Origin of the sequence: Geodermatophilus sp. CPCC 205761, from assembly GCF_051383655.1 — a bacterium.
GTDB lineage: Bacteria > Actinomycetota > Actinomycetes > Mycobacteriales > Geodermatophilaceae > Geodermatophilus.
Window position 1 is genome coordinate 1 of record NZ_JALPKQ010000045.1, and the last position, 40,371, is coordinate 40,371.

Annotated in this window: 34 protein-coding genes and 3 pseudogenes; 25 read left to right on the forward strand and 12 right to left on the reverse strand. The window is 69.4% G+C overall.

Going from position 1 to position 40,371, the window contains the following annotated elements; genetic code table 11:
- Positions 1-171: 171 nt before the first annotated feature.
- Positions 172-780 (reverse strand): hypothetical protein, encoded by a 609-nt coding sequence (locus MY526_RS21665; protein ID WP_436705046.1) that lies wholly within the window; start codon positions 778-780, stop codon positions 172-174.
- A gap of 588 nt (positions 781-1,368) precedes the next feature.
- Between MY526_RS21665 and MY526_RS21670 the strand changes: the two genes are divergently transcribed.
- The 3 genes from MY526_RS21670 to MY526_RS21680 all read left to right on the forward strand — a co-directional run bounded on the left by MY526_RS21670 (position 1,369) and on the right by MY526_RS21680 (position 4,783).
- Complete coding sequence (locus MY526_RS21670; protein ID WP_436705071.1) at positions 1,369-1,866, forward strand: class F sortase; 498 nt, start codon at positions 1,369-1,371, stop codon at positions 1,864-1,866.
- Between the two features lie 690 nt (positions 1,867-2,556).
- Positions 2,557-2,691: a hypothetical protein gene (locus MY526_RS21675; protein ID WP_436705047.1), complete on the forward strand. Its 135-nt coding sequence runs from the start codon at positions 2,557-2,559 to the stop codon at positions 2,689-2,691.
- 457 nt (positions 2,692-3,148) lie between these two features.
- Positions 3,149-4,783 carry a GNAT family N-acetyltransferase gene (locus MY526_RS21680; protein WP_436705048.1) on the forward strand — a complete coding sequence of 545 codons (1,635 nt, stop codon included), beginning with the start codon at positions 3,149-3,151 and terminating at the stop codon, positions 4,781-4,783.
- A gap of 161 nt (positions 4,784-4,944) precedes the next feature.
- Here MY526_RS21680 and MY526_RS21685 read toward each other — a convergent pair whose 3' ends face one another.
- The 6 genes from MY526_RS21685 to MY526_RS21710 all read right to left on the reverse strand — a co-directional run bounded on the left by MY526_RS21685 (position 4,945) and on the right by MY526_RS21710 (position 10,457).
- Positions 4,945-5,109: a hypothetical protein gene (locus MY526_RS21685; RefSeq protein WP_436705049.1), complete on the reverse strand. Its 165-nt coding sequence runs from the start codon at positions 5,107-5,109 to the stop codon at positions 4,945-4,947.
- 360 nt (positions 5,110-5,469) lie between these two features.
- Positions 5,470-6,768: an alpha/beta fold hydrolase gene (locus MY526_RS21690; protein ID WP_436693607.1), complete on the reverse strand. Its 1,299-nt coding sequence runs from the start codon at positions 6,766-6,768 to the stop codon at positions 5,470-5,472.
- A gap of 82 nt (positions 6,769-6,850) precedes the next feature.
- Complete coding sequence (locus tag MY526_RS21695; protein WP_436705050.1) at positions 6,851-7,585, reverse strand: hypothetical protein; 735 nt, start codon at positions 7,583-7,585, stop codon at positions 6,851-6,853.
- Positions 7,582-8,481, reverse strand: a complete 900-nt coding sequence (locus MY526_RS21700; RefSeq protein WP_436693603.1) for an ABC transporter ATP-binding protein — start codon at positions 8,479-8,481, stop codon at positions 7,582-7,584. The genes MY526_RS21695 and MY526_RS21700 overlap by 4 nt, the downstream gene beginning before the upstream one ends.
- Before the next feature lie 84 nt (positions 8,482-8,565).
- Positions 8,566-9,252, reverse strand: coding sequence for a response regulator (locus tag MY526_RS21705; protein WP_436705051.1), 687 nt, complete (start codon positions 9,250-9,252; stop codon positions 8,566-8,568).
- Complete coding sequence (locus MY526_RS21710) at positions 9,249-10,457, reverse strand: sensor histidine kinase (protein WP_436705052.1); 1,209 nt, start codon at positions 10,455-10,457, stop codon at positions 9,249-9,251. The genes MY526_RS21705 and MY526_RS21710 overlap by 4 nt, the downstream gene beginning before the upstream one ends.
- A gap of 911 nt (positions 10,458-11,368) precedes the next feature.
- Between MY526_RS21710 and MY526_RS21715 the strand changes: the two genes are divergently transcribed.
- The 15 genes and pseudogenes from MY526_RS21715 (at position 11,369) to MY526_RS21785 (ending at position 28,420) form a co-directional block, all read left to right on the forward strand.
- Positions 11,369-13,204: a PAS domain-containing hybrid sensor histidine kinase/response regulator gene (locus tag MY526_RS21715; RefSeq protein WP_436705053.1), complete on the forward strand. Its 1,836-nt coding sequence runs from the start codon at positions 11,369-11,371 to the stop codon at positions 13,202-13,204.
- Positions 13,205-13,215: 11 nt separating this feature from the next.
- Complete coding sequence (locus MY526_RS21720) at positions 13,216-13,893, forward strand: response regulator (RefSeq protein ID WP_436693595.1); 678 nt, start codon at positions 13,216-13,218, stop codon at positions 13,891-13,893.
- Positions 13,894-14,188: 295 nt separating this feature from the next.
- The gene (locus MY526_RS21725) at positions 14,189-15,793 is read left to right on the forward strand and encodes a purine-cytosine permease family protein (RefSeq protein ID WP_436705054.1); all 1,605 of its coding nucleotides are present in this window, start codon (positions 14,189-14,191) and stop codon (positions 15,791-15,793) included.
- 82 nt (positions 15,794-15,875) lie between these two features.
- Positions 15,876-16,229 (forward strand): non-heme iron oxygenase ferredoxin subunit, encoded by a 354-nt coding sequence (locus tag MY526_RS21730; protein ID WP_436693591.1) that lies wholly within the window; start codon positions 15,876-15,878, stop codon positions 16,227-16,229.
- 40 nt (positions 16,230-16,269) lie between these two features.
- Positions 16,270-17,487, forward strand: a complete 1,218-nt coding sequence (locus MY526_RS21735) for an aromatic ring-hydroxylating oxygenase subunit alpha (RefSeq protein WP_436705055.1) — start codon at positions 16,270-16,272, stop codon at positions 17,485-17,487.
- A 5-nt stretch (positions 17,488-17,492) separates the two neighbouring features.
- Positions 17,493-17,840, forward strand: a complete 348-nt coding sequence (locus MY526_RS21740; RefSeq protein ID WP_436693587.1) for a hypothetical protein — start codon at positions 17,493-17,495, stop codon at positions 17,838-17,840.
- The gene (locus tag MY526_RS21745) at positions 17,827-18,600 is read left to right on the forward strand and encodes an SDR family NAD(P)-dependent oxidoreductase (protein WP_436705056.1); all 774 of its coding nucleotides are present in this window, start codon (positions 17,827-17,829) and stop codon (positions 18,598-18,600) included. Before MY526_RS21740 ends, MY526_RS21745 begins: the two co-directional genes overlap by 14 nt.
- Before the next feature lie 41 nt (positions 18,601-18,641).
- On the forward strand, positions 18,642-19,610 hold the full coding sequence (locus MY526_RS21750) for a PDR/VanB family oxidoreductase (RefSeq protein ID WP_436693583.1): 969 nt from the start codon (positions 18,642-18,644) through the stop codon (positions 19,608-19,610).
- A gap of 55 nt (positions 19,611-19,665) precedes the next feature.
- Positions 19,666-19,965 (forward strand): Dabb family protein, encoded by a 300-nt coding sequence (locus MY526_RS21755; protein WP_436693581.1) that lies wholly within the window; start codon positions 19,666-19,668, stop codon positions 19,963-19,965.
- A complete protein-coding gene (locus MY526_RS21760; protein WP_436693579.1) occupies positions 19,962-20,885 on the forward strand; it encodes a cyclase family protein in 924 nt (307 codons plus the stop codon). The genes MY526_RS21755 and MY526_RS21760 overlap by 4 nt, the downstream gene beginning before the upstream one ends.
- A complete protein-coding gene (locus tag MY526_RS21765) occupies positions 20,885-21,736 on the forward strand; it encodes a carbon-nitrogen family hydrolase (RefSeq protein ID WP_436705057.1) in 852 nt (283 codons plus the stop codon). The genes MY526_RS21760 and MY526_RS21765 overlap by 1 nt, the downstream gene beginning before the upstream one ends.
- 55 nt (positions 21,737-21,791) lie before the next feature.
- Positions 21,792-22,745 (forward strand): glutathione S-transferase family protein, encoded by a 954-nt coding sequence (locus MY526_RS21770; protein ID WP_436705058.1) that lies wholly within the window; start codon positions 21,792-21,794, stop codon positions 22,743-22,745.
- A gap of 96 nt (positions 22,746-22,841) precedes the next feature.
- Positions 22,842-23,258 carry a tetratricopeptide repeat protein gene (locus tag MY526_RS21775; RefSeq protein WP_436705059.1) on the forward strand — a complete coding sequence of 139 codons (417 nt, stop codon included), beginning with the start codon at positions 22,842-22,844 and terminating at the stop codon, positions 23,256-23,258.
- A 113-nt stretch (positions 23,259-23,371) separates the two neighbouring features.
- Positions 23,372-23,700: pseudogene (locus tag MY526_RS21780) on the forward strand (transposase); the annotation flags it as partial.
- Between the two features lie 499 nt (positions 23,701-24,199).
- On the forward strand, positions 24,200-28,420 hold the full coding sequence (locus tag MY526_RS21785) for a CHAT domain-containing protein (RefSeq protein ID WP_436705060.1): 4,221 nt from the start codon (positions 24,200-24,202) through the stop codon (positions 28,418-28,420).
- On the opposite strand, the gene MY526_RS21790 is transcribed toward MY526_RS21785, so the two are convergent.
- From MY526_RS21790 to MY526_RS21810, 5 genes are all read right to left on the reverse strand, one after another.
- Positions 28,405-29,451: a hypothetical protein gene (locus tag MY526_RS21790; protein WP_436705061.1), complete on the reverse strand. Its 1,047-nt coding sequence runs from the start codon at positions 29,449-29,451 to the stop codon at positions 28,405-28,407. The two genes, MY526_RS21785 and MY526_RS21790, sit on opposite strands and share 16 nt — an antisense overlap.
- Positions 29,451-29,948 carry a hypothetical protein gene (locus MY526_RS21795; RefSeq protein ID WP_436705062.1) on the reverse strand — a complete coding sequence of 166 codons (498 nt, stop codon included), beginning with the start codon at positions 29,946-29,948 and terminating at the stop codon, positions 29,451-29,453. The genes MY526_RS21790 and MY526_RS21795 overlap by 1 nt, the downstream gene beginning before the upstream one ends.
- A 1,197-nt stretch (positions 29,949-31,145) precedes the next feature.
- The gene (locus tag MY526_RS21800) at positions 31,146-31,661 is read right to left on the reverse strand and encodes a hypothetical protein (RefSeq protein ID WP_436705063.1); all 516 of its coding nucleotides are present in this window, start codon (positions 31,659-31,661) and stop codon (positions 31,146-31,148) included.
- Positions 31,662-32,460: 799 nt separating this feature from the next.
- Positions 32,461-33,195 carry a response regulator gene (locus MY526_RS21805; RefSeq protein ID WP_436705064.1) on the reverse strand — a complete coding sequence of 245 codons (735 nt, stop codon included), beginning with the start codon at positions 33,193-33,195 and terminating at the stop codon, positions 32,461-32,463.
- A 120-nt stretch (positions 33,196-33,315) separates the two neighbouring features.
- Positions 33,316-35,628: a histidine kinase gene (locus MY526_RS21810; protein WP_436705065.1), complete on the reverse strand. Its 2,313-nt coding sequence runs from the start codon at positions 35,626-35,628 to the stop codon at positions 33,316-33,318.
- A 769-nt stretch (positions 35,629-36,397) separates the two neighbouring features.
- Between MY526_RS21810 and MY526_RS21815 the strand changes: the two genes are divergently transcribed.
- From MY526_RS21815 to MY526_RS21845, 7 genes and pseudogenes are all read left to right on the forward strand, one after another.
- Positions 36,398-36,763, forward strand: a complete 366-nt coding sequence (locus MY526_RS21815) for an Lsr2 dimerization domain-containing protein (protein WP_436705066.1) — start codon at positions 36,398-36,400, stop codon at positions 36,761-36,763.
- A 395-nt stretch (positions 36,764-37,158) separates the two neighbouring features.
- A complete protein-coding gene (locus MY526_RS21820; protein WP_436705067.1) occupies positions 37,159-37,320 on the forward strand; it encodes a hypothetical protein in 162 nt (53 codons plus the stop codon).
- 353 nt (positions 37,321-37,673) lie between these two features.
- Positions 37,674-38,150, forward strand: a complete 477-nt coding sequence (locus MY526_RS21825; protein WP_436705068.1) for an EVE domain-containing protein — start codon at positions 37,674-37,676, stop codon at positions 38,148-38,150.
- A 645-nt stretch (positions 38,151-38,795) separates the two neighbouring features.
- A complete protein-coding gene (locus MY526_RS21830) occupies positions 38,796-39,221 on the forward strand; it encodes a hypothetical protein (protein WP_436705069.1) in 426 nt (141 codons plus the stop codon).
- A 190-nt stretch (positions 39,222-39,411) separates the two neighbouring features.
- On the forward strand, positions 39,412-39,702 hold the full coding sequence (locus MY526_RS21835; RefSeq protein WP_436705070.1) for a transposase: 291 nt from the start codon (positions 39,412-39,414) through the stop codon (positions 39,700-39,702).
- A gap of 68 nt (positions 39,703-39,770) precedes the next feature.
- Positions 39,771-40,004, forward strand: a pseudogene (locus tag MY526_RS21840) (IS3 family transposase); the annotation flags it as partial.
- A gap of 94 nt (positions 40,005-40,098) precedes the next feature.
- Positions 40,099-40,371, forward strand: a pseudogene (locus tag MY526_RS21845) (transposase); the annotation flags it as partial.

Sequence of the window (40,371 nt, forward strand, 5' to 3'; positions counted from 1 at the left end):
CCGGCTCGACCTGGCCTGACCCATCACCGAGTCAGGCACTTACACAGGCCAGCTGACACACCCTGTCCCTCACCGCTCTGGGTGGCGATCAATGCGAAGCATCAACGCATGTGCAGGTGCCCTCGTCACCGCCGCCGTCATCGCCATCCCCGTGGCGGCCACCGCCGACGACTACCCGACGAGCACGTCCGAGCCGACCACCTCGACATCGGTGGACATCGCGGCTACCCCCGTCACGGACCTCGATTGCTCCGACTTCGTGACCCAGTCGGCCGCCCAAGCCGAGCTGGTCCGGAATCCGAGCGATCCCCACAACCTGGACGCGGACGACGACGGCACGGCCTGCGAGACGCTCCCCGACGGTCTGGCCGAGGACAACACGCCCCTCCCGGGCAGCACCACGACCCCCACCACCACGGCCACCACCACGACTCCCACGACCACGACCACGACTTCCACGACCACCACCACGACTCCCACGACGACGGCCACCACCACGACCTCGCGGCCGACGACGACGGCCACCACCACGACCTCGCGGCCGACGACGACGGCCACCACCACGACTTCGCGGCCGACGACGACGGCCACCACCACGACTTCGCGGCCGACGACGACCGCCACCGCCACCACGTCGAGGCCGACGACGACTTCCACGACCACCACCACCACGTCGAGGCCGACGACGACGGCCACCACCACCACCACCACCACGTCGAGGCCGACGACGACGGCCACCACCACGACCTCGAGGCCGACGACGACCTCGTCGAGCGCCACGGGTTCCGCCACCGCCACCGCCACTCAGACGACCACGGCAGCCGCGGCCAGCCAGGTCGTGGTCCGCCCCGCCGGCGGCGTGGGCGCCGGTGACGGCAGCACGGCCGAGGGCGGGAGCATGGCGATCCCCTACGCGATCGGCGCCCTCTTCCTGGTCGGGGCCGGCGGTGCCGCCGTCGCCTCCCGGCGCAGTTCCCGTCCACGCGCCTGAGGGCCCTCGTGGAGCCAGGCAACGGTCCCTCGGCCACCGAGGCCCCCGAGGGGACACTGCCGGTGGTCCGCCAGGTGCGCCGGCCGCCCGGTAGGCATCGTCCTGCCCGGCCCCGTGCGGGACGTGCCTGGGCCGCGGTGTCCGTCCTGCTGGCGCTCGTCGGCGTCGCGATCATCGCCTTCGCCCCGCGGGAGCAACCCAGCAGCGAGCCCGTCCGTCTCGACGTCCCCCTCGCTCTCGTGCCCCCACCACCCCCGACGGTGCTGCAGCCGGCGCCGGCGGAGGCGCCGCCTGACGGCAGTCCGGCGGAGGCACCGTCCTCCGGCGGTCCCGAGGAGGCGCCGCCTCCCGGTAGCCCGGCCGAGTCGCCGGCTCCCGTGCGCCCGGCCGCCGCCGGCGACCGGCCCGACGCGCCGCCGCTGCCCGCGAGCAGACCGGTCCGGGTGAGGATCCCCGTCCTCGGCGTGACCTCGTCCATCATGGACCTCGACCTGCAGGCGGACGGCTCCATGGAGCTGCCTCCGGGCGCGTATCCGGTGGGTTGGTACAACCGCAGTTCCACGCCCGGGGAGGTCGGCCCTGCCGTGATCGTCGGGCACGTCGACTGGCATGGCGACCGAGGAGCCTTCTACGGTCTGCGGGCCATGCGGCCGGGAGACCGGGTCGTGGTCGATCGCGCCGACGGCACGACCGCCACCTTCCGGGTCGACCGGGTCGCGCGCTATGCCAAGGACGACTTCCCGACCGGCGAGGTCTACGGCGACGTCGGCTGGTCGGCCCTGCGGCTCATCACCTGCGGCGGTCGCTTCGACAGGAAGACGGGCGACTACGAGGACAACGTCATCGTCTTCGCCCGCCTCGTCAGCGCCGCCTGAGCAGCGACAGCCGGCCCGAGTTCCATGACCAGGGCCGGCCGGGGCCGAACGAGCCGGTGTTCCATGGCCGCCTTCCGGTTCCCTCCGGCGGTTGCCGATACGCCGGAGCCGGACCAGCCAGACGCCGCCGCTCGGGTGGCTCCTGACGGCAGCATGGGCAGTGCAGCGTGTCCGGTGAGTCGACGGCTGGGTGAAGATCCGTTTGTGCCTCGGCCCGGCTCGGTATCGCCGCGCTCGAGTGACAACTCGCGACGCGCTCGCCCTGCGGCCAGGGCAGCTTCTTGCGAGGCGGCCCGGTGCGCCCGCCGGCGCGGGACGACCCAGCCGGCACGCTGGAGCACCGACAGGCGGTGATCTACCTGCTGACTCCGGCGGAAACAACAGAATCAGACGCGTCAGGGTCGTCGTGCAATCCGCGAACCCGAATGCCCGCTGAGCCGAGGGTTACAGGGCGGAGGTCCCCGGCCGAGTGAGTTCCGTCGGCTGCCCCGGCAACCATGATGGGCCGCCCTGACCGTGTATCAGATCGCTCCCTCCCACCCTCCTCAGAACCGACGTCTTCCGTCTCGCGTCGAAGGAGGGTCGACCATGGGCAAGCTACTTCTGTGGACCGGGTTGGCTGTGCTCGTAGTGGGCCTCGGGATGCTCTTCCTACTTCCTGCCAGTCCCTACTGTCCTTACGCCGCAGGCATGGACTTCGTGGCCAGTGCCTGTGACGAGGCGCAGGAGGCCAGGGAGACGAAGGACACCGCTCAGTGGGTCGCCGCGGTCGGCGGCGTGATGTCGGGTCTCGGGGCGCTCCTCCAGGCAGTCAAGAGGCGCTGACGGACCGGCAGTGCCGGCGCCACGTGCCGACGGTGACCGGCGCTGCCCCAGCGATCCGCGGGTGTGGAGGCTCGCCCACATGGCGTTGCTGCGCGTTGCAACGAGCGGCGCCGGCTTCGCCGACGGGCTGAGGCCTCCGACCAGCTGCACCACTTCCTGGGAAGTCACTCGGGCGTCGAGCCGCCCGGGAGGGTGACGGTCGGGGTCAGCTCAGCAATTGCACGATCGATCTCGACGGCGGCGATCACGACACCAGCGGCTGTCAAGAGATCCTCTCAGCAGTTGACCCCGCTGATCGCGGTATCGGCAGTCGAGGCGGGGGCGTGACCGCTCCGCCAGGAGGGCGACGCGGGCATCGTGACCCGACCTCTTGAGCCTCTGAGCCGTCGGGCTGCCACCCAGATCTCCTACGTCCAGGGCGATGCTTGGCCGGCTGTCCAGTGTCAGGGTGGATGGCATGACTGCGGGACGGACGGTCAAGCTGCAGTTCCAGGAGTCGGCGCGGAGGGCGGGCACCCACAGCAACCTCTCGGCCGTCCGCAGCGACGGCGTCGTCCTCTGGGTCGCCGGCGACGAGACCGCGACCATCGAGCGGTTGGTCGCCGACGCCCCGGACAAGCCGCACCGTTTCGCGGGCCAGGCCAGCTTCCGGCTCGCCGACTTCGTGCAGCTGCCCGTCGCCGACGAGTCGGACGGAGAGGACGAGGCCGACATCGAGGGACTGGCCCGGCACGGCAGTTTCCTGTGGGCGGTCGGGTCACACAGCCTGCGCCGCAAGCAGATCAAGTCCCGGCACAGCGGCGAGGAGGCTCTGCGCCGGCTGGCCGAGGTCTCCGGCCAGCCCAACCGCCAGATCCTCGTCCGACTGCCGGTCGGCGTCGTGGACGGCCTGCCGACCGTCGTGCCCGAGCTGGAGGAGGACGGCGTACGGCATCGCGCCGCCTCGTTCGGTCTGCATGGCACCGACTTGCGGCACGTCCTGGCCGACGACGAGCACGTGGGTCCGTTCCTGCCGCTGCCGGGCAAGGACAACGGGCTGGACGTCGAGGGCATCGCCGTCACCGGATCGCGGGTGTACCTGGGCCTGCGTGGGCCGGTGTTGCGCGGCTGGGCCGTGGTGCTGGAACTGCGACCCGAGGTCGACCCCGAGGCGCCGGAGCGGCTCCGCCTGACCCAGTTCGACGACGGCCGCCCGTATCGCAAGCACGTCCTGCTCCTGCGCGGCCTCGGGATCCGAGACCTCTGCCCGCACGGCGAGGACCTGCTGGTGCTGGCCGGGCCGACGATGGCACTCGACGGGCCGGTCCACGTCTTCCGCTGGCACGGGGCACTGCGGGCGGACGCGCCGAAGGTGGTCCGCGGCGACCTGCTCACGCGAGAGCTCACCCTGCCTTACGGCGACGGCTGCGATCACGCCGAGGGCATCGGAGTGATCGGCGCCGCTGACCGGCCGCGCCTGCTGGTCGTCTATGACAGCCCGTCACCGACTCGGCTCATCGCCGACGGGAGTGTCCTCGCCGACGTGGTCCGGCTGCCGTGTGCGGCGGGCCGCCCTGCGCGCGCCCGGGGTGGTGCGCTGTCGGAGCAGGAGCCGGCTGCGGGGGACACGACGCGGTGGAGCGAGAGGTCTCCAGGCATCCATCTACGGGAGATCACCGACGACAACCGCGAGGCAGTGCGCGCGCTGCGCGTTCGAGGTCGCCAACGGCGGTTCGTCGCCTCGGTGTCCCGCTCGCTCCGCGACGCCGCCACCGCGCCGAAGGCCAATCCCTGGTCCCGGGCCGTGTACTGCGGCGACGAACCGGTCGGCTTCGTGATGCTCTCCTGGAAGCCGCGGAAGGGCCCGTACCGAGGACGCCACTTCCTGTGGCGGCTGCTCGTCGACAAGAGGCACCAGGGGCGCGGGATCGGCCGGGTGGTGCTGACGCAGCTCGTCGACCTGGTGCGAGCCGATGGCGGCACCGAACTGCTGACGAGCTACGAGCCCGGCAAGGGAGAACCGTGGCCCTTCTACCAGCGGTTCGGCTTCCGGCCCACCGGGGAGATCGACGACGGCGAGATAGTCCTGCGGCTCCCGCTACCCGCCCGGTGAGCTCAGGCCGAACCGCGGGACGGGCTCCGCGGGCGTCACTTCACTCCAGCTCGCAGAGCGGTCCAGGCGCAGTCGATCACGACAGCCCGAACAGGTGAGCTGGTCCGGAATGACTCGCGGCCCGCGTCCCCGGTGGGACGCGGGCCGCTTCACAAGCTGGACTACTGGATGGCCCAGACTGCGGAGACGTCGTCGAATGAGAAGCTCTCCGACACCTCCACCCGATCACTCTCGATGGCGGTCGGCGGCACGTCCATGCACACCTGGTAGGACGCCGTGCCGCCGGCGAGGAGGGTGGGCACGTCGGACGCCTCGTTGGGGATCACCGCGGTGCGGCTGCCGGTGTCGTACTTCCGCGCGTCGGTGCCGATCTCGGTGTAGCGGTCGAGCCACGGATCGCCTCGTCCGCCCCGCTGTAGGTCACCGTGAGCGGCACGAGGACGTACTGCCCGGCGGTGGGGAGTTGAACTGGTTCTCCTCGGCCACGATGTCGTTGCCGTTGAGCGTGACCGAGTCAACGGTGACCACGTACTCGTTCAGCTGCCCGGGCTGGAGCGGGTGACCGGGATCGAACCGGCATGGCCAGCTCGGAAGGCCAGGCTTCCCAGCGTCCCTCTCGGCTGGTCAGAGCGTTGTCTGCCCTACACCGTGTCTCCGGCGTGCCTCTGTCTGAACAGGTCAGGTGGTCACGTTGGGTCCGTCGTCGTGCGGCCGGCGCGGACGGCGGTCACCACGGCGGTGACCTCGTCCACGACCAGTTGCGGCTGGCTGCCGGCGATGTCGTGGTCGCTGGTGGGGGAGACGACGTGGTGGGTGCCGGGCACCAGCGCGGCCAGCTCTGCCTGTTGCTCGCTCCAGAGCTGTTCGCGCGCTTCGTCGAGGCTTCCCGGTGGGAACTCGGTCGGGCGCCGGCTGAGCACCGAGAGCGGCATCGGCTGCAGCGGCCGCTCCGCGAGGGCCGTCGCAGTCTGGTTCTCGGCGGTGCAGATGTCGATCTGCTCGGGATCGGCCGCTCGTGGCTCCATCTGGCAGAGCGCGGCCCGCAGTCCTGGCCACTCCTCGGGCGGGACGAATGGCTTGACGATCTCTGTCGTGCGCTCGTGGGTAGCGGGGTGGACGCCGTCGATGAGTACCAGGCCGGCGACGTCGTCCGGGTGGCGGCTGGCGTAGAGCAGGTCGAACAGCCCGCCGTTGGACGCGCCGGCGAGCACGTACGGCCCGGGCACGTCGGCGGCCGCGAGCAGCGCCCGCAGGTCGTTCATGCGGTCTTCCGCCGTGCGCGGCGTCGGCGCCGGATCGCTGCGGCCTTCCGCCCCGGCCTGGCCGGCCGGGTCGTAGCTGCAGACCCGGGTGAGGTCGGACAGCTGCTGCTGGAGCGGGTGCCAGAAGTGGGTCAGCCCGTTGTCGAACACGACGGTGGGGCTGCCGCCGCCGGTGCAGTGAAGGAAGAGTTGCCGGCCGTCGACCTCGTGCCAGCCGTCGTAGTCGCCCTCCGGTACGAGGGTGGGTGGTGCCGGGCTGGCCGAGATCTGGTCGATCAGACCGTCCGAGACGCCGAGCGCCACGGCTATCCGCTGCCCCGACTCCGCGTCGCCGAGCGCCATGGCCTGGTCGGCTCGGGGTGGGTACGCGAAGCCGGCGAAAGTGGCCGGGCCGACGTCGGACAGCGCGGTCCGGAACGCCTCGAGGAGCTGTTCCGGTGGCTGCACGGCCTGCAGCTCGGGCGTGAGATGGTCCCGGACCTGTTCGACGGTGAGATCGGCGGCGCCGCCGCCGAGCTGCTCGAAGACCCAGGTCAGCTGGTCGCCCAGCGGGCCGTCCGGCAGCCGGTGTTGCGGGCGGCAGCCGTGCAGCTCGTAGGCGTCGAAGGCGGAGCAGTAGCGAGCCGCTTCCTGTTCCGGGCCGGATGCCTCCGAGTCGGCGCAGGCTCCGGTGAGCGCGGTGACCACCACCGCGCAGGCTGCGACTGCGGCGTCGATCCGCATGTCGGGACCTCCTTGATCGGGTGGGTCTCTGGGTCGGTCCGGTCCGTGGGTCGGTCGGCACCGCCGGCGGCACGTCGGAGATTCAGGCGGGGTCGCGACGGATGAACGTCAGTGCCCCGGCCAGCACGATGGCCGCGGTGTATCCGGCGAAGAGCAGGCCACCGGCGGCCGGGGACAAGACCGACGCCTCGTCGCCCTTGAGCACCGCGTTGGCAGCCCCGCTCGGCAGCCAGGGCTGCACCTCCTGGGTGCGTGTGACGATCGGGATGAGCTCCTCGACGACGAACTTCCAGAGCAGCACGGCCACCAGGGCGACCGTGCTGCTACGCACCAGGGCGCCCAGCCCGACGGCCAGTACGGCCCACAGGCCCGCCAGTACCACGCATCCGGCGATGCCTTGGACCAGCCCGGACCCGGCGGTGACCTGGCCTCCCGAGACCAGGACCGCCACGGCTCCCGTGAGCATCGCGACCGCGGCGCCCAGTGCGGCCAGGACGGCTCCGTAGCCGGCGGCGACGGTGGCCTTGGCGACCAGGACGCGTCCGCGCCGCGGCACCTGCAGCAACGTGACGACGACGGTGCCGTGCTGGAACTCCCCGGCCGTGGCCAGCACGGCGACGATCACGGCGAGGAACCACAGCGGCTGGCTGGGTGCGACGGCGAGCTCGGCCAGCGTCGGGGTCTCGCCGTTGCCGGCGGCGATCTGGACGCCCGCGTAGCCGATGGTGGCGGAGCCGACCGCGCCGATTACCAAGACGGCGAGTGGCAGCACGAGCGTGCGGAGCTTGAGGGTCTCGGTCGCGAGGAGCCCGGTCATGATCGGCGCACCTCCTGTTCGGTGAGCTGGAGGAAGACGTGCTCGAGGTCGGGCCGTTCGGCCTGCATCTCGTAGACGACGAGGCCGGCGGCGGCGACGGCCTGGCCGACCTGCTCGGTGCTCGCGCCGGTGGCGATGACCTCGTCCGGTTCACGCAGCTGCGCGGCGATGCCCCGGGCTGCCAGTACCTCGTACAGCGCCGACGCCTGCGGGGTGCGCACGCGGACGACCGCCGCTTGCGAGCCGGTGATGTCGGCGAGGCTGCCCTGGGTGATCAGCCGGCCGTTCCGAATGATCACGACGTGGTCGGCCGATAGCGCGAGCTCGGCCAACTGGTGGCTGGAGAGCAGCACCGTGCCGCCCTGCTCGACCCGCGCCCGGAGCAGCCCCCGGAGCCAGTGAACGCCGGCCGGGTCCAGCCCATTGGCCGGCTCGTCCAGTACGAGGAGCGGAGGGTTCCCGAGCAGCGCCCCAGCCAGCGCCAGGCGCCGGCGCATGCCGAGGGAGAAGCCCCCCACCCGCCGCCGCGCGGCTCCGGTGAGGTCCACCTGGTCGAGGACCTCGTCCACGCGTTCCGGGGGTATCCGATAGGGCCGTGCGACGACGCGCAGGTGGTCGCGGGCGGTCCTCCGCGGGTGGAACCCGTCGGCTTCCAGCGCCGCGCCCACCACGTACGGTGGCCGGTCCAGCTCGGCGTAGGGCCGACCGCCGACCAGGGCGGTGCCCGACGTCGGTCGCGTCAGGCCGAGGATGGCCCGCAACGTCGTCGTCTTCCCGGCGCCGTTGGGTCCCACGAAGCCGGTGATGGTGCCCTCGCGGACGACGAAGCTCAGGTCGTCGACCGCCCGGACCGACCGAAAGCGCTTGGTGAGTCCGGATACGGCGATTGCGTCCATGGCGTCCTCCCGCGCAACCTCGAGCGCTGCCGACGCTAGGGCGGCGGGGCCTGCACGCTCGTCGGCCCGCGGTCCAGAACCGGCTCAGCCGGCGGGATGAGACGCCGTATCCCCGGGGCGGACCACCCCGGTCTCGTAGGCCGTGACGACCAGCTGCGGGCGGTCGCGCACCTGGAGCTTGGCGAGCAGCCGCGAGACGTGCGTCTTCGCCGTGGCCTCGCTGACGAGCAGCCGCGAGGCGATCTCGGTGTTGGACAGGCCCTGGCCGACCAAGCCGAGGACCTCCCGCTCCCGCTCGGTGAGACCGTCCAGCCGCCTCGCCTCGGCGGCCGGTACCGCTCCGCGCCGGCGGATGGTGGTCTCCACGAGGCGGCGGGTGGCGGCCGGGTCGATGAGCGCGTCGCCGGCGGCCACGATCCGCACCGCGTCGAACACCCGCTCCGGCGGCGCGTCCTTGAGCAGGAAGCCGCGCGCCCCCGCCTGGATCGCCGCATACAGGTACTCGTCGAGGTCGAAGGTGGTGAGCACCAGCACGGCGACGTCACGTGTGCCCGGGTCGGCGGCCAGTCGGCGGATCGCCTCGATGCCGTCCATCCGCGGCATCCGGATGTCCATCAGGACGACGTCGGGCCGGGTGGCTTGCGCCTGCTCGAGCGCGGCCAGCCCGTCGCCGGCCTCACCGACGACATGGATGTCGGGAGCGTGCTCGAAGAGCGCCCGTAGCCCGGCTCGGACCAGCGGCTGGTCGTCGACGATGAGGGCAGCGATCACCGGGTCACCTCCACGTAGGGAATCCGGGCTTCCACCCGCCAGCCATGCACGGGAGCTGGGCCGCTGGTGACCGTCCCGCCGTAGAGCGCCACGCGTTCCCGCATGCCCACCGTGCCGTGACCGGTCGGACCTCCGGAGCCGTCCCGCTCCGCCGGGCGCGGCCCGCCGCCGGGACCCTCGTCCTCGACGCAGACGGTGAGCAGGCCCGCCCTGGCGCGCACCGCCAGCCGAGCCGTCGTGGGCGCGGCGTGCCGGAGCACATTGGTCAACGCCTCCTGCACCACCCGGTAGGCGGTGAGCGACACCCCTGGAGGGATGTCGTCGAGCGGGCCCTCCGTCCGCACGTCGACGGTCAGCCCGGCGTCGACCACCCGCGACACGAGCTCGTGCAGCCGCCCGAGGCTCGGCGCGGGATCGAGGACGGCCGCCTCCTCATCCTGGTCTCGCAGGATGGCGACCAGACGTCGCATCTCTGCGAGCGCCGCCCGGGTCAGCCCCTCGATCTGGGCGAGCATCGCGCGTTCCCGGTCCGGATTGGTGCCCACCGCCAGCCGAGCGCCGCCGGCCTGCATCGCGATGACGCTCATGCTGTGCGCGAGCACGTCGTGCAGCTCGCGAGCCATGCGCAGCCGCTCGGCGGCGACGGCGGAGCGGGCCAGTTCCAGGCGTGCCTGCTCGAGTTCGGCAGCCCGTCGCCCGTTCTCGCGCGCCAGCACCTGCAGTGTCCGGACGACGGCGCCCAGGCACCAGGCAGCGGTGATGGTCAGGAGGTAGAGGACGGTCGACGGCCAGCCGGGAAACAGCGGCTCCGACCGAAGCAGAACGACGGTCCCCGTGACCACCACGGCCAGGTGCAGCAGCGCCCAGCGGCGGCTCAGCGTCGCCGCGCTGCCGTAGACGACGAAGAGCACGGCCGGCCCGAGCAGGTGCCCGGGCAGGCCCAGCACGCCGACGAAGACCGCCGCGGTGAGAAGCAGCTGGATCAGCGCCGCCCACGGGTTGACCCGCCGCCAAGCCACTGAACCGCCGTGAAGCACCGCGACGAGCCTTGCCGACAGCAGCATGTCGGTGTTCCCGACCAGCCTGACCGCCTCGGTCGCCAGCACGAAGCCCGCGTAGGCACAGACGGCCGCGAACGCGACGTCCAGCGCCAGCGACCGGGACGACGGCCTCTGGACCGACCACCACGCGACGTGGCCCGTCACCGGTCCCACCGTAGGGGCATCCCGCAGACCGTGGGCCGCTCGCTTGCGTCGGGCTGGACCCCAACAAGGATCACGGGCGCGGGCCCGGAGACGTCGATGGCCCGACTCGCGGGATATCTGAGCGGTGTCTCGCGCCGCCGCCCACGAGGACCCGAGGCGCCTCGAAGTCGCGCAGGAGAGGTCGGCCGCGCCGACGTAGGGCTATGGCGCCAGAGTGCCTGCCCCGTGAGAGGAGGATGTCCGGCAACACCGACTCGGGAGAGGAGTCCCGGGACGGTGCGGCATCACCTTTCACCTGTCCGCGCCGGCGGGCGCCTCGACCTGCCGATGAGCAGGCGACGTGACCCATCCGTGGTCACGGCGGACCCTGCCACGGAGCCGATCAGCGGTTGCCACCTTCCCGGATCCAGGCTCGCGCCGTGACGTTTTCATGACCTGTCCATCGGAGAACAGGGGTCATGAAAGGGTTCACAGGGGCGGTCCGGAGGCTTCTCCAGATCTTCTCCAGTAGGGCTGACAGCCCAGTTGACCTGCGGTTGTGCGTGGAGCGGGTGACCGGGATCGAACCGGCATGGCCAGCTCGCAAGGCGGGGCGCCGCAAGACGTCCGCGCTGGTCAACCGGCCGTTTCGTCCGCGGAACGCGTCGGCGTGACCCACATGTGACCCACCGGCGTCCCTTGCGGCTGAGACGTCAGCTGCTCCGGATCGCCGGTTGGTGACTCGGCCGCTGTACCCATGGAGGCGTCGCCCCTTGGGGTTACTTCTGACCCGGCCGCATCGCGGCGCTCGACGCGGGCGATAGTCTGGGAGATCAACATCGGTGGACCCTCGGGCTGCGGTACGAGGGAGACGGAGCGACCACATGGGGACTTTGGGTGCTGCGCTCGCGAAGCTCCCCACCCCGACGGCGGTGTTGGACAGTACTGACCCGTCCCTGGTGATCGTCTCGGCCAACGACGCTCTCTGCGCGCTGCTCGGCCGGCCTTCCGATCAGTTGGTCGGCACCTCGCTGTCCGCCATCACGGTCGGCGCCGACGATCTGCGGAACCTGCTCGTCACCAATAGCGTCGCTCACCGGCTCGAGACCTGGTGCGTGGACGGCCGTGGCCGACACATCCCGATCCTGCTCGACGGGGCGGCCCTCGACGACCCGTCGGGGACCGCGATCGTCCAGTTCCACGAGCCGGGGCACGGCGACGTCGAGCGGGCGCTGCGGGAGAGCGAGAAGCGCCTGCAGGAGATCGCCGACAACGCCACGGCGCTCATCTACCTCAAGCGCACCGACGGTCGGTATCTGTTCATCAACCGCCGGTACGAGACGATGCTCGGGGTCACCCGCGACGACGCCGTGGGCAGGACCGACTTCGACCTCTGGCCGCCCGAGATCGCCGCCGCCTACACCAGTGCCGACCGCGCCGTCGTGTCCGCCCGGCAGCCGCTGGAGCTCGAGGAGCCCATCCCCACCAAAGACGACCGATTCGGCATGTGGCTGTCGCTCAAGTTCCCCCTCTTCGACGAGGGCGGCGAGCTGTACGGCGTTGGTGGGATCTCGACCGACATCAGTGAGAGGAACCGCGCGGAAGCCGCCATCCGCGAGGCCAGGGACGAGGCCGAGAGGGCCAACCGGGCGAAGAGCGAGTTCCTCTCGAGGATGAGCCATGAGCTCCGCACTCCGCTCAACTCCATCCTCGGGTTCGGCCAGCTGCTGCAGTTCGAGGAGCTTCCGCCGAGTGCCGCAGAAGGCGTCGATCGCATCCTCAGCGCCGGCCGGCACCTGCTCGCCCTGATCAACGAGGTGCTGGACATCTCCAGGATCGAGGCGGGTGCGCAGGCGATCTCGGTCGAGCCGGTCCACGTCTGCGACCCGATCAGCGAGGCGTGCGAGCTCGTGCGCCCGCTGGCCGCCGAGCACGGCGTGGAGCTGGCCCGCGACCTGCACAACTGCCTCTACCGCTACGTCGCGGCCGACTACCAGCGGCTCAAGCAGGTGCTGCTGAACATGCTGATGAACGCCGTGAAGTACAACCGCCCCGACGGCATGGTCACCGTCTCCGGCGAGGTGCACGGCGACAAGCTGCGCGTACTGGTCACCGACACCGGTATCGGGATCGAACCGGAAGACGTCCCCAAGGTGTTCCAGCCCTTCGAGCGCCTGCACACCGACCGCCTCCAGGCCGAGGGCACCGGCCTCGGCCTCGCACTGTCGAAGAGCCTGATGGAGGCGATGGGCGGGACGATCGGCCTCCAGCGCAGCGTCGTCGACCGGGGGAGCATCTTCTACGTCGAGCTGCCGCTGACCGATCCGCCATCGGCGGTCGAGCCCGTGGCTCCCGTGTCGCTGGCCGTCGGCCGGAGCGGTCCCACCAGCCTGGCCGGTCGGACCGTGCTCTGCGTCGAGGACAACCTGGCCAACCTCGAGGTGATCCGGGGCGTGTTCTCCCACGCCGGAGAGCCGGCCCTGCTGCCCGCCATCCAGGGACAGCTCGGCGTCGAGCTGGCGAAGCTCCACGTCCCGGACGTGATCCTCCTGGACCTCCACCTGCCGGACATGAACGGCGAGGAGGTCCTGCGGCGTCTCAAGGGCGACCCGCGCACCCGCGCGATCCCGGTGGTGGTCCTGTCGGCGGATGCGACGCCGTCCCAGCGGGAGCGGTTGCTCGAGCAGGGTGCCGCCGACTACGTCACCAAGCCCATCGAGATCGACGTGTTCCTGCCCGCCGTCCAGCGAGCCATGGGGAAGAGGTGACCATGGCGTCCGTGGATGAGGGCAGTCAGGCGGCCTCCGGAGTGCCGTCGGACGACGTCGTCCGCGTGCTCGTCGCCGACGATCACCCGCTCTACCGCGAGGGGATCGCCCGCGCGCTCTCGGACCGCCCCGGGATGCAGCTCGTCGCCGAGGTCGGCGACGGTGCGGAGGCAGTGGCCGAGATCCGGCGGCTGATCCCGACGGTGGCGCTGGTGGACCTGCAGCTGCCCTCCATGGACGGCATCGCCGTCATCGAGGCCGTTGGTCAGGAGGGGCTGCCCACGCGGGTCGTCATCGTGTCCGCCTACGAGGACAGCGCCACGGTCTACCGTGCTCTGGCCGCGGGCGCCAAGGCGTACCTCACGAAGCTGGCGTCGGTGTCAACCCTGTGCGACACGGTGGTGGCGGTGGCCCGGGGTGAGACGGTCATCCCGCCGGCCCTGCACTCGGGGCTGGCCGAGGAGATCCGCTCCCGGCGCGACCGCACCGGCGACCAGGCACTGAGCGCGCGCGAGCTGGAGGTGCTTCAGCTCATCGCCGAGGGGCTCTCGGCCCCCGAGATCGCCGAGCGCCTCTTCCTCGGGGTGACCACGGTGAAGACGCACCTGCAGCACATCTACGAGAAGTTCGGGGTCTCCGACCGCGCGGCCGCCGTCGCCCAGGCACACCGGCGCGGCATCCTCCGGTAGCGCGCTCCCCGCTCCGCGGCCACTCCGCCGGACGGTCACCCGCAACGCGTGACGCGGCAGCGCACGCTCGCACCCACCGCGGCCAGGCGACGCCGCGGTTGCAGCGACACCCCTCCTCCGGCGGCCGGGCACCGCATCCTCCGATCGGATCATCCGACTGAAGGATGGTTACGGCATCCACGCCCTGTGACTCTTGTCGCACTGCGCCCGCCGGCCGACGACCGAGATCGGCCCGACTTGGGAGCGCATTTCCAGATGACGGTGGACCGACGCCGTCCTCATGAGGGAGAAGCGCATGGCCGAACTCGTCTACGACCCGCCTCAGGACCGGCCGGCGGTACCCGGTAGGCAACTCGTTCCCCTGCAGGTCTCGTTCCAGGACGACCCGAAGGTGGTCAAGGACGCGGCCACCGAGGACTACTCCGTCCACATCATGCCGCGCAGCTGGCGGAGCGGTCGCATGTCGCTGCTCATGGCATGGAGCGGCATGTTCAGCGCGATGTTCTGGCTGTACGTCGCGGCGACGGTGGCCGCCGCGGTGGGCACGGTGAACGCGGTGATCGGGATCGTTCTGACCTGCCTCACCAAGGGCGCGATGAACTACGTCTTCGCCCGCTACGCCAGTCGCACCGGCCTCACCGTCGCTCTCCTTTCCCGGAGGATCTTCGGCTACTTCGGGTCGATGCTCGCACCGCTGATCTTTGCGGCCACCGCGCTCTACTACGCCGTCTTCGAGGGCTCGATCATCGCGGTCGCCCTCCAGGAGTTCGTCGGCGGCGGGAACATCCGCCTCTGGTATCTCGTCGTCGTCCTCTGGAGCGTTCCGCTCGTCCTCGGCGGCGTTCGCACGTGGCTCGACAAGCTGAACGGCTTCCTGCTCCCCTTCTACGTCGTCGGCCTCGTGGCGCTCGTCGTCGCGGCGAGCCTGAACCACTCGCCGTCGATCAGCCTGCCGGACCCGCACATCCCGTTCACGGCGCCTGGCTGGCTCTGGGCCTTCACCGTCTACATGGGCGTCTACATCCTCATGATGTACACCGTCGACTTCGCCCGCTTCGGCAAGCAGAAGGACGAGACGTTCCACGGTGTCGTCACCTTCGGGCCGGTCTTCTACCTCGCCACCTACCTCGGCACCGGGCTCGTCGGGATCTTCCTGGCCGCCACGGTCCCCGGCGTCATCGGCGAGGCCGGCATCACCGAGACCGGGATCGTGGTCGCGATCATCGAGACCCTCGGGTTCGCCGGCCTGGTGCTCATCGTCGTCAGCCAGACCCGGATCAACAGCGCGAACCTGTACCTCGCGTCCACCAACCTCGAGGCCTTCGTCTCGCGTGCGCTGAAGATCAAGCTCCCTCGAATGGCGTGGGCCGTCGTGGCGGGCGGCCTCGTCTACGCCCTCATGCTCACCGACGTCCTGTCCTACCTCCTGCGCGCGCTCGCCTGGCAGGGCGTGTTCGTGGTCGCGTGGGTCGCCATCGCGCTGGTTCACATCGCCATCCATCGCAAGGAGTCCGGTGTCCCGGAGTTCCGACCGGGGCGGCTGAAGGCCCTCACGCCGGCGGTGGCGGTGTGGGTCGTGGCCTCGGGAATCGGCATCTACCTGGTCGAGGGGGCCGGGACCTTCGGCACCACCTGGTCGGCACCGATCACCTTCGTGCTCAGCGCGGTCGGCTACCTCGCGGTCGCCCGGTACGACGCGCTGCTCGCCCGGGGTGACGACCCCCGTGACGAGGTCGAGGACGCGTGGGAGGCCCGCGTGCAGTGCCACGCCTGCCACAAGTCCTACATCGCGGTCGAGATGGACCGCGACCCCGCCGCCGACGGGGCCGCGATCTGCTCCGGCTGCGCCTCGGCCAGCCCGACCTTCTACGGCGCCGCCCGCGCGGACAGCCGGACCTGACCCGGTGCCGGGCCGGCCGTGGACAACCGCGGCCGGCCCGGGAACCGACGGCCGTTGCCTCACCACCGGAAGGAGAGAAACCGTGCAGGAACCACTCTGCCGCAGCGACGAGGTTGCCCCCGGCACCGTCATCTCGGTCGACCGTGGCAACAGCACCCCGATCGCCGTCTGCAACGTCGATGGGACGTTCTACGCCGTTGACGACCTGTGCAGCCATGGGGCCTCGAGCCTGTCCGAGGGCCAGTTGATCGGCTGCGAGATCGAGTGCGTCCTGCACAAGGGCCGCTTCGACGTCACCACTGGCAAGGCCACGCGCCGGCCGGCCAAGAAGCCGGTCGCCACGTACGGATGCACCGTCCAGGACGGCTTCGTGTACCTGGCAGACCCCGTGCCGGACGAGCAGGACGACTCGTTGCTGCAGGCCTGCGCCAGCTGACCCCCTTCCACCAGTACCAGGAACGATCGGAGGAACTCTGATGACCGAACTGCAGGAGCGCCCGCTCCTCGAAGAAGACCTGGACTACGACACCACCACCCGCCGCTGGGCGACGGCTCACCCCGAGTTGGGGACCGGCGCCATCTCCACCGAGCGGTTCATCTCCCCGGAGCACTTCGAGCGCGAGCGCAACGAGCTGTTCCGCAAGACCTGGGTGAACATCGGCTCGCGGCACGACTTCTCCGGATTGAACTCCTTCTTCGTCCGAGACATCCCGCTCCTGGGCGTCTCCCTGCTGGTGGTGCAGGACGCCGAGGGGAAGGTGCAGGCCTACCACAACGTCTGCTCGCACCGGGGCAACAAGCTGATCTGGGAGAAGAACGGCGCCTGCCCGAAGCTGTTCGCCTGCCGGTTCCACGGCTGGGGCTACCGCTCCACCGACGGAGCGCTCACCAACGTCCCCGACGAGGACCAGTTCTACTTCCAGAAGGACGCCGGCGAGCTGGGCCTCGTGCCCGTCCGCACCGAGACCTGGAACGGGTTCATCTTCATCAACCCGGACGGCGAGAGCCCGGTCAGCCTGCAGGAGCACCTGGGGCCGCTGGGCGAACGGCTCGCGGACTTCCCGTTCGAGAAGCTGAAGCTCCAGTACCGGTACGACGTGCCGGAGAAGGCCAACTGGAAGGTGGCCCTGGACGCCCAGAACGAGATCTACCACGTGCCGATGCTGGCCCCGGTGCACCGGTTCCTCGCCGGCGGCGCCTTCCACACCAACGATGACGGCTACACCCGGATCCACGACTTCCAGCGGCTGGGCCTGCACTCGGTCTACACGTCCGAGTCCGACGACGACTTCGAGGACACCGCCAGCGGCAAGACCAACACCTCGGCGCACCCGAACTACGGCGCACTGCAGCTGCCGCTGGAGACGCCGTTCTCCTTCCACGTCGTCTTCCCGAACATGGTGCTGGCCTTCTTCAACAACTCGATGTTCACCTACAACATCTGGCCCATCGCGGTGGACCAGACCGTGTGGGAGATCCGGCTGCACTACCTCGAGCCGACCAACCTGGCCGAGAAGGTGATCAACGAGCAGGCCAAGTGTCGGTTCCGCGACCTCCTGTGCGAGGACCAGGCCGGACACGAGGCTCTGCAGGCCGGCCTCACCTCCCGTGCGCGCGACCTCTTCGTGCTCGGTGAGCAGGAGGTCCAGATCCGCGCCTTCCACAAGACCCTCGACGACTACCTGGCCCGGTGAGGAACATGACCCCGACAACGACCCGGCAGCTCCCCGAGGCCTTCGCGAGCCTCAGCGAGTTCAGCCGGTGGATCCTGCCCAACGAGAAGGCCCGGATCGAGGCGCGGCTGGCCACGCCGTACGAGGAGTCCGTCGCCTTCTACCAGGCGATCCTGCCCGAGCTCCCCGACATCATGGGCTACCTGAAGCAGGTGCCGGTGGACTCGGCCTCTGAGGAGGACCTGGCGCTGGCGGACCTCGCGTACGCCTTCGTCGAGATCGCCAACGCGGTGGAGCTCTACGGCGAGCCCGAGGTCCCCGACGGCGCCAACCTCCGCCTGTTCGTCTCGGTGCTGGACGGTGGACGTGCCTGAGGCCCGGGTCGGCTTCGTCACCGGCGGCGGGTCCGGCATCGGCCGGGCCAGTGCGCTCGCACTGGCCCGGGCCGGCCTGGCCGTCGTGGTGGCCGACGCTGACCTCGACAGGGCGAAGGAAACGGTCGCGGCCGTGGAGGAGCTCGGCGCCGCCGGCGTCGCCACCCTCGTCGACGTCGCCGACGAGGCGCAGGTCGGCGAGGCGGTCGACTTCGCGGTGCGCACCTTCGGCCGCCTCGACGCGGCCGTGAACAGCGCGGGCGTGCAGGGGCAGCTCGCCCCGGTCGACGAGTGCAGCCTCGACAACTGGCAGCGGACCCTGGCCGTCAACCTCACCGGCACCTTCCTGTCGATGCGGGCCGAGGTCCGGGCGATGCTCGAGGCCGGCAACGGCGGGTCCGTGGTGAACCTGGCGTCCAACTTCGGGCTCGTCGGCAAGGAGCGGATCCCCGCCTACTGCGCCAGCAAGCACGGTGTCATCGGACTCACCAAGTCCGCCGCGCTCGACTACGCCAAGAGCGGCATCCGGATCAACGCCGTCTGCCCGGGCCCCATCGACACCCCGCTGCTGAGCGGCATCGAGACGGCGATGGGGGCGGCCGGTGCGGCCATGCGCCAGGAGGTCGAGGACAGCGTCCCCATGGGCCGCGTCGGCCAGGCGGACGAGGTCGGCGAGGTCATCGCGTGGCTGTGCGGCGACGCGGCGTCCTTCGTCACCGGCGCCGCGGTTCCGGTCGATGGCGGCTTCGTCGTCGGGTGACCGGCTCTGCCGCCGGAACGGATCTGGAGAGGAGGTGCGACGTGGTGCAACCAGTCCCCGCGCTGCTCGACCGTCCTGACGGTCAACTGACGCTGGTGGTACGCGAGCTCCGCCGGGAGGCGGAGGGAGTGGTGTCGATCGTGCTGGAGCTGCCGGACGGCGGCGAGCTGCCCACCTGGCAGCCCGGCTCACACGTGGACCTGGTCCTGCCGGGCATGGTCCGCCAGTACTCGCTGTGCGGGAGTCCCGACGACCGGCAGCGTTACCGGCTGGGTGTGCTGCGCGAGCCGAACAGTCGCGGCGGCTCGGCGCACGTGCACGAGCAGCTGGCGGTCGGCGACGCGGTCGAGGTGCGGGGTCCGCGCAACCGGTTCCCGCTGGTCAAGGCGCCCCGGTACGTGTTCGTCGCCGGCGGCATCGGGATCACCCCGCTCCTGCCCATGATCGCCGAGGTGGCCGGGCGGGGAGCCGACTGGACCCTCGTCTACGGCGGGCGCTGCCGGTCCTCGATGGCGTTCCTGCCGGAGCTGGCAACCTACGGCGACCGGGTGCAGCTCCGTCCGCAGGACGAGTTCGGCCTGCTGGACCTCGACGCCGTCTGCGCTGAGGCCGGGGATGCGGTGGTCTACTGCTGCGGCCCCGAGCCGCTCATCGCGGCCCTGGAGGCCGTCTGCGGTCGGCGGGGCACCGAGTTGCACCTCGAGCGGTTCACCGCCCGGCAAGTCGGACCCGACCTGGGGCTGGATCGCTTCCAGGTGCAGTGCGCCGACTCCGACCTCACGGTCACGGTCGCGGAGCAGGAGTCGATCCTCGACGCGCTGATCGCCGCAGGTGTGGACGTGAACTACGACTGCCGCGAGGGCACGTGCGGCAGCTGCGAGCTCGACGTCCTCGACGGCGAGGTCGCGCACCGGGACTCGGTCTACACCGCTGCCGAGCACGCCTCGATGTCCGTTGTTCTCCCCTGCGTCTCGAGAGCGCTCTGCGACCGCATCGTCCTCGACGTCTGACATCCCCCACCGACCTCCGCGACCTACGTCGCGGCAACAGCAAAGGAGTAACACCGTGATCCGACACGTCTTCGTCTGGCGCGTGGCCGAGGGCTACGACAACGACAAGGTGCTGGCGCTGCTCGACCGTCTGTCCTCCTCGTCCGAGTTCAACATCGCGGCGTGGAGCGTGGGCAAGCACGTCGGCGAGCCCAACGAGAACGGCGACCCGTGGGACGGCGCCCTCATCACCGACTTCCGCAGCTGGGAGGACCTGGAGCAGTACTCGACCGCGCCCTTCCACATGGAGGTCGTCGAGGAGTTGCTGCCGATGGTGTCCGCCCGGGCGGTCGTCGACTTCGAGGTGACGGCATGACCCTCGCCGGCATCCGCGTCGGGACCAGCCCCTACGGCCCGGAGGACGAGCGGGGTGCACTGAACCTGATGAGCCCGCTCTCGCAGGCAGCGGTTCTCGCCCGCGCCGACGCCTCCGTCGTCTACGACCTGAGCATCGACTACTTCGTCGGCATGCCGAGCTTCCAGGCGGCCGGTGACCCGAGCTACCAGATCTTCATGAGCCACACGCCCGGCGGCACCGTCGTCGACAACCTCAACGGCGTCGGCTCGCAGGGGAACCGGCACGTCTGCTACTCGGGCGACGTCGTGTTCATGTACACGCACACCGGCACCCACATCGACGCGCTGAACCACTTCGGCGTCGACGGGAAGATCTACAACGGGTTCACCCCCGAGGAGCACCTCGGCAGCCGGCACTGGACGAAGGGCGGGGCCGAGACCATCCCGCCGATCGTCGCCCGCGGCGTCCTGCTCGACATCGCCGGGCTCAAGGGCGTGGAGTGCCTGCCGCCCTCCTACGCCATCACCATCGAGGACTGCCGTGACGCCCTCGAGCGCGCCGGCCTGGAGATCCAGACCGGGGACGTCGTGGTCGTGCGCACCGGACGGATGCGGTACTGGCCGGACGGTTCCAAGGTGCTGGGCGACCCGCCCGGGCTGGGCCTGGAGGCCGGCCGTTGGCTGACCGACCAGGGCATCATCGCGATCGGCGCGGACCAGGAGTGCGTCGAGGTGGGGCCCTCGGACCACGACGACAACTGGCTGCCGGGGCACTGCCACTTCCTCGCGGAGGCAGGCGTGCCGATGATCGAGCTGCTCGACCTCGAGGCGCTCGCCCGCGACGGGGTGCACGAGTTCTGCCTCATCGCCGCGCCGATCCGGCTGCGCGGGGCGTCGGGTGCACCGCTGCGCCCGCTGGCCATCCCGCTGCGTCCCTGATGCACGAGACGTGGCTCGAGGCCCTGGCCGGAGGCGGCGCAGCGCGCCGCCTCCGGCTGCGGGTCGTGCAGGTCGCGTACGGCGACGAGGAGACCCCCGAGCAGCGCGTGCAGCGCGTGGCCGGCCTGGTGGCGCAGCAGCGGGACGCCGACCTGGTCGTCCTGCCGGAGCTGTGGGCCCACGGCGGATTCGCGTCCGACCGGTGGACGCAGCGCGCCGAGCCCTTGGACGGTCCCTTCGTCGGGATCATGCGAGAGGCGGCCCGGGCGGCCGGCGCGACCGTGCACGCCGGGTCGTTCATCGAGCGGGGAGCCGGCGGGATGTGGAACACGTCGGTGGTGGTCGGCCCCGCCGGTGCGGTCCTGGGCACCTACCGGAAGATCCACCGGTTCGGCGAGGGGGAGCGGTCCCTGCTGGAGGCCGGCACGCAGATCGTCACCGTCCCGCTGCGGTTGGCCGGTCGGCAGGTGGCGACCGCGGGACTGGCCACCTGCTACGACCTGAGGTTCCCGGAGCTGTTCCGGCGGCTCGTCGACCGGTCGTGCGAGGTCCTCCTCATCCCGGCCGCGTGGCCGGCGGCCCGAGTGCAGCACTGGCAGGTCCTCGGCCAGGCGCGGGCCATCGAGAACCAGTGCGTCGTCGTGCAGGTCAACACCGCTGGTACCCACAGCGGCGTGGCCATGGGCGGCCGCAGCCAGGTGGTCGGACCCACGGGTGACGTCCTCGCGCGGGCGATGGACGACGGGGACGAGGTCCTGTCCGTGGAGCTGGACCTCGACGCCGTCAGCCGACAGCGGGCCGACTTCCGGGTGCTGGACGACCGACGGTTGGGACGCGGGCAGTACGCATGATGCGGGTCAGCGACGGAGGAGAGGGGGAGCGGTGGCGGCGCCTGTTCTCGGCACGGTGACGAGGCCGAAGGGGTACGAGCGGGACCGGAACTACGTGACCGACCGGATCACTGCCGACGGATCCGGCGGCTGGCCGGTCGAGCCCGGCCGGTACCGGCTGGTGGTGGCCCCGGCCTGCCCCTGGGCCAACCGGGCGGTCATCGTCCGCCGGCTGCTCGGCCTGGAGCAGGCCATCTCCCTGGCGTCGTGCGGCCCGGTGCACGACGAGCGCAGCTGGACCTTCGACCTCGACCCCGGCGGGCGGGACCCGGTGCTGGGCTACGAGCGGCTGCAAGAGGCCTACTTCGCCCGCGACCCGGCGTACTCGCGGGGGATCACGGTGCCGGCCATCGTCGACGTCCCGACCCGGGCGCTGGTCACCAACGACTTCGCGCAGATCACGCTCGACTTCTCCACCGAGTGGACCGCCCACCACCGCGACGGCGCGCCCGACCTGTACCCGGAGAAGCTCCGGGACGAGATGGACGAGGTCATGCAGCGCGTCTACACCGACGTCAACAACGGGGTGTACCGCTGCGGCTTCGCACCGACCCAGAGCGCCTACGACGAGGCGTACCGGCGGCTGTTCACTGCGCTCGACTGGCTCTCCGAGCGGTTGAGCGACCGGCGGTACCTGATGGGGGGGACGATCACCGAGGCCGACGTCCGGCTGTTCACCACGCTGGTCCGCTTCGACGCCGTCTACCACGGCCACTTCAAGTGCAACCGGCAGAAGCTGACCGAGCTGCCGGTGCTGTGGGCCTACGCCCGCGACCTGTTCCAGACCCCCGGCTTCGGCGACACGATCGACTTCACCCAGATCAAGACGCACTTCTACGTCGTCCACCGCAAACTCAACCCGTCAGGCACAGTCCCGGCCGGTCCGGACACCTCGAACTGGCGCTCGGCGCACGACCGTGAGCAATTGGGCGGCCGCCCGTTCGGGGACGGGCTCCCCCTGGGCGGATAGGACCGCCGCGATCGCTACGGCCGCCCGGGCATCGGGGCGAGGATGTGCGTCGTCGGGGCGTGGGAGTGCCTGGCCGTCTCGGGTGGAAGGGCTCGCGTGGGCTTCGAGCGACCGGATGACCGGCATCCGAACGGCCCGACGGCCATGATCCCACTGCAGAAACCGGTCACCTTTCCGGCGGAGGCCATTCGGCTGTCCGAGCTCACGATCGCCGAGGCCGAGAGGCGTCTCGGGGCTGGTCACCTCGAAGCCATCGATGTGAAGCACAACTTGGCGCTCGTGCACGCAGCGCGAGGCGAGCCGGTACAGGCTGTCGCGCTACTGGAGGAGGCTGCCGCCTCGGCGGTCGGTGGGCTGCGGAACGAACATCCCGAGACGTTGGCCGTGCTGGCGGATCTGGCTGTCGCGCAGGTGCGTGCTGGTCGTACCGCGCTGGGGCTCCGAAAGGCCGAGGACTTGCTGCCCGCGCTCATACGACTGATCCATCGCGATCTTGATCGCCTCACCTGCTGATGAGAACCTGTCTGGTGTCCGGCGACGCCGTCGTTACTTAGTGCGGGTGAGCCCGCAGAGGTGTGTGGCGCGGGGTCCTCGGGGGGGGCCGCTTGATTGCTGCCGTAGAGCGCGCGGATGTGTATCCCAAGGTCGAGCAGATGCTCCGGGATGCCACCGACGACCTGCTGGCCTTCACCGACTTTCCAATCGGCCACTGGAAGAGGATCTGGTCGACCAACCCGCTCGAGCGGCTGAACAAGGAGATCAAGCGCCGCACCGACGTCGTGGGCGTCTTCCCCAACCCCGAGGCCTTCTCCGCCTGGCCGGCGCCGTGCTGGTCGAGGCCCACGACGAATGGCAGGTCAGCGACCGCCGCTACCTCTCCGAAGGCTCCATGGCTCTCCTCAACCGGCCCGAGCCAGGCAAGGAGGTGGCGCAGCCAGCACTGATCGCGTCATAGTCACCACACCGCTGATCGACACGGTGAGGACGACATCCACCACTCAGCGGGACGTCACCTGTGTCCCTGGTAGAGGGCCCTCCGGACGACGCCCTGCAGGTCGTCGACCGGAGGAGGGATCGACGGTGAGAGTTCTCTACGAACGGGTCGCCGGGGCTGGATATCGGCAAGGCGACGCTGACGGTCCGCGTGCGCACGCCCGGGCCGGGCGGCCGGCGACACCGCCGTCTCGACGTCGCGCCTGACGCGCACGTTCGACTCCTGCGAGTGCGGAGCAGAAATGACCGCAGGTTTCCGGACTGCGGGCGCCGCATGTCGGCGGCAACGGAGCCACGGGGGCGGCTACGACCCTGCGGCGCGAACATCAGCGCACAACCGCCGATTTCCTGCTGCGGTTGTGCCTTGACGACGATGGGCGCGCCGAGAAGCATGGTCATGACTCAGCCCAGCGGTTCAATCGGCGAGGCGAGCAGTGGACGGCCCCTCTGACTCCGAACTTATGGAACAACTCAAGCAGCTGACCCTTTCGCAGGGATGGGACGACGTGCTGCGCATTCTTCAGGCCAATCCCACCCTGCTCAGCAAGCGCAGCATCGAGCTGCTCGACTACGTCATCGGCCAGCTCGCGGAGCAGGGGCAGTTCAAGACAGCCGATCGGTTTCAGGGATTCCACCGGCTGCTCGTTCGCGCCCGGCATGTCGGTATCGAGAAGGCTGTGGCACATGAGCAAGGAGCTTTGGCCGAGATTCCCCAAGAGCTGACGGCCATCCTGCGAAGCCTGTCGTCCCCGAAGGATTCTGGAGCGGTTTCCGGGCCGGAACGCATGCAGCTGCTGCAGCGCGCCATGGACCTGACCCAGCCCGAGAAGAATCCACTGATCTGGGCAGGGCTCCACGGCATGCTCGGAGACGCCCTGCTCACCGAACCGACCGGCGATCGCGCCGACAACGTCGAACGTGCGATTTCGGCCTACGAGGTGGCGGCGGAGTTCCTGCCCCTGGAAGAGCAGCCCACCACGTGGACGATGAACGAGCTCAACCTGTCGAATGCCTACCTGGAAAGGATCCACGGGGACGCCGAGACGAACCTGAGGCAGGCACGACAAGCGTTCACCGAAGCGCTTCACGTCCTCACAGGAGGTCAAGGTCCGAGCGTCCTGGCACCGGACTCCGGAGAAGAACTCATTCGATACGCCGAAGGCTCGACGGCCAATCTCCGACAGGCCCTCGATCTCTCGCGGCAGGCCGTCCTCTACCTGGACGGCGTCGTCGGTGAGGCCGAGGGGGCGGTGAACATGGCCCGACTCGCCAGGCTGCTCGGCAATCAAGCCACCCGCCTCGAGGTCAATCAGGAGGGCGCTCCTGAAGGGGAGGCGGACGTCGGCGGACCCGGCGCCTCCGGAGGATCGGCCGACGAGCCGCTGACGAGGAACCGGGCCTGGGAACTGACGCGCGACGGCGCTATGAAGCTGACCGAGTACTGGGCTACCGAGCGCATAGAGACCCTGTTCGAGGCGCTCGAGACTCTCGAACAGGCCGCGCGCTCGACGCCCTCTACCTCCCGTCGGAGGGCCGGCGTGATGGACCTCCTCGGCAAGGCCCTGCGCGCCTACCACGAGGCATCCGGCGCACCCGAAGTGCTGGAACGAGCGATCCTCGCGCACACGGAGGCAGTCCGGTCCAGTCCCGCCGACGAACCGGATCGTGCCCACTTCATGATCGATCTGGCGGAAGACCTGGATGCGCGCTACAGGTACACCCAAGACGACCAGGATCTCGACGAGGCCTTGGGACTCGCCGAGGATGCGGTCGCACTCACGCCTCCGACGTCCGAGGAACGCCCTCAGTTCCTGAGACTTCTCGGCGCGTATCGCCGGGCCAGGTATTCGCGATACGGCGACGTAGCCGATCTCGAAGCGGCGATCGAAGCACTGCACGACGCCCTTCAGCTCGCTTCGCCCGGATCCGATGAGCGGATCGGGGTGCTCACCGGGCTCGCGTCCGCCCTGTTCGTCAGATATGGACGGTCCGGCGACGTCCACGACCTCGACGAGGCAGTAGATCTCAGCCAGCAAGCTGCCGCGCTCATGCCTGCGAGCACAGATGCGCGTGCTGTCGTCGTGTACGGCCTCGGCCGCAACCTGGCCGAACGCTACCTGCACAGGGGCGATGCGGAAGACCTGGCGCAGGCCATCGAGTCCTACCGGAGCGCCCTTTCCCTGATGACGCCGGCATCGCCGGATCGACTCGAGGTCCTGGGCAGCCTGGGAACCGCCCTGAACTACCGGTACGACCTTCTCGGCGACCGGGGCGACCTCGCCGAGGGTCTCGAGTTGTGGGAACAGGCGGTGGAGCTGTCCCCGGCCGGCTCCCACGATCGCGCGGCCGCGCTGGCTCAACTGAGCGTGGGCCTGAGGGACCGCTACTACAGGGAGGGGGCGGTCGCGGACCTGGAGCGGGCGATCAACCTGTCGCGGGATGCCGTCGCATCGGAACCGGATGGGTCCACGAGCCGCCCGGGATACCTCGCTGGCCTGGGAACCGGGCTGCGGGAGCACTACCGGATCACGGACGACATCTCCGAACTCGACGCAGCGATCGAATGCTGGCAGGAGGCCTTGGCGGCCTCACCCGAGTCCGATCCCGCCCGCCCGGACATCCTCAGCAGCCTCGGGATCGGGCTCCACGACCGTTACGTACACACAGGAGAGGTGTCAGACCTCGACGAGAGCATCGAGGGGTCCCGGCAGGCTGTCGCTCTCGCACCGGCAACAGCGCCTCGGAAAGCGGGATTTATGAACAATCTCGCCGGAGCGCTGATGGAACGCTTCCACCTGGGTGGCGGCGATCCTGCCGACCTCGACGCCGCCATCGACCTCCTTCGCCGGGCCGTCGCGGCAGGCGACGCGGAGACCCTCAGCGATCCTCTGCCCTCAGCGAATCTGGCCTTGGCGCTGTCCATGCGCTACGACGCGCTCGGCGATGCCGCGGACCTCGACCAGGCCAAATCTCTCTTCCGCAGGGTCGTGCCCGCTTGCGAGACCTCACGCATAGCCACGGCGCTCTCGTCCAGCCGCGCGTGGGGTGACTGGAGCGTTCGCCGTCACTCGTGGCAGGAGGCAGCCGAAGCCTACGGCTACGGTCTTCGCGCCATGGACCTGCTCTTCAGCGGGCAGCTCACGCGCGTGCACAAGGAGGTGTGGCTCAGCCAGGCGAACGGCCTGCCGGCACAGGCCGCCTACGCGCTCGCGAAGCACGGAGATCTCGAGGGAGCGGCCGTGTCCCTGGAACGGGGCAGAGCGCTGCTGCTCTCGGACGCGCTGGAGCGCGACAGGGTCGACCTGGAGCAGCTCTCAGCGCTCGGTCACGATGATCTCGCGCAGCGATACCGCAACGCGACGAAGCGGCTCGCCGCTCTGGAACGGGGGACGCTCGTCTCCCCGACGGGTCTCGTGACGTCGGAGCGCCCGGCTGGCGCTCTCGGCCATGCCGATGCACTCGAGGAGATGCCGCGAGCCCGCAGGGACCTCGACGCCGCCGTCTCGTCGATCCGGAAGGTCCCGGGGTACGAGGATTTCCTCAGGCCTGCCGATCTGGACGACGTAACGTCGGCAGCGCCCGTCCTCGCCTACGTGGCGGCCGCCGAGCCGGGCGGCCTCGGCCTCGTCGTCGCCGATGGCTCTCTCTCGCCACTGTGGCTGCCGCAGTTGACTTCAGGAGTCGTGCTGACGCAGGTGCGCCGCTATGTGAGTGCCTACGTGCGCCGCCGCGAGCGGCCCGACGACTGGATCGCTGTCCTCGGATCGACCACGCGTTGGCTCTGGGACGTCCTGATGGGGCCTCTGGTCGAGATGCTGGCGGCGGCCGGTCGGGCCGTGCTCGTTCCGGGCGGCCTGCTCGGGCTGCTCCCGCTGCACGCCGCGTGGACCGACGACGCGCACGCACCGACCGGCAGACGCTATGCGCTCGACGACCTGGTCCTGACCTACGCGCCCAATGCTCGGGCTCTCACGGCCGCGCGGGCTCGCGCGGGCACCGTTCCCGCCGACGGCGTTCTCGCCGTCGATGATCCACGACCGGTGGCAGCCGGTCCGCTGCCCTCGGCCGGACCGGAGGTCGATGCGGCCATCCAGCACTTCTCCCGATCCCGCCGCGTCTCGGGGCCGGAGGCCACCCTCTCGTCGGTGGTGCCTCTGTTGGCGGACTACCCGGTCCTGCACTTCGCCTGCCATGCCCTCGCCGACCTGCTCAATCCGCTGGAGAGCGGGATCGTCCTCGCCTCCAATGAGCGCCTGACCGCCCGCGCACTCCTGGCCGACGAGTCTCTGCACGCCCGTCTGGCGGTGCTCTCCGCCTGCGAGACGGCGGTGCCCGGCACGCAGATCCCGGACGAGGTCGTGAACCTGCCCACCAGCCTGTTCCAGGCAGGGGTCGCCGGGGTCGTCGGCTCCCTGTGGTCGGTGTCCGACGCGAGCACCATGGCGCTCATGGTTCGGTTTTACGAACTGTGGCGGGCAGACGGGCTCGACCCGGCCGAAGCGCTCAGGCGCGCACAGCAGTGGGTCCGCGACAGCACGAACGCCGAGAAGCGCGACCGGTTTCCGCGCAGCCCGGAGTTGGCAGGAACGGACGTGCCGGCGGAGACCAGGCGGCTGTGGGAACGAGCGCACGCCCACCGGTCGCCGTACTTCTGGGCACCGTTCATCTACCTGGGGGTCTGACCCCGACGGCGACGACGCCCCGGCCTCAGTAGCAGCAGCCACCCACCGTCGAGGGCTCCGAGGCCACGCGGCTCGGGGTGATCGTCTGCGCGGGCGTCCTCTCCCCCATGAGCGAAGACGAGACCTGCGTCGTCGCGCCCTCGCCAGACGAGTTCGGTCAAGCTGCTTCCCGACAACTGCTCGACGGCTGCATCGGCGGGCAGAGGGATGTGTAGCGCCTTGTACAGGTCGAACCGGTGGACGTCATATGCCGCCTCGAAGAGGTCGGCGTAGTCGGTCCCAGCCGGCAGGACCCAGAACCGGTAGGCGGCGATGGCCGCCACCAGTGCGGCCGGCGCGGCCCACCAGGCGAGCGCGCCGAAGGCCCCACCCAGCAGGCACCACAGGACACCGGCAGTCGCCTTGTCCAGGCGTGCGCGCGCCGCGATCAGTTCCTGCCGGACGTCGTTCGGCAGCACGAGCCACATGGCCGGCCACAACTTGATCGGTTCGAGGGAGTACTTGTCCATCGGCCGCGTCTCCGCGGCCCGAAGAATGTTCCCCAGACGGGTGGGCATGGTCCAGGCCGGCTGCGAGGGGATGCGTGCCCGCAGAGCATCGGCTTCGACGTACCGGCGCTCGTCGGTGATCGACGCCGCACCCGACTGGATGGCCGGGCTCAGCCCCCGCAGGGTCGTGGCCGCCTTCTCCCGCTCGGACCAGGCCCGCCGAGCCAGGCGCGTGGCCAACCGGCGGAACGGCGCAGGCCAGTATCCTTCGAGCAGTCGGATGGTCGACGGGACGAAGCGCTGCACCACCGCGGCGGCCGCCCCTGCCGCGACGAGCGCGGCCGCCGCCCAGACCAGCAGTCGGCCGGAGTCCTGACCCGTGCTCCAGGCCTTCAGGCGGGACCAGCCGTCCCCGGGCCCGACGGAGACCAGCCAGACGAGGAGGCCGGCGCCGGCGTACACGATCGGAGCGCTCGTGAGCAGGCCGGCAGCCCGCTCGCCGAGCTTGGAGCCGACCGACTCCGTGAACTTGTCAATGGCCATCAGACCCGGACCAGAAGTCGACCGGGATGGTCGGGGCATTCCCTGACCCGCTCGCGGGGATCGACGCGATACCACACGTAGAGGTGATCAACAGGGCATTCGTACCTCGGCACAGGTGACGGGATTCCTCGTCCCGGCGCGGCCTGGTAGCCGCCGTCGCGCTCGGCGAGTAGCGCCACCTCGGGTGGAATCCCATGTGCGGTGAAGTCGCCGACCCAGTCGATCACCTTCGGCGAGGATTGGAGCACGTCCTCGACGCCGCTGACATTCCGTTCGCGCAATTGGACGAGGAGACGACGATCGAAGTCCTCGGCGCGGTCGTCGAGGATGCTGGGGAGGAAGGCGCGTATCGTACGACCGGCCTCGATCAGGGGATTTTCCGATGGCATTCCCAACCCCTTTCGCCAGAACCAGGCGGTCGTCCGCAGTCGGTGTTCCTCCATCGCCAGGGGTTCGGAGCCGGATCGCAGCGTTGCCAGAAGCGCATCGTGCGGCACCTCCGCCCGGATTGATCGACATCACAGTGAGCAGTTGCGCGGGCCGAGCGGGTCAGTCTCCCAGAGTCGGCAGGGGGTCGGAGGCGGAGCGCCGCCAAATGTGCGCCCTTCCCCGGCGAGCCGGGCGGTGTTGATGAGGCCGAACCGGGCCTCAGCCGCCCGACCGGTCGGAGAGCTGCGCCGGTAGGGGGCGGCGGGGCGCCCGACGACGCGCTCCGTCGTCCTCCCGGTGTCGTGCAGCTGCGGCTCCATCCGCCGGCGAAGCTGTCCGGCTTCAGGTCGCCGACGTCCACGCCGGCGACCGCCCCGTACAGGGATCGCAGCTTGCCGCAGGGTGAACGGCTGCGGCAGCAGCCCTGGGGGTCGGGACGGTCGCGGTACTGCTCGCCTAACGCCGCGCCGCCAGCCGCACGATTCTGCCGCGATCGAACGACAGCCCCTCTGCCGTGTCCCGTGAATTCCCTTGACCTCACGGGCGCCCGTGAGGAAGGGGGAGCTGTGTCGGGAACCGTACCGGGTTCGGCTGCCTCAGGACGGGTGCCTCGACGGTAGTCAAGCCCCCTCGTTCGGGACCGATCCATGGCGTTCGTCCATGACTACAGGGCTCTCTGACCTGCACTGGTGAATCACGGCGGCCACCCGTGTATGACCACCAGCCCCCTCGGCAGTGTCGGGTCAGGGGTGAGTCCCCTCAGCTTCGGCCCGATGTTCAGGCCGTCCTCCTTGGGGAGGACGGCCTGAGTCGTCTTCGGTGCCACCGTGGTGGCCTCCACCGGCGACGAGAGGAGGAGGCAGTGTGAGTCTCCCGTGGACCTCACTGAAGGTCGCCTCCTCCTCTCGCTCCGCATACGGTTCAGAACATGGCTGCGGCAATCTTCGCCGCGAGGGCCTTCGCGGACAGGGTTGCGGTTGCTGCGGTTCCGTGTGTAGCAACTGCGACAGGGACGGCTGTCAACTTCCCCATCACCATCATCAGGATGGTCGTCGTGACTGGCTCCACCATACTGCTCACCTCCTCTCTGAGCTTGACTGATGCATGCTTTTGCCGACATGAAAGGTCAAAGTCAGATGAGCACCCGGACTCAGAGCGCGACTTGTAGGGGTTCCGCGCCATGAGGTCTGCAGGACGTGCACGCGCACGGGTTGCTCTTACCTCCCATCTGACTTGGAGGCGGAGTTCCTGGCGTTTAGAGTCGACTACTTGCTATAGCAACGTCGAGGATCACGTGCAAGAGCGCGGCCGAGGTCTTGAATTAATGCTCTCGCAGCAGCTACTTCCGCCGCAGGTGCGCCGGGATTGGCATCCAGCCACTTCTGTAGAGCATTGATCGACGTCACGGCCTTGTCAATGTGTCGCTTGCCCTTCACGGGATTACCCGTGAGGAGTTCAAACCACACTGCATCCGCCGTGCTTCCATTCCCCACGGTGGCGCCTGGTTTGTACAGCGCGTCCACAATCTTGCGTAAGTTGGGATCCTGCACGTCTGGTCGAGCGAGGCCTGGGGTCGGTCGGGTAAGGGCTTGGACGGCCAAGTCGCGGGCCAGCTGGTATCCGGCCGCGGCGCCCGCCGTGTTATCCAAGACCACGAGCATTCCTGGTAGCCAGTGGTCGGTGAGCCACGGATCCGTCCCGTAGGTGTGGCTGAGCTGGACAGACACCCCGGCCCGACGTGCGGCGGCTAAAAGGGCCTCGTCCAAAATCCCCGCGTTCATCAAGTCTTCGACGGTGAGCTCATCGAGCCAGTCGAAGTTGGGTGCCGGTGCCTTGCAGGCATCTGTACCGTTGGACGGGTCTGGCTCATTCGCCAGCGAGTCGCTACCGCGCCCACCGCCTGGGTAGCCTTGTTCAGGTGCAGGGCGGGGAGCGGCGCTTCCGCGGCCCTCCGAAGGCTCGTGCCCGGGCTGCCAACCGTATGGTCGGGCGCAGATTACGGTTTCGTACCTTCCGGGAGTTGGGCACGACGATGGCGGCCCGAATCCGCTGTAGTTGGTCTGCGAGCTTGAGAAGCCCGCTTCGTCGTGATTCCTCGGCGCGGCTTGAGCTTCCCCTGTGCCGATGAGCATTAGACTCGCGACCGCCGTGGCAACTGCTGCAAGTCGCTTCATTCTGGCATGCCCCCTGAGTCTCATGGGCGCAATGAAGATGCACCCCGCTTGCTGTGGGCGTCGAGTGGTGGCCGGGCACTCGTACTGACCGGCAACCGCAAGCGCCCGCTCGAACGGAATCAAGACTGGCTGGCTCCCCGGCAGTCCCTGTTCTTCCGCCGCGTTCAGGATCCGTGGTGGCGGCGCCCAAGCACATGAGACGCGAGACCCGAGATGGGCGGGAAGGTTCGGAGGGGTGCCCGCTCAGACGTTAGGACTCTGGTCCCCCGGGGCGCTCATCAGTTGTCCTAAGGAGGCTGTGAAGGAGGTGCTGGAGCGCAGGAGTCCAGCCGGTGCCGACGCTTGCGGTGGGTCGGTGCGTGGCTGCATTGTGCTGGCGAAGCCGCATACTGCGATCGAGGCCGTCTCAGGGGGACGGAGCAGTCCGGCCGAATCCTTGTTCGCGGCTCCGCACGATCAGTTGATTGCGGTCCGCCACGCGCAACTTTGCGAAGATGCTGGAGATGTGGTTGCGGACCGTCTTCGAGGTGATGTGCAAGGTGGTTGCGATGGCCTGGTTGGCGAGGCCAGCTGCGATCAGGTCGAGGACCTCACGTTCTCGGTCGGTGAGCTCTGGGAAGGGGGGCTGGCTGGGGGCGCTGCCGTTGGCGAAGTAGGCGAGGACCCGTTCGGCGACTCCGGGGGCGAAGATGGCCTCGCCGTGGGTAACAGCGGTCACCCCCCGCAGGACCTCGTCGCGGTCGGCGGTCTTGAGGAGATAGCCCCGAGCGCCGGCACGCATGGCGGCGAAAATTGAGTCATCGTCCTCGTACATCGTGAGGATCAGTACGGCGATGTGCGAATCCGTCTCGGTGATGAGCCGGGTGGCGTCGATGCCGCTGAGTTCGGGCATGTGAAGGTCCATGACCACGAGGTCCGGTCGGAGCGTCGCTGCGGCCGTGACAGCCTGGTTCCCAGTCCCGGCTTCCCCGACGACGGCGACTCCGGGAAGAGTGCCCAGCATGGCGCGCAGGCCTTCCCGGAAGGTCGGATGGTCGTCGGCGAGGAGGATGCGAATAGGGCTGGCCCCCGACGCGACCGAGTCCTCCGGCTTATCGACCAGAGTGCCTGGTGCGGTGGCTGGATGGGGCCGGGGCTGCATGTCGATGCTCCCCTCCGCGTTGGGCGTGTCGCCGAGTATCCCGCCCTGCTGGTCCCGGCGTCATGGGGCCACCGTCCCGGCGCAGTCGGGCTTCGACCGCCAGTGCCCAGGGCACCCTGGTTAAGAGGGCGTGCCTTGTGTCGGCAGCGGAGCATCGGTGACAGTTGGACTTAGCGGCAGTAGCGCGTGGACCACCGTGCCGCCCGTCTCGTCATGGGTGACGGTGCACATCCCTCCGAGTTCGGCGGCTCGATCAGCCATCGATTGCAGGCCCACTCCGGACGTGAATGACGAGGGGGCTGGGCCGGTCCCGTTGTCCCGGACCTTCAGGTCGACGAAACCGTTGCCCCGGAGACGTACCTCAATGTGGGTGGCGCCGGAGTGGCGGGCGGCGTTAGTGACGGCCTCGACCGCGATGCGGAACGCGGCCACCTCGACCGCGGCGGGCAAGCTGGTTAAGAGGCCCTCTGCGTGGACCTCAACTCGAGGCCGATGCGCAGCATCTACCCGGGGGGACTTGCTTGCGAAGCCGGAGGCACGCTCGCGTATCGCGTCGACGAGTCCCAGCTCGTCCAGTGATGGGGGGCGAAGGTTGTCGACGATCACCCGGAGATCGGCGAGGGCCTGCCGGATTCCTGTCTCAAGGGTCGTCAACTCTGGGAGGGACTCCGACTCACCTTGCGTGGCCCGCGCTGCTTGGAGCTGCATGAGTGTGGCGGCCAGAGTGGGGCCGATACCATCGTGCAGATCACGGCGGAGTCGGCGTCGTTCCTCCTCCCGTGCGAGGACGAGCCGTTCGCGGCTGGCCTGCAGGGCGTGCACGAGCAGCGCGGTGTGGGCGACACCGCTGAACTCGGCCGACACTGCCTCCAAGAGGCGCCGGTCGGCCGGACCGAAGGGCTCTTGACTCCGGCCGACCCCGAGCAGCAGCTTTCCGACGGAGGCGCCGGCCCGCTGCAGGGGCAGCTCCAGTGGTTGCTGCTGAGGCTCGCCATATCGGACCACGGTCTCGGGCCCACCGTTGGGGTGCTGCAGTCGGAGCTCGACGTAGGGGAGTCGCAGCGATGTGGCGAGATCGTGCACTGCGTCGGTGACCACTTGCTCAGGACGGCTGGCGGTGCTGAGCCCTTCAAGCCTAGAGACGACCTCGAAGGGATCGTGCCGAGCGCCGAACAGAAGCCGCGAGACAGTGCGGTGCAGCCAGCGATGCAGCGGATTTATGCACAGCACCGTGACCAGGCTTGCAATGAATACGGCCAGTTCAGGTCTCCGGGCGATCTCTTGGCCCGGGAGGGCCATGGTTAAGACGGCGACCGCGGCCAGGGACAATGAGAAGAGAGCTGTGGTCAGGGTCACGTAGACCGCCGACCGGCGAACGATGACCTGAATGTCAAGGAGCCGGTAACGCAGGACGGCTGCGCCGAGGGCGACGGGCATCGGCAGCAGCAACGGCACCACCCATCGCCAGTCCAAGAGCGGCTCGCCACCGAGCCAGTCCGGCACCTGGCCCAGGCCGACGTATAGGACCAGTGCGAGCAGAAAGCTGACGTAGATCCACTGCAGCGGCCGGCGGATGGCGGGGTCCTTGCACCGGCGGTATCCGGCCACCAAAAAGCCCGCGACGAGGGCAGGTATGACCAAGGCGGACGGCGCCGACACGAGGAGGAGCCGCTCCAGACGGGCGAGCGGATCCCCGGCGGCGGGCAGCGTCAGCGCCAGCTGGGCGGCGTAGAGCAGAGGCGGCACGAGGTATGCGACCCACGGCACCCAGCGACTTATTGCCACTGCGGGGTGCGGATCGGGAAAGACCAGCGCGAGATGCAACAGGACGGCCCACATCGCCGCGGCGGCGAGATCTGCCACGATGTATCGCCAAGGTCCGCATCCCCCGGCGAGGTCGATGACTTGCAGACCGACCGGCCACGCCGTGGCGTAGAGAGGTAAGAGCACGGCGCCGGCGAGCATCAGCCGGGCCGCAGGCTCCCGTGGCCTGTGCCAGTAGACGAATCCGGCGACCATGAGCATGACCAACGGCGCGGACGCGACGACGATGTTCGCCCGCACCGCCTCCAAAAGCGGGTACTCAGTGAGCAGTACCGCTCGATCCTGCCGGGTGCCGTCGCGCTGCAGGACGTAGTTGACAGTCTCTCCCGGGTGGCGGGTGTCATGCGTGCCGCCGCCGGACACCCATCGCTGTAAGGGGATGCCGTCGACTGCGATGATGCGATCGTCCTGCCGCAGCGTGCTGTCGCCGTACACGCGCCGCACCGGAACGCTATCGCCCCAGGAACCGCTTCCCTCCGGATACACCAGCGAACCGTCGGACAGGCACGCGCCGGTGCTCACCACCAACCAAGCGACGGGAACCGCTAGCGCTACGGCCAGTACCACTACATGCCGCCGGGTGTGCTCCGGGACGCTGCTGGAGGCCACGGCTGCCACCTGAAGTTCGCCGAGATCCCTGTTCTGGAGCGCGTCGGCGCTCGGCGGCGGCCGTCGGCCAGCGGCTCTGAACAGGACCGTACGCCGCACCGTGACGATTCGGGAGCAATTGGGTGTTGGACGAGTCGACATGGGGAGACGAGTCCGCCGAGGACGAGTTCGAAGGGAAGGACGATCCCGAAGCGGACGAGCTCGAACACTCCGCGGAGCCGGCGCCCGGTCATCGCCGTACCGCTGCGCGGGCCGCCAAAGCCCGCCTATCTAGATGTACCTGACCGGGACGTTGGTGATAGGGGACTGCCCCCGGTCCGGTTTGAACGCAGGAGAAACTCCGAGTGGGGTATGGCTTGTCGAAGCCCCACATTCGCTAGAGGTTCTCGTGTCCACGGTAATACCCAGGCGACCGTGCATGGCCGGCTGCCGATCATCGCCCCCTACCGGGCCGGCTGGCGCCAGGCGCAGGGGCCTTCAGCCGAGGCCAGCTTTACCGTCAGCTTGGCGAGCTCGTGCAGCGACCAGCTGGCGGCCTACTGCTCGACGATGAACGCCTCGATCCAGGCCTGCGTGGCTGGGTCCGGCTCAGGGCTGGTGGTGCCCGCGAACTGCTCCGGCGGGCGCAGTTGGGGGTGCAGTCGTCGTGGCCTAGCTTGGTGCAGGACTGTTGAGGGGGCCGCGCCGGGGACGGACACCCGCCTTCTAGGGCTGATAGTTCACGACTTCCAAGTTGACAATGAGAAAGCCTGTCTGAACCCTTGTTGCTGTGGCTACCAAGACTCAGGTCGTTCTGGTCGATGATTTGACCGGCGAATCGGCCGACACGACAGTGAACTTCGCCCTGGACAAGACCGAATACGAGATTGATTTGTCGCACGAGAACGCCACCGCGCTGCGTGAGGCGCTTTCCCGTACGTCCACGCTGCTCGAAGGGTTTCGGGCGACGGACGCCGCTCTGCCACCACCGGCAAGACGTCCCACTCGGGCTTCGACCCGACCGCTGTCCGCGCATGGGCGGCTGGGAAGGGTATCGAGGTCAGTGCCCGGGGACGCATCAAGGCTGACGTCGTCGAGCAGTTCCGCGCCGCTGGCAACTAACCCACTGAACGTCCGAGGGGTCCGGATCCGCTGAGGGCTCGGGCATGTCGTCCCTGCGAATCCGCCAGCCCGTACGCCCCCGCTGAGGATGAGACTCGCGGTGTCCGCGCTCCACCGCCTCGGCGTCGTCACCCACAGACCGACGGACGGTGGCGCATCGCCGACGGTCGCAACCCATGTCCCTTCGCATAGATGTCCTGGCTCACTGCCTGTGCGCGGCCATCCCGGCGCGCGAGCGGGTGGTCACCTGCGAAGAGGTGTTCGAGCTGTAACCGCCGCTCTCACAGCTGGCGGGGTAAACGGTTTGTGACACGCCGACGGCGTGCGAGACGCTGCCGCGCAGCGGCGGCGATGGCGTCGGCGCATCACCGGGATGGGGGAACCGTGATGTCCCAGGCAGGTCGACGCTGGAGCGCCCGGGGAGCGGTCGTGAGTGTCATCGTGGCCGCGAGTGTGGTTTTTAGCGCGGGTGCGGCAAGCGCTACGGGGCCCGCCGCCAGCGGATTGGAGGTGGAGCCGGGCAACCTGGACACCGCCCCAGCCGTGCAGGCCGCCGGCTTCAGCGATGAGTTTGACATCCAGCCCAATTAGGCCGACCCGGCCGCCGTCGTCGAGTCGGACCCGGACGCCCAGGCTATTCGCGGCCATCCCTTGAGATCAGCGGCGATCAGCTTCGCCGATGGGACAACTTCCGAGGCCGACTCCAGTGGGCCGTTGGGATTCGCACTCCTGGCGACCTGTGTACTTTCCTTGCCTTCGGGCTACGCGTGCCGCTGCCCAGCGTCGGCGCGATGCAGACCCGCCAGCCCAGCCTCTCCAGGGTACTGAGGAGATACGGCCGCGTCGGCTGATGAGGTGCGAGTCACACTCTCAGTCCGGCCAGAAGAGGAGATGTCTGGCAACACCGACCGGGGAGTGACACCGTGCCGTCTGCCCGCCTGACCATGACTGACATCGCCTGCTGGGTCCTGAAGGCGAACCCACGGACGTACGACCTTCTCTCACAGTGGGAGCAGCAGGGCCCCTTCAAGGTTGGCGGTTGGGTTCCTCTGCGCAAGAGCTACCGCCTGGAACTGATGGCACCAGGCCAGCGGTGTCTCTTGTGGCTGAGCGGGTCAGATAAGCCCGGGATCTTTGCCCTAGGAGAGCTCACGGGCGTCGTAGACGACAACAGCCGCGGCGCCGGCCGGTACTGGCGTGATCTGGTGAAGATGCGCCGGCTCGCGCCGGGAGTCCCCATCAAGGTGGTGCCGCTGTCGACTCCCGCGCTGCGCGTTGACCTGATGCAGGAGGCTGAGTTACGGAAGGCCGAGTTCATCCGGATGGCGGCAGGGAGCAACCCCAGCTACCTCGACCCAGATCAGTTCAAGGTCGTGGAGGGACACCTCCAGGCGGCGGACGTGACCGCCGCCGGCTGGTAGCTCCGCGTCTTCGAAGGGCGTCGTGGTGCGCGCCGCTGACACCGACGTTGGCTAGCCGACCTGGGCAGTCATCGGTCTTCGCGCCGGGGGCAGTCGTGGAGCCCCTCATGCGCGTGTATGTCGCCTTGCTGGCGGAGGCGGACAAGCTCCTCGAGGCGAATGAGGCGATTGTCCCCGGGGGCCCGACCTTCCTGAGGCGCCACAGCTCGACTTCCCGATGAGTGACTGGAACGAACTGCGTAACGCGATGCGGGTCGATCTCTCGGGGTGGGCCGTCTGTCCGCGAAGACTCTGAAGGCACTGGACTCTTGTCAACGACGGCTGAAAAGTTGACCCCCTGGCGACAAGCCGTAAAACCCGCCCGCCGCCAGGGGGTCACACTTCAGCCGCCGTTGATACGTCCGGGGGCGCGCCGTCGTCCGCGTAGACAGGCGAGTCGGTGGCGTTCGAGACGCCTGCCTGTTCCTCGTGCTGAGCCCTGGTCCTCGGGGCGGTTGGGCGCGCCCTTCGTACCGATCCCCTGACTCATCGTCACGCCCCGCGAGACAGTCCTGAGACCGTGATCCGCCACGACGACGAGCGTTTACCCAACCGGCGCCGCTCTTAGCCTCAGTGATGTCCTGCCAGATATCTACGACTGTTGGGATGGCTGCCATGCGACGGCAGACTTTGCTCCTCCGCTTCGAACCGCAGGCCGCGGCACCCTCCGGCGAACCCCCCTCATTCGACGTCAAATCCGGCTCCGGCACGGTCACCCTGATCGAAGGCGACGCCTCCGCAGCTGACGCTGAAGCCTCATACGAGACACACGTGTCGATGACCGACGACACCCACTTCCTCGAAGAAGGCGAAATGGCCTTCAACGGCGGGGTCCTGCGGCTGTCCACCGTGGGGTCCGGAGTCCTGGAGCCTTCTGCAGAGAGCGGCACGCTGCGAGGGGCGGTGATCTGGCAGGTAGAGGGCGCCGGTCGTTGGAGCGGCACCAGCGGGCTGGTGACCTCCAACTTTGAGCTGCAAGTGGAGAACGGCACGTCCGCCGAGCATCAGGTGATGCGTCTCTTCGTGCCCTGACGCCTGGCCCGAGGCGGACCGCTAGGTGATCGCGAGTGTCTTGACTCTTGGGATCGAGGGGACTGCTCCTACTCCGGTTGACCGTGCCCGATGAGCCTGTCAGTTCCGTAGCGCGCGGACACGTCTGTGAAGTGACCCCCGTTGGCTGAACACCTCCAGACTTGGCACCAGCCAAGGAGGGAGGGCCCGGGTGGGCCGACGGAGCAAGTACCCCGAGGAGTTCCGGCAGCGAGCCGCGCAGCTGGTCCTCGACAGCCGACGTAGCGTCCGCGAGGTCGCCGGCGAGCTCGGGATCAACCACGAGACGCTGCGCAACTGGGTCGCCGCCGAGCGCCGCCAGCGGGCCGATGGGCCGGCCGCGCTCAGCGCCGACGAGCGGATGGAGCTGGCCCGGCTGCGGCGCAAGGTGGCCGAGCTGGAAGTCGAGCGGGAGATCTTGAAAAAAGCCGCGGTCTTCTTCGCTCGGGAGACGGGCCGGTGAGCCGCGGACTGGTCTGCGAGTTCATCGCCGCGGAGAAGACCAGCTACGGCGTGCGCCGTCTCTGCCGGGTGTTCCGGATCAGCCCCACCAGCTTCTACGCCTGGGCCGCCCGCGCCGGCGGCCCGACGGCCGCCGAGGTCGAGGAGGCCTATGCCATCGAGGCCGCCCGGGAAGCCTGGGTCGAGCACCGCCGGATCTACGGCGCCCGCCGGCTGACCGCCGAGGTCCGCGACCGCGGGCACGCCTGGAACCGCAAGCGGGTCGCCCGGTTGATGCGCGCCGGCGGCATCGAAGGCGTGCACCGGCGCCGGCGCGGCAAGTACGGCCGCCGCGCGGTCTCCACCGCGACCCGCACCGGACCGGGTCGAGCGGAACTTCACCGCGGCCGCACCCGACCAGCTGTGGGTCGCCGACATCTCCTACCTGCGCACCTGGGAGGGGTTCGTCTACCTGGCTGTCGTCGTCGACGCCTTCAGCCGCAGAGTGGTCGGCTGGGCGATGGCCGACCACCTGCGCACCGAGCTGGTCCTCGATGCGGTCGGCATGGCCATCACCGCCCGCAGGCCAGCCGCGGGAACGGTGCATCACACCGACCGCGGGTCGCAGGGCGGACTCAACCGGTCGTCGCAACACCCCGTGATCACGGAGGTGTTCGATGGTGCGACGTCA

Bases quoted from the DNA above. Each gene is read 5' to 3' on its own strand.
- MY526_RS21690 (WP_436693607.1), bottom strand. From the start codon at position 6,768: ATGCGGATCGACGCCGCAGTCGCAGCCTGCGCGGTGGTGGTCACCGCG.
- MY526_RS21740 (WP_436693587.1), top strand. From the start codon at position 17,493: ATGACCCCGACAACGACCCGGCAGCTCCCCGAGGCCTTCGCGAGCCTC.
- MY526_RS21735 (WP_436705055.1), top strand. From the start codon at position 16,270: ATGACCGAACTGCAGGAGCGCCCGCTCCTCGAAGAAGACCTGGACTAC.
- MY526_RS21800 (WP_436705063.1), bottom strand. From the start codon at position 31,661: ATGAACGCGGGGATTTTGGACGAGGCCCTTTTAGCCGCCGCACGTCGG.
- MY526_RS21695 (WP_436705050.1), bottom strand. From the start codon at position 7,585: ATGACCGGGCTCCTCGCGACCGAGACCCTCAAGCTCCGCACGCTCGTG.
- MY526_RS21675 (WP_436705047.1), top strand. From the start codon at position 2,557: ATGGACTTCGTGGCCAGTGCCTGTGACGAGGCGCAGGAGGCCAGGGAG.
- MY526_RS21830 (WP_436705069.1), top strand. From the start codon at position 38,796: ATGGCTGCCATGCGACGGCAGACTTTGCTCCTCCGCTTCGAACCGCAG.
- MY526_RS21790 (WP_436705061.1), bottom strand. From the start codon at position 29,451: ATGGCCATTGACAAGTTCACGGAGTCGGTCGGCTCCAAGCTCGGCGAG.
- MY526_RS21700 (WP_436693603.1), bottom strand. From the start codon at position 8,481: ATGGACGCAATCGCCGTATCCGGACTCACCAAGCGCTTTCGGTCGGTC.
- MY526_RS21725 (WP_436705054.1), top strand. From the start codon at position 14,189: ATGGCCGAACTCGTCTACGACCCGCCTCAGGACCGGCCGGCGGTACCC.
- MY526_RS21805 (WP_436705064.1), bottom strand. From the start codon at position 33,195: ATGCAGCCCCGGCCCCATCCAGCCACCGCACCAGGCACTCTGGTCGAT.
- MY526_RS21760 (WP_436693579.1), top strand. From the start codon at position 19,962: ATGACCCTCGCCGGCATCCGCGTCGGGACCAGCCCCTACGGCCCGGAG.
- MY526_RS21825 (WP_436705068.1), top strand. From the start codon at position 37,674: ATGACTGACATCGCCTGCTGGGTCCTGAAGGCGAACCCACGGACGTAC.
- MY526_RS21765 (WP_436705057.1), top strand. From the start codon at position 20,885: ATGCACGAGACGTGGCTCGAGGCCCTGGCCGGAGGCGGCGCAGCGCGC.
- MY526_RS21785 (WP_436705060.1), top strand. From the start codon at position 24,200: ATGGAACAACTCAAGCAGCTGACCCTTTCGCAGGGATGGGACGACGTG.
- MY526_RS21680 (WP_436705048.1), top strand. From the start codon at position 3,149: ATGACTGCGGGACGGACGGTCAAGCTGCAGTTCCAGGAGTCGGCGCGG.